The organism is Streptomyces sp. CAU 1734 (genome assembly GCF_039888735.1).
Taxonomy (GTDB): domain Bacteria; phylum Actinomycetota; class Actinomycetes; order Streptomycetales; family Streptomycetaceae; genus Streptomyces.
In genome coordinates, this window is record NZ_JBDQQP010000004.1 from 1 (window position 1) to 56,770 (window position 56,770).

Consider the following 56,770-nt stretch of genomic DNA (forward strand, 5'->3'; position numbering starts at 1 on the left):
ACGGGCATTACGGTGGGACACGAAGACCTCCGTGTGCAGTGCAGCTTAGACACCTTCACCACACCGGAGGTCTTCGTCATGATCAAGACCCAACCAGCGTCAACAACGCTCGTGGTCAATACACCTAGCCGCAGAACTCCGCCGCCAGAACCGGGTCGGTGTCCCCGGCCCAGTCGCCGTTGGTGTTCAGGGCCAGCGTGTGGCTCGCGTCGCGGGTGGTGACCGACAGCGAGTTGGAGCCGTGGATTCCGCCCCCGTGGCCCCAGACCTCCTTGCCGCAGGCCAGCTTCATCTTCATCATGCCGAGGCCGTACTCGCCCTGCCCGGGATCCTGCGGGTTCAGCGGGATGGTGGAGGTCATCGCCCTGAGCTGCGCCTTCGGCAGCAGCCGGCCCCTGAACAGGGCGGTGTGGAAGCGCTGGAGGTCGCGGGCGTCGGAGATCATCGCGCCGGCCGCTCCCGCGATGGAGGGGTTCAGCTCGGTGACATCGTGGATCTTCGCGGCGGCGGGGTCCTCGGAGAGCTTGGAGTACGCCCGGCTCGACGGACCCGGCACCCGGGGATCGTGGCGCGGTACGGAGGTGGCGGTGAGCCGCAGCGGGCGGATGATCCGGCGGTCGATCTCGGACTCGTACGAACGCCCGGTGGCCTTCTCGATCACCATTCCGGCCAGGATGTAGTTGGTGTTGGAGTACGACCACTTCGCGCCGGGCTCGAACGCGGGCCGGTGGTTCATGGCGATCCGCACCAGCCGCTCGGGCTGCCACGAGTCATAGCGGTGCGCGAGGAATCCGGCCTCCAGGAAGACCTTCTCCGCGAAGCCCCGGTCGCTGGTGTAGTTGAAGATCCCGCTGGTGTGGTTGAGAAGCCGGCGCAGTGTGACCTTCCGGCCGTCGTGGCCGTTGCCGCTGACCGTGCCGGGCAGCCACTCGTGGACGGTGTCGTCGAGGTCGAGCCGGCCCTCCGCCTCGAGCTGGAGCAGGACCGTGGCGACGAAGGTCTTGGTGATCGAGCCGATCCGGAAGCGGTCCTGGGGCAGGCGCTTCTTCCCGGTGCGCAGATCGCCGACGCCGGCGGTGCCGCGCCACTCGCCGCGGCTGTCGCGGGACTGGGCGACGACACCGGGGGCGCCGTCCCGTACGACCTGTTCGATGGCGCGCTGGGTGGCCGAGTGGTCGCGGCCGGACTCGGCCGAAGCGGCGGAGGCGGAGACGGCGGAGGCGGAGACGGCCGGAGCGGCGGATCCGGGGAGTGGGCCCGCCGCGGCGGCGGGAGCCGCCAGCGCACCGGCGGCCACCGCCACCGCCGCGATCAGTGCTGTCCGGGCTCCGCTTACCGGCTTCGCCGCCATGTCCACTCCCTGTTTCCGATGAGTGATGCACCGTGATCGGTGGTCAGCGGAGAGGACTCGCCGCGCCGCCGCGGAGTTGCCCCGCCCCGGTGGGGTTGAGCGGTTACCGGCCACGGTCCGCCCCGCCGGTCCGGGTGCCGTCTGTCCGGTTCCGGCCGCTCTCGTGACTCCGCGACCGGCTCATCCTTCCTGCCCCCACTCACCACTCCTTCCGCCCATTCGGCCCGGTTTACCTGCTGATCGGCCCTCGCGCCCCGCTCGGATCACCCCTCTCACCTGCCTCGCCCAGCGGTAGCTCCCCGTTTGTCCGCGCTGGCGCATCCTCTGCGGTGGCGGATTCATGCCATGCCCACATCAGCCGTCCGCAGGCCCTCCACAAAACCCCATCTCATACGAAAGGCTGAGCGGTCATCCGGCACCGAAATCCGGACTGACGCTTCGTCACTTGCACCACAAGGGAAACGTCTCTTTCACAACCAGGGATGCTGATGACCCCCGATTCCCAGAGCTCCATATCCGGACGCTCCGTACCAGGGCGCAGACGTGCGGCACGCATCGCGGCAGCGGCCTCGATGGTGACCGCACTGGTGGCCGCGGGCACCGCACCGGTGTTCGCCGGCCCCGCCGCCCCCGCCGACGACCCCGGAGCGAGCTCCGGCGTCAAGGCGGCACAGGCATCCGAGAAGATCGGCGTCGCCGACGAGGAGCTGCTCGCCCGGGCCGAGGTCGCCGGCGAGAAGACCGTCACCGTGATGATCGCCACCAAGCCCGGCGCCACCGAGCAGGTGAGCGCCCAGCTGAAGGCCGTCGACGGCACGATCGTCGGCAGGACCTTCGACCAGCTCGGCTATGTCCGGGCCACGATCCCCACCGCGAAGGCCGACGCGGCGCTCAAGGCCGCCGCGAAGCTCTCCAGCGTGCAGGGCATCGACCTCAAGCACGAGGTCGTGCGCGAGGACCCGACCCCGGGCGGCGACACCACCCCGGCGGCGAAGAAGGCGGACGAGCAGGTCGCCGCCTACCCGGCCCCGGACGCCAACACCCCCGCCAAGAACCCGTACAACCCGTCCTTCGAGACGGGCGCCGTCGACTTCGTCGAGAAGAACAAGACGTACGACGGCCGCGGGGTGACCATCGGCATCCTGGACTCCGGCGTCGATGTCTCGCACCCGGCGCTCCAGAAGACCACCACCGGCGAGCGCAAGATCGTCGACTGGGTGACGGCGACCGACCCGGTCCGGGACGGCGACAACACCTGGCGGCGGATGAGCCTGGACGTCGCCGGTCCGGCCTTCAGCGTCAACAACCGCGCGTACACCTCGCCCTCGGGCGCGTACAAGTTCTCCATCTTCGCGGAGAGCGCCACCGTCGGTGGCGACATGAACGGTGACCTGAACCGCGACGGCGACATCACCGACCAGTGGGCGCTGCTGTACGACGCGGCCTCCAACAGTGTCCGGGTCGACCTGAACAATGACGCGGACTTCACCAACGACACCGTGATGAAGGCGTACAAGGACGGCTTCCAGATCGGTTACTTCGGCACGGACAATCCGGCCACCCCGGTGGCCGAGCGGATTCCGTTCGTGATCGAGGTCCGTGAGGACGTCGTCTACAACGCCGCCGGCGCGGTCGCCGACTTCGTGAACTTCGGCATCATCGAGGGCTCGCACGGCTCGCACGTCGCCGGTATCGCCGCCGCCAACAGCCTCTTCGGCGGCAAGATGAACGGTGCCGCCCCCGGCGCCAAGCTCGTCTCCTCCCGGGCCTGCACCTGGTCCGGCGGCTGCACCAACATCGCGCTGACCGAGGGTCTCGCCGACCTCGTCATCAACCGCGACGTGGACATCGTCAACATCTCCATCGGCGGTCTGCCGGCGCTGAACGACGGCAACAACGCCCGCTCGCAGATGTACAACCGGCTGATCGACACCTACGGTGTCCAGCTGCTCATCTCGGCCGGAAACTCGGGCCCGGGCACCAACACCCTCGGCGACCCCGCGGTCTCCGACAAGGCGATCTCCGTCGGCGCCTCCGCCACCAAGGAGAGCTGGGCCGCGAACTACGGCTCCCACGTCACCCGCGCCAACGCGATGATGCCGTTCTCCTCCCGCGGCCCGCGTGAGGACGGCGGTTTCACGCCGACCATCACCGCGCCCGGTTCCGCGATCAACACCACGCAGACCTGGCAGGCCGGCGGCCCGGTGGCCGAGGCCGGCTACCAGCTCCCGCCCGGCTACTCGCTCCTCCAGGGCACCTCGATGTCCGCACCGCTGGCGACGGGCTCGGCGGCACTGCTGCTCTCGGCCGCCCAGCAGCGCGGTATCGAGCTGACCCCGGCGAAGCTGCGCACCGCGCTCACCAGCACCGCGAACAAGATCGCCGGTGTCAAGGCGCATGAGCAGGGTGCCGGTCTGATCGACATCGTCGACGCCTGGAAGTCGATCAGGAAGAACGTCTCGGCGCACGAGTACACGGTGAAGGCCCCGGTCGACACCAAGCTCTCCGACCGGCTCCAGACCCCGGGCTTCGGCGCGGGTCTGTACGACCGCGAGGGCGGCCTGAAGGTCGGCGTCCCGAAGTCGTACGAGATCACCGTCACCCGGACCACCGGTCCGGCCGGCGATGTCTGGCACGAGCTGGACTGGGAGAACAACGTCCCGGCCCGCACCTTCCGCCTCCTCGGCGACGACCGGGTCAAGCTGCCGCTGAACCAGCCGGTCACCATCCCCGTCCAGGTGGTCGCGAAGACCGCCGGCGTGAGCAGCGCCATCCTGGAACTGGACGACCCGGCGACCGAGGGTCTCGACAAGCAGATCATGGCGACCGTGGTGGTCTCCACCCCGCTGGTCCGTCCCGGCTACTCCTTCTCGGACTCCGGCTCGGTGCAGCGCAACAGCCACAAGTCGTACTTCGTCACCGTGCCCGAGGGCACCAAGACCCTTGAGGTCGGCCTCAGCGGACTCGCCGAGGGCAGCCAGACGCGGTTCATCTCCATCCACCAGTACGGCGTTCCGGTGGAGAACACGGCCACGATCTTCTGCTACCCGAACTACGTGAGCCCGACGAACACCTGCCGTCCGGACACCCGGTCCTACAAGAACCCGGTGCCCGGCGTCTGGGAGATCGAGGTCGAGTCGCGGCGCACCTCGCCGCTGCTGGACAACCCGTACAAGCTGGACGTGACCCTGCTCGACGCGGAGTTCACCCCGGCCGTGCAGACGCTCCCCGAGGCGAAGGTCGGTGTCCCGGCCGCCGTCAACTGGACCGTCCGCAACAACGCAGGCGCCCTCCAGGGCAAGCTGGTCGGCGGTCCGCTGGGCTCGGCGAAGGTCGCCCGTCCGACGATCGCCAACGGTGAGTCCCAGGAGACGACCGTCACCATCGGTGCGGGCGTCGAGCGTCTGGACGTCGCCATCGGCGGCACCTCGGACCTCGGGGCCGACCTGGACCTCACGGTGTTCCGCGGGGCCACCCAGGTCGGACAGGCCGCCGACGCGGACTCCGAGGAGTCGGTCAGCCTGATCAAGCCCGCGGCCGGCACCTACCGGATCGTGGTCGACGGATACAGCGTTCCCGCCGGCACCACCGCGTTCGACTACCGCGATGTCTTCTACTCCGCGGCGCTCGGCGAGGTGAAGGCCGACCCGAACTCCACCGTCAGCCTGCCGGCCGGCGGCACGGCGCAGGTCGGCGCCGAGGTCGTGGTGGCCGGTCCGGCTCCCGAGGGACGTCAGTTCTTCGGCGAGGCGAAGCTGGTCAACTCGCGCGGCACGGCCGCCGCTTCGGGCAATGTGATCATCGAGAAGGTCACTCCGTAGCGCCGCGGGGCGGTGGCGCCGGTTCCGCCGGCACCACCGCCCGGGCCGCGACGGTGAGGTGACGGGGCGGGCGTCCGGGATTCCGGGCGCCCGCCCTCCTTGTCGTGGCGGTGGGGGTACGGCACCGGGTTCATCCCCGGACGTCACAGCCCAGACCGCGGGACCCCGGCAGCGCCCGGGACATCCACCGCCACGCCGGCCCGATGTCGGCGCCCAGGCTGGCGTCCACCCCCTCGTCCAGGAAGCGGGAGACCCGGACAACCATCCGCTCACCCTCCGGATAGCGCCCCGCCTCCGCGCTCCGCACATAGAACACCGTCTCGGCCGGGCCCCGGGCCGGCTTCAGATAGCGGTCCACGCTCAGCACCACCCGTGTCCAGGCGCCGGCCTCCTCCACCTCCGCCACCCGGCCATCGGCTATCACCAGCGCACAGGCCACCAGCCCCTCCGGGGTGAGCTTGGCCGAGGTCGCCGGCCCGGCGGCCCGCTGCGCGCCGATCCCCGCGAGCGCGGCGAGGATCAGCGCCGAACCCGCCAGCGCCAGTGCGGCCCTGCGGAGCCGTCCCGGGCGGCGCACGGCGCCGGGTCCGCGCCCGCGCCCCGGACCGGGCCCCGGGCTCGGCGCGGGAGGCGGCGCGGGGGCGCGGACGGGCCGCACTCCCGGGTCCCAGGAGAGCCGGGCGCCCAGCAGGCAGAGCTGCTCGCGGATGATCTCCATGTCGTGGGCCGCCGACTCGTACCGCTCCCGTGCCCGCTCGTCAGCCTCCGGGACGGACTCCCCCAGCAGCACCGCCATCAGCGCCTCGTCACCCTCGTCGCCCGGCTGGTCCGGCATGGTCACACCACCTCGTCCGTGTGCAGTCGCGCACGCATCGACTTCGCCGCCGCGTGCAGGCGGCTCTTGACCGTGCCCTCGGGCACGCCGAGCTCCCGGGCGATGCCGGTCACCGTGAGATCCGCGTAGAAGCGCAGGATCAGCACCTGCCGCTGGAGCGGGGGCAGCGCGTCCAGGCCGTCCGCGACGGCCAGGGCCAGCAGCCGGTCCTCGGGTACGGTCCGCTCCTCCTCGCTCCAGACCCTCAGCCTCGTCAGCCGCACCCGGGTCCGCTCCAGCCGGCTGCGGCTGCGGTGCCAGTCGGCGGCGAGATTCGAGGCCACCACGGCGGCCCACGCACCCACGTCCGGGGCGGCTCCTGCCCGGCGGCCCCGCGCTCCAGCAGCCGGAGCCTGATCTGCTGCACCCCGTCGGCCAGATCGGCCCGCGGGACCCCTCCCAGGGCCAGTACCGCCCGTACCCGCGAGAGCTGCGCGGGATCGAGCGGGTCCTCGCCCCCGCCGCGTACCGCCGGCGCCTCCTGGGCCCCTGTACCCGGCGTTCTCCCGGCTCGTCTGATCGGCAACGACCGCCACCCCCATTTCCGTGTTTCCCCTGTGACGCCCGGGGCGGCGGAAACGTTCGGTCCCCGCGGCTCCCATTCCGGGCGCGCGCGGCATGGCCTGCGTCACACATTCCGCCCCTTGGACAATGGACTGGACAACCCCGGCCCGGACATACGCATCATTGAGCCGCCCGCACGGCCGGACATGGCCGGTTCACGGGTCGGTAAAATCGGTAAGAACCAGATGAACCCAGCCAAAAGGGAGACGTCCGTGAGGGTCGGAATCGTCGGAGCCACCGGTCAGGTCGGCACGGTCATGCGCAGGATCCTCGCCGAGCGGAAGTTCCCCGTCGATGAGCTGCGACTCTTCGCGTCGGCCCGGTCGGCCGGCAGCACCATCGCGTGGGAGGACCGGGACATCACGGTCGAGGACGCCGCCACCGCCGACTACACGGGGCTGGACATCGTCCTCTTCTCGGCCGGCGGCGCCACCTCGCGCGCGCTCGCCGAGAAGGTCGCCGGCCAGGGCGCCGTGGTGATCGACAACTCCTCCGCCTGGCGGATGGACCCGGAGGTGCCGCTGGTGGTCTCCGAGGTGAACCCGCATGCGGCCCGGGTGCGTCCCAAGGGGATCATCGCCAACCCGAACTGCACCACGATGGCGGCGATGCCGGTGCTCAAGCCGCTCGCGGCGGAGGCCGGGCTGATCTCGCTGGTCGCCACGACCTACCAGGCCGTGTCGGGTTCCGGGGTCGCGGGCGTGGCCGAGCTGGACGGGCAGGTCAAGAGCACCGTCGAGGGGGCCGCCGGGCTGACCCACGACGGCGGGGCCGTCACCTTCCCCGAGCCGGGTGTCTACAAGCGCCCGATCGCCTTCAATGTGCTGCCGCTCGCCGGGAACCTCGTCGACGACGGCTCCTTCGAGACGGACGAGGAGCAGAAGCTCCGCAATGAGTCCCGCAAGATCCTGGAGCTGCCGGAGCTGAAGGTCTCCGGCACCTGTGTCCGGGTCCCCGTCTTCTCCGGGCACTCCCTCCAGGTCAACGCGCGCTTCGCCAACCCGCTGAGCGTGGCGCGGACGCGGGAGCTGCTGGCGGACGCCCCGGGCGTCGAGCTCTCGGAGATCCCGACACCGCTCCAGGCCGCGGGCGAGGACGTCTCCTATGTGGGCCGGATCCGGGCGGACGAGACGGTGGAGCACGGCATCGCGCTCTTCCTCTCCAATGACAATCTGCGCAAGGGCGCGGCGCTGAACGCGGTACAGATCGCGGAGCTGGTCGCGGACGAGCTGAGCGCCGGCCGCTGACCCGCCGGGCGGCACGGCGGTGCCCCGGCACCGGTCTCCACGACCGGCGCCGGGGCACTTCGCGTTCCGGGCCCGTCACACCCCGCGCACCTCGAACGTCACGCCCCGCACACCTCGAACGTCAGGGCCTGCGCACCTCGAAGAGGAAGCAGCCGTACTCCACGGCCCTGATGTGGACCAGCGCCACCGCGGGATCGGCGAACGCCTCCGCCAGCGCGGCCTCGAAGACCTCCCCGGCCGCCGCGCCCGGCGCCACGAGCCGGCCGCCCGCGATCCGGCCCCCGCCGTCGTAGCGGCGCACCGTGCGCGGCGCCCCCTCGCGGATGAAGGGGTATCCGTCCCCGCCCGCCGGGCCGCCGCACTCCCGGGCGTGGATGAAGACCGGGCCCTGTTCGTCGTAGGCCCCGGGCCGGACACCCCGCTCGGCGGCCCAGCGGCGCAGCGGCGCGTACGAGACCAGGGCGATCAGCTCGCCCGGCGCGCTCCGGCGCAGACAGCAGCGCAGCGGGGCGCCCCCCTCCGGATCGGTGCGGGGGAGGCAGGGGAGGCCCGCGTCATCGGTCTCCCGCAGCCCGGCGAGCGCGGCCGGGCCGATCGGGCGGACCCGGTACGCGGGGATCCCGGCGGGAGAAGGGGCGGCGGCGGGGAAGGGAACGGTCGCGGGCGGCGGGGTCACGGGCTGGGTCGTCATGGGGCCAGCCTGCCGCGCGCACCGCCGCCGATCCGGCGGAAAACGGACATCGCGCTCGGGCACGGTGATGGCCGGTCCGCCCCGCCGGACCCGGCGGAATCCCGGAGGTACGGCAGCGCCTCCGCATGGAAGGATGACGGCAAACGTCACGAAAACCGTCACGGAATCCGTTGGGAACAAGGAGATGACCGCGTGCCTGGCACGAATCTGACCCGCGAAGAGGCGCAAGCGCGCGCGAGCCTGATCACGACCCACTCGTATGAGATCGATCTCGATCTGAGCGGGGCGCGGGAGGGCGGTACCTACCGGTCGGTCACCACCGTCCGGTTCGACTCCGCCGAGGCGAACGCCGAGACCTTCATCGACCTGGTGGCGCCGGCCGTCCACGAGGCCGTGCTGAACGGCAAGTCGCTGGATGTCGCCGCCGTCTTCCGGGACTCGCGGATCGCGCTGCCCCATCTGCACGAGGGCCCGAACGAGCTGACCGTGGTCGCGGACTGCTCGTACACCAACACCGGCGAGGGTCTGCACCGCTTTGTCGACCCGGTGGACCAGCAGGTCTATCTCTACACACAGTTCGAGGTGCCGGACGCCCGCCGGGTCTTCGCCAACTTCGAGCAGCCCGATCTGAAGGCCACCTTCGCCTTCACCGTGAAGGCGCCCGAGGGCTGGACGGTGATCTCCAACTCGCCGACCCCCTCCCCCGCGCCCGAGGACAACATCCACCGCTTCGAGCCGACGCCGCGGATCTCGACGTACATCACCGCGCTGATCGCCGGTCCGTACCACGCGGTGCACAGCTCGTACGAGAAGGACGGCCAGTCCGTCCCGCTCGGCATCTACTGCCGTCCCTCGCTGGCGGAGTTCCTGGACGCCGAGGCGATCTTCGAGGTCACCCGGCAGGGCTTCGACTGGTTCCAGGAGAAGTTCGACTACGCCTATCCGTTCGCCAAGTACGACCAGCTCTTCGTGCCGGAGTTCAACGCGGGCGCGATGGAGAACGCGGGCGCGGTGACCATCCGGGACCAGTACGTCTTCCGGTCCAAGGTGACGGACGCGGCGTACGAGACGCGCGCCGAGACCATCCTGCACGAGCTGGCCCACATGTGGTTCGGCGACCTGGTCACCATGGAGTGGTGGAACGACCTCTGGCTGAACGAGTCGTTCGCCACCTACACCTCCATCGCCTGCCAGGCGGACGCCCCCGGCTCGCGCTGGCCGCACTCCTGGACCACCTTCGCCAACTCCATGAAGACCTGGGCGTACCGGCAGGACCAGCTGCCGTCCACCCACCCGATCATGGCGGAGATCCGGGACATCGACGACGTCCTGGTGAACTTCGACGGCATCACCTACGCCAAGGGCGCCTCCGTGCTCAAGCAGCTGGTGGCCTTCGTCGGCAAGGACGAGTTCTTCAGCGGGGTGCAGGCGTACTTCAAGCGGCATGCCTTCGGCAACACCCGGCTGAGCGATCTGCTGGGCGCGCTGGAGGAGACCTCCGGCCGGGATCTGAAGAACTGGTCCGCGAAGTGGCTGGAGACGGCCGGCATCAACATCCTGCGGCCCGAGATCGAGGTGGACGGCGAGGGCCGCATCACCTCCCTCGCGGTGCGCCAGGAGGCCCCGGCGCTGCCGGCCGGCGCCAAGGGCGAGCCCACGCTCCGCCCGCACCGGATCGCCATCGGCTTCTACGACCTCGACGCCGGCGGCAAGCTCGTCCGCACCCGGCGGATCGAGCTGGACATCGACGGCGAGCGGACCGAGGTGGAGCTCCCGGCGGGCACCCCGCGCCCGGCGGTCGTCCTCCTCAACGACGACGATCTGTCGTACGCCAAGGTCCGGCTCGACGAGGAGTCGCTGAAGGCGGTCACCGCGCATCTGGGCGACTTCGCCGAGTCGCTCCCGCGCGCCCTGTGCTGGGCGTCGGCCTGGGACATGACCCGGGACGGCGAGCTGGCGGCCCGCGACTATCTGTCGCTGGTGCTGACGGGTATCGGCAAGGAGTCCGACATCGGCGTGGTGCAGTCGCTGCACCGGCAGGTGAAGCTGGCGCTCGACCTCTTCACGGCGCCGGAGTGGCGCGGTACGGGGCTGGCGCGGTGGACGGACGCGGCGCTGGCGCATCTGCGCACGGCCGAGCCGGGCAGCGACCACCAGCTCGCGTGGGCGCGGGCCTTCGCGCTGACGGCGCGCACCCCGCAGCAGCTCGATCTGCTCCAGGCGCTGCTGGACGGCCGGGAGACCATCGAGGGCCTGGCCGTCGACACCGAGCTGCGCTGGGCCTTCGTGGAGCGGCTGGCGGCGACCGGGGTGCTGGACGAGGACGGCATCGCGGCCGAGTACGACCGCGACCGCACGGCGGCCGGTGAGCGGCATGCGGCCACCGCGCGGGCGGCGCGGCCGTCCGCCGAGGCCAAGGCGGAGACCTGGGAGTCGGTCGTGGTGGTCGGCGGGCTGACCAACGCGGTCCAGGAGTCGCTGATCGCGGGCTTCGTCCAGATCGACCAGCGCGAGCTGATCGCCCCGTACACGGAGAAGTACTTCGCGGCGGTCCAGGGCGTGTGGGAGAGCCGCAGCTCCGAGGTGGCGCAGCAGATCGTGACCGGGCTCTACCCGTCGCCGCAGATCTCGCGGGAGACGCTGGACGCGACGGACGCGTGGCTGGCGTCGGCGGAGCCGGTGCCGGCGCTGCGGCGGCTGATCTCGGAGGCCCGTTCGGGTGTCGAGCGGGCGCTGAAGGCGCAGGAGGTGGACGCGCGCGCGGTCTGACGGCGGGCGCGGCCCGCTGTGCGGGGTCCGGGGGCCGCGGAGGTGACGACTCGTCGCTTCCGCGGCCCCCGCGGCGTTCGGGGGCGGGCCGCCGGGCCACGGAGGGGCGCCCTCCGGTCACTTGCGCGGAAATTGGCCGAAAAACGACGATCGAGTGACGATTTCGCAGGACCTTGCCGTCCCGGCCATTTTCAACCGTCAACATTTGGCCAAATCAGTCACCCCGTGTCATCTCTGGTAACAGCACACGGATATGCTCCCCGACTGTCGTCATATGATCATTCCCGTTCCGATGGTTTGAGGGTGCTGATGGTCCGACACAAAACGTCGACCGAGGATCCGCGGCCCGCCGCTTCCCTTGTATGGCTCGTGCCCGTGGTGGTCACCGCCATCGCCGCGGCCATCCCCACGGCCATCGTCTCCGGATCCGCGCGCACCGCCGTGATCTGGGTCGACATCATCGCCATCGTCGCGATCGGCATCTCCTGCGCCGAAACGGTCCGCCGGGGCCGCCGGGCCACCCTGCTCAGCTCCCGCCTCGCCGAGCGCGAGACCGCGCTCCACCGCGAGCAGGCCGAGACCACCCGGCTCGTCCGCGAGCTGCTGCCGCAGGGCGTCGAGCGGCTGCGCAAGGGCGAACTGCCCGAGGACATCCTCGAAACCATGCAGACCTCGGTCGAGCACCAGGTGATCCTGAGCTCCGTGCTCGACGCGGTCGCCAAGGAGGAGGACCTCCGCGAGTCCGCGCAGCGCGCCTTCGTGAACATCGCCCGCCGGGTGCAGGCCATCGTCCACCAGCAGGCCCAGCAGCTGCGCGAGATGGAGGACCGGCACGGCAAGAACCCCGAGGTCTTCGGCGATCTGCTGCGGATCGACCACGGCACCGCGCTGATCGGCCGGCTCGCCGACTCCATCGCCGTCCTCGGCGGCGCGCGGCCGGGCCGCCAGTGGAGCAGGGCCGTTCCGCTCTACAGCGTGATGCGCGGCGCGATGTCCCGGATCACCGAGTACCAGCGGGTCGAGCTGCACTCGGTCTCCGAGGTCGCCGTCGTCGGCGCCGCCGTCGAACCGCTGATCCACGCGCTGGCCGAACTGCTCGACAACGCCACCCGGTACTCGCCCCCGCAGACCAAGGTCCATCTCACCGCCGTCGAGGTGAACGCCGGCATCGCCGTCGAGGTCGAGGACGGCGGCGTCAGCATGAGCCAGGAGTCCCGGCAGCGGGCCGAGCGGATGCTCCGCCAGGCGCAGCAGGGCATCGACGTCAACGATCTGGGCGAGACCCCCCGGCTCGGCCTCGCCGTGGTCGGCCGGCTCGCCCAGGCGTACGGCTTCAAGGTGTCGCTGCGCTCCTCCGCGTACGGCGGGGTCCGCGCGGTCCTCGTCGTGCCGAAGGAGCTCATCACCACCGTCGCCTCCGCGACCGGGCTGGCACACGGCATCGGGGCCGGATCGGGACTGCGGCCCGGGGTCGCCCCCGGGCCCGCGCCCGCCGCCATCGCCCCGCCGCCGCCCGCGGACGCGTTCCCGGCGGCACCCGCACCCGACCCGTCCCCCGAGGCGCCCGGAACCGCCGGCGGAGCAGGAGCCTCCGCTCCGCCCCCGGCCCCCGGCGCACCGGCGGTGCCGGAGGCCGGACGGGTCACCGGCCCCTCGGCCCCGGACGCCGCGGCGGACGGCGATTCACCGGTCGTCACCGAACGGACGGCGACCGGACTGCCGCAGCGCCGCCGCAGAGTCCCTGCGGCGGCACCGGCCGCCGAGACGGCGCCGGCCGAGCCGGACACCGCACCGGCGGTGCAGCCCGGTATGTGGCTCACGGCGTTCCAGAACGGCCTGGCCGGTGAGGCAGCCCAGACGAACAAGGGGAGTACCCAGCCATGATTCAGCAGCAGCGGTCCGGCCAGACCAACATGGACTGGATGCTCAAGGACTTGGCGGAGGGCGTACCGCAGACCAGGCATGTCATCGTGTTGTCGGCGGACGGCCTGCGCATCGCCCAGCACGGCGCGGACAACGACACGGCGGACCGGCTGGCCGCGGCCTGTGCCGGGCTCCAGAGCCTGGCGGGCGCCGTCGCCGCCGAACTCCCCGGCAGCAGCGGGCGGATGCATCTCGTCGTCATCGAGATGAGCGGCGGCTTCTTCTATCTGATGGCGGCCGGCGCGGGCGCCTATCTCGCTGTTCTCGCCGACGAGGGTGTCGACGCCGGGCTGATGGGCCAGCGGATGCGGGACCTGGTACTGCGGATCGGAGAGCACCTGAGCAGCCCGCCACGCCAGGAGCGAACCGCGTGAGCGATGCCGGGGACTGGGAGGACGGCAGTCCCGAACGGCTGTATGTCATCACCGGCGGACGGAGCGGCGCGTCCCTGCCGGCCGCCCTCGACCTGGTCACCCTGATCGTGGCCAGGTCGGGGCCCCGGCACGGAATGCAGCCGGAGCACGCCGCGATCATCCGGCTCTGCCGGGCGCCGCTCTCGGTGGCGGAGATCTCCGCCTATCTGCGGCTGCCGGTGAGTGTGATCACCGTACTGCTCAGCGATCTGCTTCTGGAGGAGCAGGTACTGGCCCGGGCGCCGGTTCAGGCCGCCCGACTCCCCGACCGCGCTTTGATTGAGGCAGTGATCGATGGACTTCAGAAGCTCTGAGCAGGTGCCGGGCCCCCGGGTCGAGGATGTGCTGCCGCAGACGGCCGCCGCCGCCGTGAAGGTGGTCATCGTCGGCGGTTTCGGCGTGGGCAAGACGACGCTGGTCGGCTCGGTGAGCGAGATCAGACCGCTGACCACCGAGGAGACGATGACCCAGGCCGGGGTCGGGGTCGACGACATCCACGGGGTGGAGCGGAAGACCGCCACCACGGTCGCCATGGACTTCGGCCGGATCAGCATCAATGACGAGCTGGTGCTGTATCTCTTCGGCACCCCGGGCCAGCAGCGCTTCTGGTTTCTGTGGCGCGGGCTCTTCGAGGGCGCGCTGGGCGCGGTCGTCCTGGTCGACACCCGGCGGCTGGAGGTCAGCTTCGATGTCATCGGGCGGCTGGAGGAGCGCCGGGTGCCGTTCGTGGTCGCGATCAACACCTTCCCGGACGCCCCGGTCCATCCGGTCGAGGAGATCCGGGGCGCGCTCGATCTGCCGCCGTCGGTGCCGATCGTGGACTGTGACGCCCGGCAGCGGGGCTCCAGCCGGGATGTGCTGATGACCCTGATGCGGTATCTGCACTCCCTGGCGGTGACGGCGGACGTCTCCTGACATCCGCCGCCGGTGCCGGGGTGCGTGGGGCCGGGGCCGGGGGTCAGCCGCCGGTGCCGCCCGCGCCGGGCACGGCGGCCGGGGCACGCTCCCCCGGCGGGGGTACGGAGGCGGGCGCCGCCGGGTCCTCCGCGCGCTCCCCGGCCCGCCTTCCGGCTTTCCCGGGGGCCTTCCCGGCGGTCTTCCCGGCAGTCTTCGCCGGGGCCTTCTCCGGGGCCTTCGCCGCCGGCCGGCGCGGGCGGAGCTGTCCCGCGAGTGTCGCGCCGAAGGCGATCAGCATGCCCAGCAGCTGTACGGGGGTGAGGGCCTGCCCCAGCGCCGCCCAGCCGATGACCGCCGCGGTGATCGGCGACAGCGGCCCGAGGAGGGTGGCGGAGGTCGCGGTCAGCCGCTCGATGCCGCGGAACCAGAGCCAGTAGGCGACCGCCGTGTTGGCGAGGGCGAGATAGAGGTACCCGGCGATGTTGGTCCCGTCGAGCGCCGGGGGCGCGCCCTCCACCAGCAGGGCCACGGGGGCGATCAGCAGTCCGCCCGCGGTGAGCTGCCAGCCGGTCATCACCAGCGGGCCGACGCCCTCGGGGCGCCCCCAGCGCTTGGTGAACACGGTGCCGGCGGACATGGAGAGCGACCCGGCCAGACCCGCCAGTACGCCGACGAGGTCGAAGCCGGCGCCGGCCCGGAGCACCACCAGACTCACCCCGAAGGCGGCGGCCACGGCGGTGAGCAGCGCGCGGGTGGTGAACCGCTCGCCCAGCAGCACCGAGGCGAGGCCGACCACGAAGAGGGGACCCACCGAGCCGACGACGGCGGCGATCCCGCCCGGCAGCCGGTAGGCGGCGAGGAAGAGCAGCGGGAAGAAGGCCCCGATGTTGAGCGCGCCCAGCACCGCCGCCTTCCCCCACCAGGCGCCGCGCGGCAGGACCCGGGTGGCGGCCAGGATCAGCAGCCCGGCGGGCAGGGCCCGCATCAGACCGGTGAAGAGGGGCCGGTCGGCCGGCAGGAACTCGGTGGCCACCACATAGGTGGATCCCCAGGAGATCGGGGCGAGCGCGGTGAGGGCTGTCAGGGCTGCGCGGTTCATGGGGTCCTCCTGGGCGAGTGCGCTAAAATTAGCTTACTCCTAAGCGACTTAACGTCAAGCTACTTACTTGCAATCAATTGGAGAGGGGTCGATACTTGTCCCATGACTTCGACTGGCGCCCCGGGGGCGCAGGGCTCCTCCATGACCACAACCGAGCCGGCGGCCCCGGCCGGCGGGCCGGGTGAGCAGCCGCCGGACGCCGTCGACGCGATCGTCGGCCAGTGGGCGGAGGTCCGGCCCGATCTCGACACCGGACCGATGGCGGTCTACGGGCGGATCCACCGGATCTCCCGGGCGATGAGCGATCTGATGGAGCGGGAGTACAAGCGGTACGGCCTGAATCTGGGCGAGTTCGACGTCCTGGCCACACTGCGCCGTTCGGGTGAGCCCTACACCCTCTCGCCCCGGCAGCTCTCGGCGACGCTGATGCTGACCACGGGCGGGATGACCGGGCGGCTCGACCGGCTGGAGAAGGCCGGGATGCTCACCCGCAACCCCGATCCCCTGGACCGGCGCGGGCTGCGGGTCACCCTGACGGAGCGCGGTCTGGCGGTGGCCGACGAGGCGGTGGCGGCCGGGGTGTCGGTACAGCGGGAGCTCTTCGGCACGGCGCTCGACGAGGCGGAGGCCCGCCGGCTCGGCGATCTGCTGCGGCGGCTGCTCTCCGTCCACCCGTCCTGAGGCCCGGCCCCGGAGCTCAGCCCGTCCCGGAGCGCCGGGGCGGGCGGGTCACCGGGCGGCTTCCGCGCGCCCGGGCATGCCAAGAGCGCCCCGGAGGGCGCGTATGCGAACACACACGCCTCCGGAGCGCCCCGGCGGTGTTCAGCCGGCGAAGCCGGTGGTCAGCTCTGCGAGCCGGGCTTCCTGGACTTGTCGAGGACCATCACCAGGCCTGCGATCACCAGGAAGATCACCAGCGGGGCGGCGACAAAGAGACCCAGGGTCTCGGCCACACTCAGACCGGAGCCCGGGTCGTCACCGTCGTCACGCGTCAGGGCGAGCGCGGGCGACGACAGGAGCAGCATCATCAGCGTCGTACCGGCCGCGACGGTGCCGGCGCGCAAAGTGTTCTTCTTGTCCACGGTCCCCAACGTAGCGAACGGCCGATCCGGCCGCGCGCCCGGGGTGCCGTACGGGGCGGCCCGGGGGCGCCGGCGGCGCACCGCCGGTGAGGACCCGCATCAGGGCGTGCAGCCGGGGTGAGGCGGCCACTTCCTCCAGGGTGAGCGGATGGGCGTCCCCGTCGGCGAGGGGCAGCCGCCAGTTGGGGTACTCGTCCAGGGTGCCGGGGAGATTCTGCGGGCGGCGGTCGCCGACGGTGTCCGGCAGCCAGACACCCGTCATCAGGGCGGGTGTCCGCAGCAGAAAACGGTGGACCGCGCGGATCCGGCCCTCCTCGCCGTCCGTGCCCTCCGGCAGCAGACCGAGGGTGCCCAGCAGCCGCAGCCACTCGGCCACATCGGCCTGTTCGGCGGTCCGCTCCTGCCGGAGCGGACCGCCGAGCAGCCCGAGCCGCCCGCGCAGCGACACATGCTCACCGGAGAGTCTGGCGGCGATGGGCGGCAGATCGTGGGTGGTGGCGGTGGCCAGACAGTCCGCGCGCCACTTCTCGGGCGGCAGCGGACGGCCGGAGCCGGACCACTCCCGCTCGAACCAGAGCACCGAGGTGCCGAGCACACCCCGGCGGGCGAGGGATTCCCGTACGCCCGGCTCGACGGTGCCGAGATCCTCGCCGATGACCACGGCCCCGGCCCGGTGGGCCTCCAGGAGCAGGACGGCGAGCATCGCCTCCGCGTCGTACCGGACATAGGTGCCGTCGGCGGGCGGGGCACCCGCCGGAACCCACCAGAGCCGGAAGAGCCCCATCACATGGTCGATCCGGACCGCGCCCGCGTGGGCGAACAGACTCCGCAGCACGGCGCGGAAGGGGGCGTATCCGCGGGCGGCCAGGGCATCGGGCCGCCAGGGCGGCAGTCCCCAGTCCTGCCCCCGGGAGTTGAAGGCGTCCGGGGGCGCGCCCACCGACATGCCGGCGGCCAGCAGCGGGCCCTGGGCCCAGGCGTCCGCGCCCTCGGGGTGGATCCCCACGGCGAGGTCGTGGACGATGCCGATGCCCATGCCCGCGTCGAGCGCCGCCCGGTGCGCCGCCGCGAGCTGGCAGTCGGTCAGCCAGGCGGCCCTGGCGTGGAAGTCGATCCGGTCGAGCAGCGCGCACCGGGCGCGGGCGGTCGCCGCCGAGCGGGGGTCGCGGAGCTCCGGGGGCCACGCGCGCCAGTGCGGGCCGTGGACCTCGGCGAGGGCGTTCCACACGGTGTGGTCGTCGAGGGCGGGGCCCTGCGCGGCGAGGAAGTCGGCGTACGCGGCCCGGCGGCCCGGTCCGAGGGGGACCCGCGCGATCAGCTCCAGGGCCTCCCGCTTCAGCGCCCACACCGCGTCCCGGTCGATCAGCGCGCCCTTGCGCAGCACCGATTCGCGCAGTGCGGCGGCCTGTTCGCGGAGCTCTTCGAGCCGCTCCCGGTCGGCGCCGGTGACCCGGGTGTACTCCGGGATGTCCTCGATCCGCAGATGGACGGGGTCGGGGAAGCGGCGGGACGACGGCCGGTACGGGGAGGGGTCGCCGACCCCGCCCGGTCCGGCGGGCACGGCCGAGTGGAGCGGATTGACCTGGATGAATCCGGTGCCGAAGGAGCGGCCGGCCCAGGCGGCCAGCTCGGCCAGATCGCCGAGGTCGCCCATGCCCCAGGAGTGTTCGGACAGGAGTGAGTAGAGCTGGACCAGGAATCCGTGCGACCGGCCCGGGGGCCGCGGCGCCCGGTCGGGGGCGACGATGAGCACACTCGTGGCGGACCGGCCGTCGGGTGCCTCGGCGGTGAGCCGGTGGACCCCGTGGGGAAGGCCGGGCCGGCCGTCGGTCTCGGAGCCGTCCTCCAGCACGAAGCGCACCTCGGTGCGGTCGGGGAGCCGCGCGAGAATGCCCGAGGTGTCCGCCCGGTCCGGGCCGGCCGTCCCGCCCGCGGCATCGCCGGCCGGGTGCCAGAGGACCAGGGTCGGGGGGAGCAGCCGGCGCGCGGCGGACTCGGCCCGCTCCAGGGCGGCTTCATCGGCCGCGTCGACGCCGAGCGCGGCGAGGACGGCGGCGACCGTGCTCTCCGGGACGGGGACGGCCGCGCCGCCGGGGGGTGTGTGGTGGGTGGCGACTCCGTGCAGTGCGGCGAGCCGGGCTGGGCCCATGAGACTCCTTCAGACTCCCGGGGACTGTGAGCCGCCCGCGGATCCGGCGGAGGTCGGCTCGCTGGTGAGCGGTGCGGCGTCGGCGAGCGGGGGCTCGCTGGTGAGCGGGGCCGCGGCGGAGAGAGGCGGTTCGCTGGTCAGCGGAGCCCCGGCGGAGAGGGGCGGTTCGCCGATGAGCGGGCCGAGCCCGCCGAACAGGCGGGGGGCGGGGGGTATCGGCGCCGGTTTTCCGGCCGGGCGGCGGGCACCGGGGAGCAGTGGGGCTCCGGGACGGCCCCCGGGCTCCCGGGTGCCCGGGGCACGGGAGGAGAGCGCGTCGGAGAGCAGCGAACGGGCGGAGGGGGCTGAGGCGGAGGCAGAGGCGGCCATGGCGGGCACTCCCAACAGACGATACGGACGGTAATCGTTCCCGTGCGGCCCATACCCCGTGGGCGCCGGCGCAGACCTGCACGACCCATGAACGTGCCCTGCGTCACATTTCGTTCCCGGTCTCCGATTCCGCGAATCATCCGCGGGATCATCCGGCGGACCGTCATCCGTCCGGCCCCGACGGGCGTCCGCCGGATCACCCCCGGATCGCCGGGCGTTCCCGGCCGGCGGGACGTCACCCCGCGGGCCGCCCCTTCCGCGTACCGACGGGGCCGCGTCCGGCAACCCTGCGTACGCGAGTTCACCGCGCCCCGGGCGGCTCCGCGCCCCGGCCCGCCGGCCCGGCGCATCGCGGCCGGACCAGCCGCGTTTCCCGGCAAAAGACACACATCGGCCAGACGCATTGACACTTTCGGCACGGCGGTGGTGAGGTCGCAACCGAACAGAAACATTGCGGGAACCGAAAGGAGACCTGGCGTGCGAATCGCGCACAGGAGGGGGACGGCCACCGCTGTCGCCGCCGCCGTTCTCGGCGGTCTCCTGAACGGAGCACAGGCCACGGTCGCCGCGCCCTCCTCCCCCGTCTCCCCGCCCGCTCCGGCCGTCCCCGCGCGCACCGTCGCCGAGGCACCGGCCGAGGGCGCCGTGCCCTCCGTCTGGCCGCGTCCGCAGTCGATCCGGGCCGCGGGCTCCGCCGTTCCCCTGGGCGACGAGGTCACCATGGTCACGGCGGACGGCGCCGACCCGTACGCCGTCGACGAGGTGCGGAGGCTGCTGAGCGAGTCCGGTGTGCGCACCGTCCACAGCGCCCTGCCCGGACGCGGCCCGGTGCTCTTCATCGGCGGCTCCGGCGCGCAGGACGCGCTGCGCGCCCTGCGCGCACCCCGGCGCGCCGATCTCCCCCCGGGCGGCTACCGGATCGCGGCGGGGAAGATCGGCGGCCGGGCCTCGGTCGCGGTCGACGGCGTCGGCGAGAGCGGGCTCTTCAACGCCGCCCAGACCCTGCTCCAGCTGGTCGTTCCCGCCCCCGGGGGCCGGAGGGCCATCGCCGGGGCGATCGTCCACGACTGGCCGGGCACCGCCGTGCGCGGAGTCACCGAGGGTTTCTACGGAGAGCCGTGGACCCATCAGGAGCGGCTGGCTCAGCTGGACTTCCTCGGCCGGACCAAACAGAACCGCTATCTCTGGGCCCCCGGTGACGACCCGTTCCGGCAGGCCCGCTGGCGCGAGCCCTATCCGGCGGCGCAGCGCGCGGAGTTCCGGGAGCTGGCGGAGCGGGCGCGGCGCAACCATGTCACCCTCGCCTGGGCGGTGGCGCCGGCCCAGCGGATGTGTCTGGCCGACGACGGCGATGTCCGGGCGCTGCTCCGGAAGATCGACGCGATGTGGGCGCTGGGGGTGCGCGCCTTCCAGTTGCAGTTCCAGGACGTCAGTTACAGCGAATGGCACTGCGACCGGGACGCCGCGGTCTTCGGTTCGGGCCCGCGCGCCGCGGCCCGGGCGCATGCGCGGGTGGCCGACGCGGTGGCCCGCCATCTGGCGGACCGCCGGCCGGAGGCCGATCCGCTGTCGGTGATGCCGACGGAGTACTACCAGAAGGGGACCACCGAGTACCGGCGGGCGCTCGCGGCGGAGCTGGACGGCCGGGTGCAGGTGGCGTGGACCGGGGTCGGGGTGGTGCCGCGCACCATCACCGGCCGGGAGCTGTCGGGGGCACGGGCGGCCTTCGGCCATCCGCTGGTCACCATGGACAACTACCCGGTCAACGACTATGCCCAGGACCGCCTCTTCCTGGGTCCCTACACGGGCCGGGAGCCGGCCGTGGCGGCGGGTTCGGCGGCGCTGCTGGCCAATGGCATGGAGCAGGCGGCGGCCTCCCGGATCCCGCTCTTCACCAGCGCCGACTACGCGTGGAATCCGCGCGGCTACCGGCCGCGGGAGTCCTGGCAGGCCGCGATGGCCGATCTGGCCGGGGGCGACGCCCGCACCCGGGAGGCGCTCGCCGTCGTGGCGGGCCATCACTCCTCCTCGATACTCGACCCGGCCGAGTCGGAGTATCTGAAGCCGCTGCTGGCGGAGTTCTGGCGGCTGCGGACCACCGGGGGCGCGACCGCCGCCGGCGCGGGCACGGCGGGCAAGGGCACGGCGGGCAAGGGCACGGCGGACAGGGAGACCGCGGCGGCCGGGGAGCGCGCGGCGGCGGCGCTGCGGGCCGCTTTCACCGCGATGCGGCAGGCGCCCGAGCGGCTGACCCGCCCGGCGGAGGGCCGGCTCGACGACGAGCTGCGGCCCTGGCTGGACCAGCTGGCCCGGTACGGCAGGGCCGGCGAACTCGCCGTCGATCTGCTCGGCGCCCAGTCGCGCGGTGACGGCGCGGCGGCCTGGCGGCTCTCGCTGGCGCTGGAGCCGGTCCGCGCGGAGCTGGCGGCGAGCCGGGCCACGGTCGGCAAGGGTGTGCTCGATGTCTTTCTGAAGCGGGTGGCGCGGGAGGCGGCGGCCTGGACCGGCGCCGACCGGGCCGCTGCGGGCGCCGGGCGGGACACGGTCCAGCTGCCCAGGGCCCGCCCGCTGGAGTCGGTGGTCGTGATGACCGGGCCGGGTTCGGGGCAGGGGGTGCTGGAGGCCCATGTCCCCGGCGCGGGCTGGCAGCGGCTCGGGCCGCTCTCGTCCGGCGGCTGGACCCAGGCGGACGGCGGAGGGCTCCGGGCGGACGCGATCCGGGTGACCGCGCGGGGCCGGGAGTCCGTCGATGTGCGGTCCCTGGTGCCCTGGTTCGCCGATGAGCCCGCGGTGGAGCTCGAACTGGCCCGTACCGAGCTGGACGCGGAGATCGGCGGGGCGCCGCAGCGGGCGGCCCTGCGGCTGACCCCCCGGCGCCCGGGCGAGGTGAGCGGGACCGTCACGGCGACGGCGCCCGCCGGGATCGAGGTGACGGTGCCCAAGCGGACCGCGGTGCCGCGCGGGGTGCGGACGACGGTGCCGGTCGTCGTCTCCGTACCGAAGGGGACACCGGCCGGGGAGTACCGGGTGACGGTGGCCTTCGCGGGCCGCGAGCAGACACTGACGGTGCGCGCCGCGCCGCCCACCGCCGGGCCCGATCTGGCCCGTGTCCCGGGGGCGGAGGCGTCCTCGTCGGGTGACGAGACACCGGACTTCCCGGCTTTGGCGGCCGTGGACGGCGATCCGGCCAGCCGCTGGTCCTCACCGGCCGAGGACGGCGCCTGGTGGCAGCTGCGGCTGGCGACCCCGGCGCGGGTCGGCCGGGTGGTGCTGCGCTGGCAGGAGGCGTACGCGGCAAAGTACCGCGTCCAGGTGTCGGAGGACGGCCGGACGTGGCGGACGGCGGCCACCGTGCGCGACGGCCGGGGCGGCGCGGAGACCGTCCGCATGGACAGCGGTGTGGTCCGCTTCATCCGGGTGCAGGGGGATGCCCGGGCCACCCGGTTCGGCTACTCGCTGTGGTCGGTGGAGGCGTACGAGGTGGCCGGCGGGCGGTGAGCACGCGGTGATCGCGGGCGGCCGGGACCCGGCGCCGGGTGTCCCGCACGCTGATCGCGGGTGCCGGCGCCGTATCGCCGGGTGATCCGCCGCGGGGCCGGGGCGCCGCCCGGCGGACGGCGGCGCCCGGCGGCGGCGCCCGTAAAACAAAGAAGCCCGATCTCAGGCAGAGATGCCGTCGATCCGGGCCATCGCGTCTTCCGCGCCGTACGGTTGGAGGTACGGGAGCCAGCGGGGGTCCCGGTGTCCGGTCCCGATGATCCGCCAGGCGAGCCCGCTCGGCGGGGCGGGTTGATGCCGCAGCCGCCACCCCAGCTCCAGCAGATGCCGGTCGGCTTTGACGTGGTTGCAGCGGCGGCAGGCCGCGACCACGTTGTCCCAGACGTGCTGTCCGCCCCGGCTGCGCGGAATGACATGGTCGACGCTGGTTGCGACGCCACCGCAGTACATGCAGCGCCCGCCGTCGCGGGCGAAGAGCGCTTTGCGGGTGAGGGGGACGGGGCCCCGGTAGGGCACCCGGACGAACCGCTTGAGCCGGACGACGCTGGGGGCGGCGACGACACGGGTGGCGCTGTGCATGAAGGCGCCGGACTCCTCCAGGCAGAGGGCCTTGTTCTCCAGGACGAGGACGAGCGCGCGGCGGAGCGGTACGACGCCGAGGGGCTCGTACGACGCGTTGAGGACCAGGACGTGCGGCACGGCGGATGCCTCCTTGTACGCCGGCGGCGCGTGGCTCGCGCCGGGACGATCTGTTCCCAGTCTCCCCTCAGGCCAGGGACGAGCGCCACCACGTAGTGGTAACGGGCTCGAAGTGTTTTCGACCACACCCGGGGGTGCGGGCGGCTCACCGGCTGGTGTGATCGTCCACAACATCCACAACGCCGGGGCCGCCGTATTCGTCCCCGGCTTCCTCCCTGGTGAGACTTGTCTCTCCGGGGAACAGAACAAGAAGGCCGGGCGGGATGCCCCGTTAGGGTGGTTGGCCAGCCGTACGCCATGCCAGGAGGTTCTCCCACGTGACAGGGATCCCGCTGTCCGCCGTGCTGGCCGCCGATGACCCGGCGGCCCCGCCGGAGGCACCCGTATCGCTGGACGAGGCGGCCCGGCACGCGGAGGACGCCGCGGGCTGGGTGGAGCAGAACTGGTCCACCTGGCTGAACACCAGCCTCCGTATCGCCCTGATCCTGGTGGTCGCGCTGGTGCTGCGGATGCTGGTGCGCCGCGCGCTGACCAAGCTGATAGCGCGGATGAACCGTTCCGCCCAGGCGGTGGAGGGCACCGCGCTCGGCGGTCTGCTGGTCAACGCGGAACGTCGGCGGCAGCGCTCGGAGGCGATCGGCTCGGTGCTGCGCTCGGTGGCGTCGTTCGTGATCCTGGGCACGGCCGGGCTGATGATCCTCGGCGCCTTCAAGATCGATCTCGCCCCGCTGCTGGCCTCGGCCGGTGTGGCCGGTGTGGCGATCGGCTTCGGCGCGCGCAACCTGGTCACCGACTTCCTCTCCGGCGTCTTCATGATCATGGAGGATCAGTACGGAGTCGGCGACAGCGTGGACGCGGGGGTGGCCTCGGGCGAGGTCATCGAGGTCGGTCTGCGGGTCACCAAGCTGCGCGGCGACGACGGCGAGATCTGGTACGTCCGCAACGGCGAGATCAAGCGGATCGGCAACCTCAGCCAGGGCTGGGCGACCGGGACGGTCGATGTGGCGGTCCGCCCGTCCGAGGATCTGGAGCGGGTGCGCTCGGTGATCGGCGAGGTGGCCGAGGAGATCGCCAAGTCGGAGCCGTGGAACGAGCAGCTGTGGGGCCCGGTGGAGATCCTGGGTCTGACGGAGGTGCTGCTGGACTCGATGACGATCAGGATCTCGGCGAAGACCATGCCCGGGAAGGCGCTCGGGGTGGAGCGGGAGCTGCGCTGGCGGATCAAACAGGCGTTCGACGCGGCGGGCATCCGGATCGTGGGCGGTCTCCCGCAGGCCGTGGACGAGGCGTCCGCCGACCCGTCGGCAGGGGTCGCCCCGCCGTCCGCGCTGGCCAGCCCGACCTCGCCGCAGTCGCTGGCGGCGGCGCCGATACCGCAGGGGCCGAATCTGGCGAAGTGACCCCGGCCCCTCGACTGTGGAGGGCGGGGCACAACCATGACGGTTGTGCCCCGCCGTTCCGCTCCGGTCAGCGGACCCAGTTCTTGAGGGGCTCCGTCTCCAGTGGGATGCCCACGGGATCCGGGAGGTCGATGCCCTTGCCGAAGGGCACGGTCAGCACACTCTCGTACCGGGTCCCGTCGGGCAGGCTGTGCACCTTGACCTCGCAGCTGTCCCGGTCGATCAGCAGATACACCGGAATCCCCGTGGCCGCGTAGGCACGCGGCTTGTCCACTCGGTCACGCCGGTCGGTGTCGGTGTCGTAGGACGTGATCTCCACTGCCATGAGCACTGGTTCCGGATCGGCCCATTCACCCGCGCCGACGAAAGCCTCGGAGTGCGCGAGGGTCCCATCCGGCCGGGCGTGGCCCTTGCGGTAGGGCTCGATCCGCAACCCCTGCCCGGTGGACAGCCACAGCTCCGGCCGATGCTGCATACATGTCCGGATGAGCCACTGAATGATGCGCTCGTGGTCACCATCGGGCGCCGGCTTGACCCCCATCTTTCCGTGGATGAATTCCGCGCGCAGACCCTCGACCTCACGCGCCAGGGCTCGGGCCGCTGCTTCGAACTCATCCGGCAGCATCTGGGGGCGATCGGCCATCACGGTCACAGCGCCTCCTCTGCTCTCGCGGAACCCCAATGTCCCAGGGTTCAGAGTACGGAAAACGGCGGCCTCGCTCGGATCCCGGGTAACGGATTGATTGCCTCGCGGGCACGGCCCATTGACGGCCTCCCGATCCACGGCTTAGTTTCCTCCCATCCGAATAGGAAACTTTCCTAACAATCCAGGTCAGGACGTCGGCGGCAGCGAAGGGCGGGTGCGTCACGGTGACCGGTACCGCGCACGGGACCACCCCCGGTGCGCCCGGGGCGTCCCCGGTGACCACACCGGGCACCCCCCGGGTGCTCCGCGCCATGAACGACCGGACCGCGCTCGATCTGCTGCTGGAGCACGGGCCCCTCTCCCGGACCAGGATCGGGAACCTGACCGGGCTCTCCAAGCCCACCGCCTCCCAGCTGCTGGCCCGGCTGGAGGCGGCCGGGCTGGTCGTCGCCACCGGCACCACGGCGGGCCGGCCGGGGCCCGGCGCCCAGCTGTACGCGATCAACGCCCGGGCCGCGCACGCCGCCGGGGTGGACGTCACCCCGCTGCGGATCCGGGCCGCCGTCGCCGACCTCACCGGCGCCACGGTCGGCGAGTTCGAACTGCCCACCCCGCGGCGGCGCACCGCGACCGCCGTGGAGCAGGTCACCGCGGCGCTGGACGGGGCGGTCGGGGCCGCCGGGCTGGCCCGGACCGATGTCCGGCGGCTGGTCATCGCCACACCGGGCGCCTTCGACCCCTCCACCGGGCGGCTGCGGTACGCCTCCCATCTGCCCGGCTGGCACTCGGCCGGACTGCTGGAGGAACTGGCGGCGGGGCTGCCGATGCCCGTCGAGTACGAGAACGATGTCAATCTGGCCGCCGTCGCCGAACAGCGGCTCGGCGCCGCGCGGGGACACGAGAACTTCATCCTGCTCTGGAACGAGGAGGGCCTGGGCGCGGCCGTCGTGATCGGCGGACGGCTGCACCGGGGCTTCACCGGCGGCGCCGGCGAGGTCGGCTTCCTGCCGGTGCCGGGCACCCCGCTGGTGCGCCATGTGACCCGGGCCAACAGCGGCGGCTTCCAGGAGCTGGCCGGTGCCCAGGTGCTTCCCCGGCTGGCCCGCCGGCTCGGGGTGCCCGCTGTCCGGCAGGGCCACTACACGGAGGTGGCGGGCGAGCTGGTGGCCCGGGCCGCCGAGTCGGGCGAAGGCCCGTACAAGGAATTCCTCGACCAGTACGCCACCGGCCTGGCGACCGGCCTCGCCTCCATGGTCGCGGTGCTCGATCCGGAGCTGGTGGTTCTCTCCGGGGAGGCCATCGCGGCGGGCGGCGAGCCGCTGCGCGCCCGGGTCCGGGCGGAACTCGCCGAGCTGGCCGCGCCGCGCCCGCGGCTGGTGCTCGGCTCCGTACGCGAACACCCCGTACTGCGCGGGGCGCTGGAGAGCGCCCTGGCCGCCACCCGGGACGAAGTCTTCGACACCTCCCGCTGACACCGCCCCCGTCCCCCGTCCCCTGTCCCATACGGCACCACGGCACCACCTGCACCGCGTAGCGAACCGCTCGGAGAACGACAGGCACACCCCCCTCGCTCCTCACACTCGACACAGGGAGTCAGACACCGCCATGTCCATACGCACCAGGAAATCCGCCGCCGCCCTCGCCGCCACCGCGGCCATCGCCCTCTTCGCCTCGGCCTGTACGGGATCGTCCGAGGGCAGCGCCGCGGCCGACGACCCCAACGCCGAGACCACGCTGACCCTCTGGCACGGCTGGTCCGCGCCCAGTGAGGTCAAGGCGATGCAGGACAATGTCGACCGCTTCATGGCCGCGCACAAGAACATCAAGGTCAAGGTCGTCGGCAATATGACCGACGACAAGATCAACCAGGCGCTGCGGGCGGGCGGCCCCAAGGCTCCCGATGTCGTGTCGTCGTTCTCCACCACCAGGGTCGGCTCCTTCTGCTCCTCGGGCGCCTTCACCGATCTCAACCCCTTCCTGAAGAAGTCGAAGATCGACGCGGCCAAGGTCTTCCACAAGCCGCTGCTCGACTACACGCAGTTCGAGGGAAACCAGTGCGCGCTGCCGCTGCTGAGCGACGCCTACGGCCTCTACTACAACAAGGACGCGTTCAAGGCGGCCGGGATCGCCGCGCCGCCGAAGACCTGGAGTGAATTCACCGAGGTCGCGGCGAAGCTCACCAAGCCCAAGGGCGCGGGCTACGAGCAGCTCGGATTCATGCCGAATTACCACGGCTACGAGACGACGATCTCGCACTATGTCCCGCAGTGGTCACCGACCTACTTCGACGCCGAGGGCAAGTCGAATGTGGCCAGGGACCCGGCGTTCGCCAAGATGCTGACCTATCAGAAGAGCCTGGTGGACAAGCTCGGCGGCTTCAAGAAGCTGGACCGGTACCGGAACACCTTCGGCGACGAATGGGGGGCCAAGCACCCCTTCCACACGGGCCAGGTCGCCATGCAGCTGGACGGTGAGTGGCGGCTCGGCATGGCCAAGGACGCCGGGGTGAAATTCGAGATCGGCACCGCGCCGCTGCCGGTCGCCGACGACCAGGCCGCGGACTACGGCAAGGGCTATCTCTCCGGGACCATCATCGGGATCGCCTCCACCAGCAAGAAGCAGAACGCCGCGTGGGAGCTGGTGAAGTACATGACCACGGACACCGACGCGGTGGTGGCCTTCTCCAACGGCATCCGCAATGTGCCCTCCACCATCGAGGCGCTGAAGTCGCCCGATCTGAAGCACGACCCCGCGTTCCAGACCTTCATCGACATCGCCCAGCACCCGAAGTCCAACACCAGCCCCGCCAATGTGGATGCCGGTACCTACCATCTGACGCTTCAGGACGTCGGCTTCCGCTACGAGTCGGGCAAGGTGAAGGATCTGCAGGCGGCACTGGAGAAGGCGGCCACGCAGATCGACACCGATATCGCGAAGCTGAAGTAGCGGGACCGGAACCCCATGACCACGCACACCCCGCGTTCGAAGCGCCGCCGGTCGGCGCTTCGGACCCTGGCGTTCATGTCGCCCTGGCTGATCGGCTTCAGTTTCTTCTTCGCCTATCCGCTCGTGTCCACCGTCTACTTCTCCTTCATGAAATACGACGGCTTCCGGCCGCCCGTCTTCAACGGACTGGACAACTGGTCCTACGTCTTCAACGACTATCCGCTGTTCTGGCCGGCCCTGCGGAACACCCTGTGGCTGGTGCTGGTGATGGTCACCTTCCGGGTGATCTTCGGGCTGGGCATCGGACTGCTGATCACCAAGATCAAGACGGGTACCGGCGTCTTCCGCACCCTGTTCTACCTGCCCTATCTCGCCCCGCCGGTGGCCGCGACGCTCGCCTTCGTCTTCCTTCTCAACCCCGGCACCGGGCCGGTGAACACCATTCTGGAGGGAATCGGGATTCCCGCCCCGGCCTGGTTCACGGATTCCGACTGGTCCAAGCCCGCGCTCACCATGCTGGCGCTCTGGGGTGTCGGCGATCTGATGGTGATCTTCATGGCGGCGCTGCTCGACGTGCCGAAGGAGCAGTACGAGGCGGCGGAGCTGGACGGCGCGTCCGCCTGGCAGCGATTCCGCTTCGTCACCCTGCCGAACATCTCCCCCATCGTGCTCTTCGCGGTGGTCACCGGAGTGATCGCGACCATGCAGTACTACACCCAGCCCATGGTGGCCGCGAAGATCGCCTCCGGGGTGATCGGCGGCAGCGGGCAGCAATTCGAACCCGGCTACCCGGAGAAATCCACCCTCACCCTGCCGCACACCATCTACAACGCCGGTTTCCAGCGCTTCGACTACGGCTCGGCGGCGGTCATATCCCTGGTGCTGTTCGTCCTCGCGATGGCCTTCACCGCGCTGCTGATGCGCCGCCGCAGCGGCCTCATCCGAGTGGGTGACTGAACCATGGCACAGGTGACCGAACGACGCCCGGGCGGACGCACGGGAACGCTCACCCCCGCCGCGCGCACCGCCCGGCGCAAGACCCTGCTCCACTGGATCGCCGTGCACTCGCTCGGCATAGCGGCGGCGCTCTTCTTCGTCCTCCCCTTCGTCTTCGTCGCGCTGACCTCGCTGATGAGCGGCCAGCAGACACTGTCGCGCGATCTCATCCCGGACACCTGGGAGTGGAGCAACTACAGCACCGTCCTCAACACCCCGGGATTCCTCACCTGGTGGCGGAACACCCTGCTCTACGCCGGCGCCGGGACCGTGCTGACGGTGGTCTCGTCGATCCCGGTGGCGTACGCCCTCGCCAAATTCCGCTTCCGCGGGCAGCGGCTGACGATGATGCTCGTCATCTCCATGATGATGCTGCCGCCCCAGGTGATCATCGTTCCGATGTATCTGTTCTGGGCCAAGCAGATGGGGCTCACCGGGACCCTGTGGCCGCTGATCATCCCGATGGCGTTCGGGGACGCGTTCGCGATATTCCTGTTGCGGCAGTTCCTGCTCACCATCCCCAATGAGTATCTCGACTCGGCGCGGGTGGACGGCTGCGGCGAGCTGCGCACCCTGCTGAAGGTCGTCCTGCCCATGGCCAAGCCGGGGATCGCCGCGGTGGCTCTGTTCCAGTTCTTCTACGCCTGGAACGACTACTTCGGCCCGCAGATCTACGCGTCCGAGAACCCGGGCGCATGGACACTCAGTTATGGACTGGAATCGTTCAAGGGAGCGCACCAGACCGACTGGAATCTGACCATGGCCGCGACCGTACTGGTCATGGCCCCTGTGATCGTCGTCTTCTTCTTCGCCCAGAAGGCGTTTGTCGAAGGCGTGACACTGACCGGAGTGAAGGGCTAGAGAGAGAATATGAAGCTCGCAGTCGTGGGTGGCGGGTCCACCTATACGCCCGAGTTGATCGACGGCTTCGCCAGGCTGCGGGACACCCTCCCGATCAGCGAGCTGGTGCTCATCGACCCGGCCGCCGACCGGCTGGAACTCGTCGGCGGGCTGGCACGGCGGATCTTCGCCAGGCAGGGCCACAGCGGCACCATCACCACCACGTCCGATGTGGACGCGGGGGTCGCGGACGCCGACGCCGTACTGCTCCAGCTCCGCGTCGGCGGCCAGGCGGCCCGGCTCAAGGACGAGACCTGGCCGCTGGAGTGCGGCTGCGTCGGGCAGGAGACCACCGGCGCCGGCGGACTCGCCAAGGCGCTGCGCACCGTCCCCGTGGTGCTCGACATCGCCGAGCGGGTGCGGCGGGCCAACCCCGACGCCTGGATCATCGACTTCACCAACCCGGTGGGCATCGTGACCAGGGCGCTGCTCCGGGCCGGGCACAAGGCCGTCGGGCTCTGCAATGTCGCCATCGGCTTCCAGCGCAAATTCGCCAAGCTGCTGGACGTCGCCCCCTCCGAAGTCCATCTCGACCACATCGGGCTCAACCATCTGACCTGGGAGACCGGGGTCCGGATCGGCGGCCCGGAGGGCGCCGACGTACTGCCGAAGCTGCTGGCCGAGCACGGCGGCACGATCGCCGCGGACCTCCATCTGCCGGCCGAGCTGATCGGCCGGCTCGGCGTGGTCCCCTCGTACTATCTGCGCTACTTCTACGCCCACGACGAGGTCGTGCGGGAGCTGGCCACCAAGCCCTCCCGGGCGGCCGAGGTCGCGGCCATGGAGAAGGAGCTCCTGGAGATGTACGGGGATCCCGCCCTGGACACCAAGCCGGAGCTGCTCGCCAAGCGCGGCGGGGCCTTCTACTCGGAGGCGGCGGTGGATCTCGCCGCCGCGCTGCTCGGCGGGGGCGGCAGCCCGTACCAGGTGGTGAACACCCGCAATGACGGCACGCTCCCCTTCCTCCCGGACGACGCCGTGATCGAGGTGCAGGCCGCCGTGGGCGCCGAGGGCGCGCGCCCGCTGCCCGTACCGGCGGTGGACCCGCTCTTCGCGGGGCTGATCTCCCATGTCACCGCCTATGAGGACCTGGCGCTGGACGCGGCGCTGCGCGGCGGTCGCGACCGGGTCTTCAAGGCGCTGCTCTCGCACCCGCTGACCGGCCAGTTCGAGTACGCCGAGGCGCTCACCGACAAGCTGATCGCGCACAACCGGGAGCACTTCGCGTGGGCATGACCGATTCACCCGCCGCGTCGGTTCCGGGCACCGGCCCGGAATCCGCCGCGGTGCTCGCGATCGACGCGGGCAACAGCAAGACGGATGTGGCGGTCGTCGCCGCCGACGGAACGGTGCTCGCCTCGGTGCGCGGCCGGCGCGGCTTCCAGCCGCCGAAGCTCGGCGTCAACGCGGCGGTCGACGTCCTCGCCCTCACGGTCGGGGAGGCACTGCATCTGGCGAGTGCGCACGGGCGGACCGTGGAGCGGGTCGAGCATGTGTCGGCCTGCCTCGCCAACGCCGATCTCCCGGTGGAGGAGAAGGAACTGGCCGCCGCGCTCGCGGCCCGGGGGTGGGGACGCACCGTCGAGGTGCGCAACGACACCTTCGCGATCCTGCGGGCCGGGGTGGACGAGCCCCGGGGCGTGGCCGTGGTCTGCGGCGCGGGCATCAACTGCGTCGGCATGCTCCCCGACGGCCGCACCGCGCGCTTCCCGGCGATAGGGAAGCTCTCCGGGGACTGGGGCGGCGGGCAGGGCCTGGCCGAGGAGTCCCTGTGGCATGCCGCCCGCGCCGAGGACGGCCGGGGCGAGCCGACGGAGCTGGTCCGCACCCTGCCCGGCCACTTCGGCCTCAACTCGATGTACGAGCTGATCGAGGCGCTGCACCGGGGCGACATCCCCTATGCCCGTACGCACGAGCTGACCCCGGTGCTCTTCGTCACCAGCGCGTCCGGCGACCCGATCGCCCGGTCGCTGGTGCGGCGGCTGGCGGAGGAGGTCGTGGCCATGGCCTCGGTCGCGCTGACCCGGCTGGGCCTGCTCGACGAGGAGGCCCCGGTGCTGCTGGGCGGCAGTGTGCTGGCGGCCCGCCATCCGGAGCTCGACACCCAGGTGCGCGCCCTCCTCGCGGAGCGGGCGCCCAAGGCGGTGATCGGGGTCGTGACGGCGCCCCCGGTCCTGGGGGCGGCGCTGCTGGGGTTCGACCACATCGGCGCGCCGGATACGGCCCGCACCCGGCTGCGGGAGCACTACCGGTAGCCGGACCCTCCCCCTGTTCCCTCTCGCCCGCTCCCCGTACCGGCTCCGGCCGGTACGGGGAGAGCTGTTGCGGGCTCCGCCCCGCCGCCGCGCGGGAGGGCGGCCCGAACACCCCCGCGCCGCCCGGCGGATGCCCCGCGCGCGCCCTGCCCCGTCCCGGCCCGGCCGCCCGCGGGCGGTTCGGGCAAGACCCGGGCCGAGGGCGGGAATTCCGGTGTCCGCGCGGAGGGAACCGATCACGCGTCCGAAGCGTATTCAGGTGGGAAATCACCGCGGGTTCGGGGGCGATCACACAAGATCGAGTCAAGCCGGCTGTGGTTGTCGGCCATCACGGCCATACTGCGGGCCAGGGGCATTTCTCATCGACCCGCCGGGGCGCGGGCCGACGTCAGCGACCAGGGGGAGGTCAGATGACACACCCGCCACAGGTGCGTTCCGCGGTCGCGGAGCCGTCGGCGGCCGTCGGGGCGTCCGGCACGGGGAGAGCGGCAGGGGTGACGGGAGCGGCGGGAGCCGCGGCTGCCGGGGGGCCGGGGGGCATTCCCGGGCAGCGGGGCGCGATCGCCGAGGCGCGCCGCCGGCTGCGGGTCGCCGCGACGACCGAGCCGGGCCGGCTCCAGATCATCGGGGCGCTGCTGGCCGCGATGGTGGTCGCCTTCGGCGCGGTCACCGCCGCGGAGGTCGGCGCACGGGCGTCCGCCGCCGATGACGTGGTCAGCCGCAGCCAGCCGCTCAGCGCGGAGGCCGCGTCCGTCTACCGCTCACTGGCCGACGCCGACACCGCCGCCTCCAGCGGATTCCTGGCCGGGGCCGCGAAGGAGCCCGCGGCGGTCCGCGAGCGGTACCGCAAGGACATCGCACTCGCCTCCCGGCTGCTGATCGAAGCGGCCACCAACACCGACCGGTCGAGCGAGTCGGGCCGTCAGATAGCCATCCTCAATGAGCAGCTTCCGGTGTACACCGGCCGGATCGAGACCGCCCGGGTCTACAACCGGCAGGGGCTGCCGCTCGGCGGCGCCCATCTGCGGTTCGCCAATGAGCAGATGACCCGGGTGCTGCTGCCGGCCGCCCAGCGGCTGTACGACGCGGAGACCGCCCGGCTCGACCGGGACGAGGACGCCGCCCGCTTCTGGCCGGCCCTCTCGCTCGTCCTCGGGCTGCTCACCCTCGGCGCGCTCGTCTGGGCCCAGCGCCGCACCTATCTGCGCACCAACCGGGTCTTCAACCACGGGCTCCTCGCCGCGACCGCCGCCGCCGGCGCCGTACTGCTCTGGCTCACCGCCGGGCACACCATGGCCCGCGCCGGTCTCGACGAGGCGCGGGAGCACGGCCAGCGCTCCCTCAAGGTGCTGACCGACGCCCGGATCAACTCCCTGAAGGCCCGGGCCAATGAGAATCTCGTCCTGGTCGCGCGCGGTGCGGTGCTCACCGACGACGGCAAGCGCGACAAGTACGAGACGGAGTACGACGCGGGTATGCGCAAGCTCGGCGAGGGTCTGGAGCTGGCCCGGCGGTACGCGGAGGACGACGCGGGGCGGGCGCCGGTCGACGCCGCGACGGCCGCCGTCGCGAAGTGGAATTCCCGGCACGACCGGGTCGGCGAGACCGACAAGGCCGGTGAGTACGACGCCGCGCTGCGGCTGGTGATCGGCGCGAAGGGCTCCACCGGGGAGTCGTTCGACGCGGTCGACGCGGCGCTCGCGAAAGCCCTCGCCCATGAACAGCGCGAATTCACCCGCGCGGCCGGGGACGGGCGGGACTCCCTGGGCGGGCTGCCGACCGGGGCGGCGGTCCTGGCGCTGCTGGGCGCCGCGGGGGCGATCGCCGGCATCAACCGCAGGCTTTCGGAGTACCGGTGAGAGGGGGAGAGATGCCGGAGCACGGAACGCACCACGGCACCGACGGCACCACGGGCGGCGGCGCCGACCGGGGCACGGGCACCTGGTCCCGCCGGGGCGCGGGCCGGACGGATCACGGCACGGCCCGGGAGCCGGGGGCGGTCACGGCCGCGTCCGGCCGGGAGCCGGGCGCCGGGTCCCGGCGGGGGCGCACGGGGCTGCGGGGCTGGGGCGGGGTCGCGGGGATGGCCATCGCCTGCGCCCTGACCGCCGCCGTCACCCTGCTGCCGCTCTCCCGCGGCGCCGGGGACGCCGGCGGCACCGTGGTGCGCACCCTCTCGCCCGCCTCCCCCGCCGCGGCGGAGTGCAAGGCGCCGGAGACCTCGCTGACACCGTCATCGGCCGACGGCCCGAACATCCTGGAGATCAAGAAGCGCGGCAAACTGATCGTCGGAGTGGACCAGAACAGCTACCGCTGGGGTTACCGCGATCCCGCCACCGGTGATCTCAAGGGCTTCGACATCGATCTCGCCCGCGCGCTGGCCGAGGACATCCTGGGCAGCCCGGAGGCGGTCATCTTCCGTGCGATACCCACCAATCAGCGGATCCCCGCGCTGAACAACGGCACGGTCGACATCGTGGTGCGCACCATGACGATCAACTGCGCCCGGATCGAGCAGGTCGCCTTCTCCACCGCGTACTTCCAGGTCGGACAGCAGGTACTGGCCTCCAAGGGCTCGGACATCACCGGCCACGACTCCTCACTCAAGGGGCGCAGGGTCTGTTCGGCGGAGGGCTCGACGGCGTATGACGCCCTGGAGAAGCACTCCTTCGGCGCGGTGTTCAAGGACGAGCACGACGGGACCGCGCGGGACGAGGACATCCTGACCGTGCCCAATCAGCTCGACTGTCTGGTGCGGCTCCAGGAGGGCCTCGCGGACGCGGTCGTCACCGACAACGCGCTCGCCGCCGGCCAGGCCGCCCAGGACCCGGCGGTCGAGCTGAAGGGCAGGCCCTTCACCACCGAGTACTACGGCGTGGCCACCAAGCTCGGCAAGAGCGATCTGGTGCGCCGGGTGAACAAGGTCCTGGAGGAGTACCGCGAGGGCGACTGGACCGCGGCGTACCGGAAGTGGCTGGCCGAGGATCTGCCCGGGATCACCGGTCCGCCCGCGCCCAAGTACCGCAGCGGCTGAGCGCCGCGGCGGCCGACAGACGAAAGAGGTGATCGATGGGCGTCGCGGGCTCGTATTCCGGCTCCGGCGGGTCGGTGCCCGGCCCCGGTGCGCCGCTGGACCGGGACGAGGTGGATCGCGCGCTGGCGCGGCTCGGCGCGGAGGAGGAGGCGATCGAGACCTCTCTGCTGGCCCTTCAGGACCACGCGGGCCGCAGACTGCTGGAGGGCGCCGAGCTGACCGGTGTCACCAAGGACCGGTGGGGCGCGACGGAGCAGGCGATCACCATGCTCTGGGACTACTTCGACGCGTACACCGAAGCCCTCGGCGAGATCAGGGAGCTGCGCTCCCGGCGCCGCTGGCCGGGCCGGGACGATCTGGTGGAGCTGACCCGGCGGCTGCGCGGCCCCAGTGTGACCGTGTCGAGCCAGGCCGCGCCCCTGGTCGTCTGGGTCACGGGACCGGCCAGGCTGGCCGAGGAGTTCACCCTGGAGGAGCTCGTCGGCCGGATGAACGAGCTCTACGCGAAGTCGCTCGACATGGTGGTGACGTCGGACTCCGTCTGGTCGGCGCTGCCCGCCCGGATCGATCTGCTCTCGGCCGAGCTCCAGCGGACCCGTTCGCTGGCGCACTCCGTCGGGGTGCGGCCGGGCGAGCACCCCTCCGGGGACGAGCTGGAGGCCATCACTCACGAGCTGGCCACCCTCCGGGCCCAGGTGATCTCCGATCCGCTGGCCTTCTGGCGGCCGGCGCCCGGGAGTTCCGCGCCGGGCGGCGGGCGCCCCGACACCGACCGCTACGACCGGGCGGCGCGCGCCCTGGAGGACATCCGCCGGGAGATCGAGGCGGTGCTGCGGGTCCGGCAGGATTCGGAGGAGCGGCTGATGCGGCTCCGCGATGTGCTCTCCCGCGCCGATCGCACCCTGGCCGAGGCCCGGACCGCGCGCGGCGAGGTGCTGGCGAAGATCGCCGCCTCGGAGGTGCCCGCCGTCAGCGGACCGCCCACCGCGCTCCAGGAACGCCTCTCCACCGCGGCCGAGTTCCGCCGGCACTCCCGCTGGCACCGGCTCTCGCCGCTGCTGGAGGCGCTGGAGGCGGAGGCCGAGGACGAGCTACTGCGGGCCCGTGAGTCGCTGACGGCGGTGACGGCGCCGCTGGCGGTACGGGCGGAGCTGCGCGGCAGGCTCGACGCGTACAAGGCGAAGGTGGCCCGGCACGGTCTCGCGGAGGATCCGCTGCTGGTGGAGCGGTACGACGCGGCCCGCCGGATGCTCTGGAGCGCCCCGTGTGATCTGCGGGTCGCCGATCAGGCGGTGCTGCGCTATCAGCGGGCCGTGGCGGAAGCCCTGGCCCAGGGGGAATCCGCGGAGACCGGGAATCAGGGGCCCACGGACGGCAGGGGGACCGATGAGTGAAGAGCAGAGCTGTGGGCGGGCCGGCTGCGACGGCTCCTACGAGGACATGGGCGGCGGCGAGCTGTACTGCGACACCTGCGGTCTCGCCCCGGTCCCGGCGGGCGGGGTGCGCGGCGGCAGTGTCTCGGTCCGGAACAGCGCGGCCTCGTCGCGGGCGTCCTCCCGGGCCTCCGCGCGGTCGTCGTCCTCGCGGCGTTCGGTGTCGGGGCGGCTGTCCCGGGCGCTGACCGGTTCCAGTACCTCCGGCCGCTCGGTCTCGGTCCGCAGCTCCGGCGCGAGCACCGGCGCGTCCGGCCGCAACCGGCTGGGCGCCGGGCTGGTCACGGTGCCGGAGGTGCCGCTGCACGATCCGCGGTCGGCGGTGATGCGGAATCCGGAGGTGCCCGAGCGGAAGCGGTTCTGCTCCCGCTCCGAGTGCGGTGCGCCGGTGGGGCGTTCGCGCGGTGCGCAGACCGGGCGGACCGAGGGATTCTGCACCTCGTGCGGGCATCCGTACTCCTTCGTGCCCAAGCTGACCGGCGGCGATCTGGTGCACGGCCAGTACGAGGTGGTGGGCTGTCTGGCGCACGGCGGTCTCGGCTGGGTCTATCTCGCGCTGGATCTCGCCGTCTCCCGGCGCTGGGTGGTGCTGAAGGGCCTGCTGGACACCGGCGACGAGGACGCGATGGCGGCGGCCATCTCGGAGCGCCGCTTCCTCGCCGAGATCCAGCACGCCAACATCGTCCGGATCTACAACTTCGTCGAGCACCTGGACCAGCGGACGGGTTCGCTGGACGGCTACATAGTGATGGAGTACGTCGGCGGCAAGTCGCTCAAGGAGCTGGCGAACGACCGGCGGGACGCCACCGGCAAGCGGGATCCGCTGCCGGTGGAGCAGGCGTGCGCGTACGGGATCGAGGCGCTGGAGGCGCTCGGCCATCTGCACAGCAGACACCTGCTGTACTGCGACTTCAAGGTCGACAACGCGATCCAGAAGCAGGACGAGCTCAAGCTGATCGACATGGGCGCGGTCCGCCGGATGGACGACGAGCAGTCGGCGGTCTACGGCACGGTCGGCTACCAGGCGCCCGAGGTCGCCGATGTGGGCCCGTCGGTCGCCTCCGATCTCTACACCGTGGCACGGACCCTGGCCGTGCTGACCTTCGATTTCCAGGGCTACACCAATGTGTTCGCGGACTCGCTGCCGGATCCGGAGCACATCGAGGTCTTCCGCACCTATGAGTCGTACTACCGGCTCCTGGTGCGGGCGACGGATCCGGATCCGGCGCGGCGGTTCTCCTCGGCCCAGGAGATGTCGGAGCAGCTGACCGGGGTGCTGAGGGAGGTCGTCGCCATCCAGACGGGCCTCCCCCGGCCCTCGCTCTCCACCCTCTTCGGCCCCGAGCAGAGGGTGGCGGACACCGAACTCTTCGCGGAACCGCCCGCGGACGCCTCGTCGCTGGGCGCCCGTCCGCCCCGGGGCGGACGCCGGGCCGCGATCGGCACGGGTGCGGTCACGGCACCGGACACGAGTACGGGCACGAGTACGGGTACCGGCGGTGCCGGCGGTGCCGGTGAGGCCGCCCCCGCCGTCGCGCCGGGGCTGCGGCTCATCCCCCGGCTGGTCGCGCTCGACACCCGGGCCGTGGCGCTCGCCCTGCCCGTCCCCCATGTGGACCCGGCCGACCCGAACGCCGGATTCCTCGCGGGCCTGCTGGCATCGGCCCCCGCGGAGCTGATCACCGCCCTGCGCTCGGTGCCCGCGTCCTCCCCGGAGACCCTGCTGCGCGAACTGCGCACCCGGCTGGAGATGGGCGACACCGAGCAGGCGGCCGAGACCCTGCGCACCCTGGAGGGTGAACACGCCGACGACTGGCGGGTGGTCTGGTACCGGGGCCTGACCGCCCTGGTCGCCGGGGACAACGAGGCCGCCGCGCTCTCCTTCGACGCGGTGTACGACGCCTTCCCCGGCGAGCCCGCGCCCAAGCTGGCCCTCGGGGTGTGCGCCGAGATACTGGGCCAGCTCGACAACGCGGCCGAGTACTACCGGCTGGTGTGGACCACCGATCCCAGTTATGTCAGCGCCGCCTTCGGCCTGGCCCGGGTGCAGCTCGCCGCGGGTGACCGGGGCGGTGCCGTGCGCACCCTGGAGTCGGTTCCGGAGGCGTCGATCCACTACACGGCGGCCCGGATCGCGGCCGTCCGCTCCCGGCTGCGGCGGCGCGCCCCGCAGGAGCCGCTGCTGGACGATCTGACGGCCGCGGCCGGACAGGTGGAGAGACTGCGGGAGTTCGGCCTGGACCACCTGCGGCGCGAACAGTTGTCCACCGAAGTACTCGGCACGGCTCTGGACTGGGTAATCTCCGGTAGTCCCGGGGCCTCGGCGTCCGCACCGGCGCGTTCGAGCACCACACTGCTCGGCAGCGGGCTGGACGAGCGCGGTCTGCGCCTCGGGCTGGAACGCTCCTACCGGGTACTCGCCCGGCTCGCCCAGCGCGGCGAGGAGCGGATCGAACTGGTGGAGCGTGCCAACCGCTTCCGCCCCCGGACGTGGGTGTGATTGATGTCGTCGCAGATGCACCAGCCGGCCCGGGAGCCGTCGTGCCCCGGCTGTGCGGAACCGCTGGAGAGGGCTGACCGCTTTTGCGGCGCATGCGGGTACGCCCTGGCGGCCGTACCGGCACCCGCCGCGGACCACCCGACACTCGCCATCGGCGTACCGGGCCCGGAGGAAACCCCCGGCGGCCGGCACCCGGCGGCCGGGCCCGCCGCGCCGGACCGGACCCCGGACCCGCAGGTCCCGGGCCAGTACGGACACCCGGACCGGGGACACGACCCGTCCGCCGGCGGATACGGGCGCACGGACGGCGGGTACGACACGCCGGGCGACGCGTTCGAGAACGGGTTCGACGCGCGCACCCGGGCACGTGCGCACGCCTCCGCGCGCGGGGGCGGCGCGGAGCCCGGCCCGGGTGCCCCGGGTCACGTGCCCGGCGGCGGCGGGGACTTCGAACTGCCCGCGCCCGCCCGGACACCCGCGTTCGGCACCGCCGCACCGGACCCGCGCCCGGCGGGCGGCCCCGCCGACCCCCGGGCGGTGACCCCGCCCGCGCCGACGTCCGGGAAGGTCTGTGTGGCCTGCCGTTCGGGCCGGGTCGACACGGACGGCTACTGCGAGAACTGCGGCCACGCCCAGCCGCGCGAGCGGGACCATCTGGAGCTGGAGCTGGGCTCGGTGGCGGCGGTCAGCGACCGGGGGCTGCGGCACCACCGCAATGAGGACGCCTTCGCGCTGTCGAGCACCGCCCTGCCCGACGGTTCGCCGGCCGTGGTCGCGATCGTCTGCGACGGTGTCTCCTCGGCGACCCGTCCCGACGAGGCGTCACAGGCCGCCGCGATCGCGGCCAATGAGCTGCTGCTCGACACCCTGCCCCGGGGCACCCACCCCCAGCAGGCCATGCGCGAGGCGATCGTGGCCGCCGCGTCCGCCGTCACCGCCCTCGCCGGGCAGACCCCGCCGAGCGACCCGCTGGAATCGGGCGGCCACCAGCTCAACGCGCCGGCCTGCACCATCGTCGGCGCGGTCGCGGCCGGCGGTCTGCTGATCGTCGGCTGGGTCGGCGACAGCCGCGCCTACTGGGTGCCGGACGACCGCGGCGCCCCGGCGGCCCGGCTGACCGAGGACGACTCCTGGGCCGCCCAGATGGTCGCCGCCGGCCTGATGAACGAGGCGGAGGCGTACGCGGACCAGCGCGCCCACGCCATCACCGGCTGGCTGGGCGCCGACGCGTACGAACTGGACCCGCACACGGCCGCCTTCAAGCCGGACCGCCCCGGTGTGGTGGTGGTCTGCACGGACGGGCTGTGGAATTACGCGGAGGGCGCCGCCGAGCTGGCCGGGGTGATCCCCGCCGACGCGGCCGAACGGCCGCTGCACAGCGCGCAGATCCTGGTCGGACACGCTCTGGACGGGGGCGGCCACGACAATGTGACCGTCGCGGTGCTGCCGTTCGCGGTCACCCCGCAGGGCGCGCCGGCACCGGCCCACGACACCCGCCACCGGGCCTGATGCCCACCGGCGCCCCCGGGCGGGGAGCCGCGTCCGCGCGCGTTCCCGTCCGGGGGCGAGTACCCGGACGCGCCGCGGCGCGGGCTTCCGGACGTGCCCCCGCCGGGCGTGTCTCCGTCACGGACCGGGCGACCGGGCACGGACCCGTACCGGCAGGAACGGCCGCGGACTTCCCCGCCCCGGAACGGGCACCCGGCCCGCCGCAGAGCCGGCGGCCGGACAGCGATCCCGCACCGGCACGCAGGCCCGCGCGCCTCCCCGCCCCGGAGCGGGCGCCGCGCCGCGATCGAACGGCGACACGGAAATCCCGCTGGTCCCCCGCCGAGGGACCAGCGACCGGGCAGGGCCCGTACCGGCATTCCCCGCTCCGGAGCGGGCGCCCGTACCCGGCGCGGAGCGGGCGGCCGGTGCCGCGAGCCGGCCCGTCCACCCGCCGGCCGGACCGCCATCGGCGCCGCCCGGATCCGCGCACGGTCCGGATCCGCGCACGGTCCGGAGCGTCACAGCGCCGGGCACCGGCGGCCGGAAGCCGCCGGCGCCACCGCATCGCCCCCGCGACGGGGCGCCGAACCCAGAGTTCTCACCACTCCCCGCGTGGAGTCCGCAAGGAGTCGCTCAGATGGCCAATTTCTCCAAGTCCCAGGTGCCGCAGTTCTCTGTCGAGGTGTATCAGAACGAATTCCTGCCGGAGGGCGGCCGTGAGGTGAGTGCCATCGTCACCGTCACCTCCACCGGCGGCGGCACCACCGGCGGGGCACCGCTGGCCGGCGCCTCCGGTTCGCCCGCCGGGATACCGGCACCGGCCAACGGCGCCGCGGTGGTGATCATGGTCGACTGCTCCGGCTCGATGGAGTACCCGCCGACCAAGATGCGCAACGCCCGGGACGCGACCGCCGCGGCCGTCGAAACCCTGCGCGACGGCACGGAGTTCGCCGTGATCTCGGGTACGCATCTGGCGTCCGAGGTCTATCCGGGCGGCGGGCGGCTGGCCGTCGCGGACTCCGGCACCCGGGAGCAGGCCAAGCGGTCGCTGCGCCGGCTCAACCCGGGCGGCGGCACGGCCATCGGCACCTGGCTGCGGCTGGCCGACCGGCTGCTCGCGGGCTCGGCGGGGGACATCCGGCACGGCATCCTGCTGACCGACGGGCGCAATGAGCACGAGACACCCGAGGATCTGCGGGCGGCGCTGACCGAGGTGAGCGGCCGTTTCACCTGCGACGCGCGGGGCGTCGGCACCGACTGGGAGGTCAAGGAGGTCACCGGGATCGCCGCCGCGCTGCTCGGCACCGCCGACATCGTCGCCGATCCGGCCGGACTCGCCGCCGACTTCACCAGCATGATGGAGAAAGCGATGGGCAAGGAGGTCGCGGATGTGGCGCTGCGGCTCTGGACCCCGGTCGGGGTGGAGATCAAATTCGTCAAGCAGGTGGCGCCCGCGGTCGCGGAGCTGACCGGCCGGCGGACCGAGGCGGGTCCGAGAGCCGGGGATTATCCGACCGGTTCCTGGGGTGACGAATCGCGCGATTACCACGTCTGTGTGCAGGTGCCGGAGGCCGGGATCGGCCAGGAGATGCTGGCGGCGCGCGCCTCGCTGATCATTCCGGCCCCCGGCGGCGGCACCCCGCAGGTGCTCTCCCAGGGGCTGATCCGCGCGGTCTGGACGGAGGACATGGCGGCCTCCACATCCATCAATCCGCAGGTCGCGCACTACACCGGGCAGGCCGAGCTGGCCCAGGCCATCCAGCAGGGACTGGATGCCCGCAAGATGGGTGATTTCGACGCGGCGACCGCCCGTCTCGGCCGTGCGGTGCAGCTCGCGGCGGCCTCGGGCAACGAGGACACTGCGAAACTGCTTTCGAAGGTGGTGGACGTGGTCGACGCGGCGACGGGTACTGTGCGACTGAAAGCCAGGGTCGCGGAAGCCGACGAGATGACCCTCGAAACGCGCTCCACGAAGACGGTTCGCGTGAAGAGACAGTCCCGCACTCCGTGACCCGGCGGGCGCGCACACCGTGGCGCGACCGCCGGAGCACCATCGACGTTCGACCGAGTGAGACGGCCCGCGGGCCGGACGAGGAGAGGGGGAAGCGCCGACATGCCGACCTGCCCGAACGGACACCAGTCGGGTTCCGATGACTGGTGCGAGGTCTGCGGCCACCGCATGGCCGGTCCCGGCGCTTCCACGGGGGCCGGGGCGCCGCCCGCGTACGGATATCCCGGCCCGTCCGGGGATCCGCATGCCACCGCGCAGGCGGAGCTCTGCCCGCAGTGCCGTACCCCGCGTGAGGCCATGGCGCCGTACTGCGAGGAGTGCCGGTACAACTTCCTGACGCACACGGCCACCTCGTACACGCCGATAGCGCCTCCTCCGATGCCCGGTGCGGGTGGCGGACTGAACCTCCCCTCGGGCTTCACCACTCCGCCGCCGGGCCAGCAGAGCCATGGGCCGGGCAGGCAGGGGCAGGGGCAGGGTTCCGACAGCCCGGGCGGCGGTTTCGGCCCCGGCCGGCAGCCCGATTCGTACGACTACCAGATCTCCCGGCCGTCCCAGCTGAACCGGCCCGCCGAGCCGATCGGCGAGGGACGGGGGCAGCAGTCGCATGGCTTCCCGCCCCCGCCCGGGCAGGGACGGCCGTTCCCCCAGGGACCGGGACAGCCCGGTTCGCACGATCAGGGGCACGGCGGTCACGGGATTCCGGGGCAGGGCGGCCATCAGGACCCGCTGCACGGCTATCCGTCGCAGCACTCCGCCGCGACGGCGCCTCCCCAGCACCAGCAGCCCCAGCGTTCGCCCCAGCAGGGCGGTGTGGACGACTGGATGCTCTCGCCGCCCTCGCAGCCGCACTCCCAGGCGCCGTCCCACCCCCAGGCACCGCCGCAGCATGCCCCGCAGCCGCAGCACGGCGGCCACCAGGGCTATCAGCAGCAGTCGGATCCCTTCCCGCCCGGACCGGGCCGGCAGAACCACGGCTCCACGCCCGGCCAGCACCAGTCGTCGCCGCCCTCGTACCATCAGGCGCCGGTCGGCTGGACGGCGGTGATCGGGCCGGACCGCGAGTACTTCACGGCCATGATGCAGCGCAGCGGTCCGGACGCGAGCGGGCTCACCATGCCCGCGTACACGCCCGAGCAGCATCTCCCCCTGGTCGGCAATCAGATCACCATCGGCCGGCGCCGCCAGTCCACCGGCGAGTCGCCCGATGTCGATCTCTCCGTGCCGCCGGAGGACCCGGGGGTCTCGCACAAGCACGCCGTGCTGGTGCAGCAGCCGGACGGATCGTGGGCCGTGGTGGACCAGAAGTCCACCAACGGAACGACGATCAACGGCGCCGAGGACCCGATCCAGCCCTATGTCCCGGTGCCGCTGAACGACGGCGACCGGGTCCATGTCGGTGCCTGGACGACGATCACCATCAGGCGCGGCTGAGCGAGCCGGCGCCCGGCGCCCCGGCGGTCACCCGGTCCAGCCCAGCGGCCAGGCGTAGGGGCCGCCGGGGTCGTCCAGCCAGGCCCACTGCCGGCGGCCGGCCACGGTGATCCCGAAGCGTTCCCGCCCCGGGCGCCGCTCGCGCTCCCACAGGGAGAGGGCCTCGCGCGGATCGAGGCTGCCCGCGGTCAGTGTCAGCAGGAAGCGGAAGAGGTCGTTCTCCAGCATCCGGCGGGGCACACCGCCCAGTGGCCGCTCGGGCACCGCGTCACCGCCCCGCAGCGGCACGAAGAAGGCCGAGCTCCGCAGAAAGTGCCCTTCGGCGATCCGGGTGCCGTTCTCGTCCCGGACCCGCAGCGCGATCAGCCCGGTGGAGAGCGGGGCCAGGATCCGGGCGCCGGGGCGGCACTGCGGCAGCCAGTCGTACGGGATCCACGGCAGGGTGCAGGTGGCGATGATCCGGTCGAAGGGGGCGCGTTGGGGGCAGCCCCGCGCGCCGTCGCCGGTGATCACGGCCGGACGGTATCCGGCGGCGGCCAGATGCGCCCGGGCCGAGTCGGTGATCTCCGGCTCCATGTCCACGGTGGTCACCCGGGAGTCGCCGAGCCGGTGGCACAGGAGCGCGGCGTTGTAGCCGGTGCCCGCGCCGATCTCCAGTACGGCGTCCCCGTACCGCACCTCCAGCGCCTCCAGCATCAGGGCCATCAGCGACGGCTGGCTGCTGGAGGAGATCAGCTCACCGTCCCGGACCCGGGTGGCGAGCGGACCGTCGCGGTACGCACCGCTCAGCCAGCGTTCCCGCCGGATCCGGTCGGGGTCCTCGCGCCAGAGCCGTTCCCAGCCGCCGCCCCGGCTGACGAACCAGTACGGGACGAAGAGATGCCGGGGCACCTCCTCGAAGGCGAGCCGCCACTCGGGGTCCGCCAGCCCGCCCCCGGCCGTGATCAGCCGCACCATGGCGCGGCGGGCCTCGGCGGCGGGCTCGGCGTACGGTTCCGGGTGCGTACCCATGCCTCCACTCTCCTGCGCCGCCGTCCCCGGCGCGAGCACCGCCACCGCGCACGGTCCGCGGCTCACCCCGCCGGGCGGGGCCACCGGGCGGGGTCCTAGGGCGCGAGTCCTGGTCCGGCGCGTCTGAGACCATGGACGGGTGACTGAGATCCCGCGCGGCAGCCTTCAGGAGCAGACCTTCTACGAGCAGGTCGGCGGCGAGGAAACCTTCCGGCGCCTGGTGCACCGCTTCTACCAGGGCGTTGCCGGTGACCCGCTGCTGCGGCCCATGTACCCGGAGGAGGATCTGGGTCCGGCCGAGGAGCGGTTCGCCCTCTTCCTGATGCAGTACTGGGGCGGCCCCCGCACCTACAGCGACAACCGCGGCCACCCCCGGCTGCGGATGCGCCACGCCCCCTTCCAGGTCGACCAAGCCGCCCATGACGCCTGGCTGCGGCACATGCGGGACGCCGTCGACGAGCTGGAACTCGCGCCGGAGCACGAGCAGCAGCTCTGGAAGTACCTCGTCTACGCCGCCGGCTCCATGATCAATACGGCCGGCTGACCGTCATCCGGGCGTGAGCGGCCCGGCCACCCTCGCCGGGTCGAAGAGCCCGATCGGATGCCGGGTGGTGCCGTCCAGCGCCAGATCCGCCAGGATCTCGCCGACGACGGGCACGAATTTGAATCCGTGCCCGGAGAATCCGCAGGCGACGGTGACGGCGTCCGGGTGCGCCGGATGCCGGGCGATCACGAAGTGCTCATCGGGGGTGGTGGAGTACATGCAGGTGGCGGCCTTGATGAAGGTCCCGGCGAGGGTCGGCAGCCGGTGCGCGAGCTGCTCCGCCATCACCGCCACCTCCCGCTCGTGCACCGTGCGGTCGATGGTCTGCGGTGTGCACACCATCGCCGCGCGCCCCTCGCCCGCCTTGCGGAAGAAGGCGACCTTCACTCCCCCGTCGGGCCCGTCGATCGCCGGGAAACCGTAGATCTGCACACCGGCCGGGTCCTCCCAGACATAGATGGGCTGCTTCCCGGGGAGATACGGGCCGACTCCGCCGTCGGGCCGGAACCAGAACATGATCTGCCGCTCGATGGTGATCGGCACCCGCAGATCGGCCAGCAGCTCCGGTGCCCAGGCCCCGGGGCAGACGACCAGCTGCCCGGCGGTGTACGTGCCGCGCGCGGTGTGGACCCGTACCCCGCCCGCGTACGGCTCCCAGCGGGTGACCGGCTCCTCGTAGCGGAGTTCGGCACCGGCGCGGGCCGCGAGGGTGAGGTGGGCGGCGACGGTGTTCTCGGGGCGGAGCAGCCCGGCACGTGCCTCGTGGAGCGCCACCTCGTCATCGGCGGGGGTCAGGGTGGGGAAGCGGCGCCGCAGCTCGGCGGCGTCGAGTATCTCGTGCGGCAGCCCCCACTGTTCGGCCGAGCGCAGCGAGCCGGCGACGGTGCGGGAGTCGGGGCGGCCGATCATCAGCCCGCCGCAGAGGGTGGCGATGTCCTGTCCGGTGTCCTGTTCGAGCCGGTCGTACAGCTCATAGGCGCGGAGCAGGAGGGGCACATAGGCCGGGTCCTCGAAGTAGGACTGCCGGGTGATGCGTGAACCGCCGTGGCTGGAGCCCTGACGGTGCACGGGCCCGAACTTCTCCAGGCCCAGCACCCGGGCCCCGCGTTCCGCGAGATGGGCGGCGGCGGCGCTGCCCATGCCGCCGAGGCCGAGAACGATCACATCGTATGCGCCTGCCATGTGTCTCCCTCTCACGGTCGCGCGGGTGACGGCGGTGTGCGGAGTGCCGTGTCGCCCGCGATGCGCACACCCTACGGCTCCCGGCGCGGCCGGCGGCCGGCGGTCCGCGGGAGGGACCGCCGGGTGGTCAGGCGCTTCTGGTGGGGGTGACGGTCAGCCCGCCGGTGCCCTGCGCCCGTACGGCGACGGAGCCGAAGGGCGTGCGCAGACGGAGCCACGAGCTGGTGGCGAACAGCGCGACCGGGGCTCCGGGGCGGAGGAAGCCCAGGGAGTGCGCGGCGTGGACGGCACGGAGCGGCAGCGGGGTGCCGCCGACCTCGCGGGACCAGATCTCGCGGCCGATGCGGTCGCGTTCGGCGCGGGTGCGCCGCTCGGCGGGGAGTGCCTCGTCGCGGGTGCGGAATTCGGCGACGGCCGCGGTGACCGCGCCGTGTATCGCGGGTGCCGCCGGGAGGCCGGGGAGCTCCCGCCAGCCGCCGCGGGGCGGCAGCACACCGGCCCACGGGGGGCCGGTGACGGGTACGGGCACGGCGAAACCGGCGCCGGATATGGCGTCGAGCAGCTCACCGGCCGAGACGGTGACATCGAGCTCGGCGGGCTCGCCGAGCCGGGCCGCGCGGATGGCCAGCACCTCGAAGGAGGGCGGGCGGCCGAAGACGGCGAGGCTGGTGCCGGGGCCCTGGGGGCCGCCCGCCTGGAGGCGCACGGCGGCGGCGCGGTCGTAGTGGAGCAGCCGGGCGAGGAAGGCGGCGAGATCCTCCGCCTCCCTCGCGTCGGCACAGTGCAGACTCCGCACGGGAACACTCATGCGACGAGGGCGCCCTCGTCGTCCGCCCCGGGCAGATAGGCGCTGAGGTACTCCTTCTCCTCCGCGCTGATCCGCCGCGGCCGGCCCGCCTCCAGGTTGTACGGGACGACGACGGTGGAGGCCCGCACATACACCTGCGGGGAGTCCTCGGCGTCCTTCACCTCATAGGCGATGGTGAGGGACGCCGCGCTGATCCTGGTCACCCATGACTCGACGATCACCGGCTCGTGGCGGTGGACCAGCGGGCGCACGTAGTCGATCTCGTGCCGGGCCACGACCGAACCGCCCGAGAAGGACGGCGAGCCGTCCCCCGGCTGGAGCCGGAACATGAAGTCGATCCGCGCCTCCTCCAGATAGCGGAGGAAGACGACGTTGTTGACGTGCCCGAAGGCGTCCATGTCCGACCAGCGGAGGGGACAGCGGTAGATGTGCCGGGCCATGGGTGTCGTCCGCCCCTCAGCCCCGGGTGAGCTTCTTGTAGGTGGCACGGTGCGGACGGGCCGCGTCCGGGCCGAGACGCTCGATCTTGTTCTTCTCGTACGACTCGAAGTTGCCCTCGAACCAGAACCACTTGGACTCGCCCTCGTAGGCGAGGATGTGCGTCGCCACCCGGTCCAGGAACCAGCGGTCGTGGGAGACGACCACGGCCGCGCCCGGGAACTCCAGCAGGGCGTTCTCCAGCGAGGAGAGCGTCTCGACGTCGAGGTCGTTGGTGGGCTCGTCGAGGAGGAGGAGGTTTCCGCCCTGCTTGAGGGTGAGCGCGAGGTTGAGCCGGTTGCGCTCACCGCCGGAGAGGATTCCGGCCGGCTTCTGCTGGTCCGGGCCCTTGAAGCCGAAGGCCGACACATAGGCGCGGGACGGCATCTCGACCTGGCCGACGTTGATGTAGTCCAGCTCGTCGGAGACGACGGCCCACAGCGACTTCTTGGGGTCGATGTTGGCGCGGCTCTGGTCGACGTAGGAGATCTTGACGGTCTCGCCGACCTTGATCTCGCCGGAGTCGGGGGTCTCCAGACCCTGGATCATCTTGAAGAGCGTGGTCTTGCCGGCGCCGTTGGGGCCGATGACACCGACGATGCCGTTGCGCGGCAGCGAGAAGCTGAGGTTGTCGATCAGGAGCTTGTCGCCGAAGCCCTTGGAGAGGTTCTCGACCTCGACCACGACACTGCCCAGCCGGGGGCCCGGCGGGATCTGGATCTCCTCGAAGTCCAGCTTCCGCATCTTGTCGGCCTCGGCCGCCATCTCCTCGTAACGCGCGAGACGGGCCTTGGACTTGGCCTGCCGCCCCTTGGCGTTGGAGCGGACCCACTCCAGCTCCTCGCGGAGCCGCTTGGCGCGCTTGGCGTCCTTCTGGCCCTCGACCTTGAGACGGGCCTGCTTGGACTCCAGGTAGGTGGAGTAGTTGCCCTCGTAGCCGATCGCACGGCCGCGGTCGAGCTCCAGGATCCAGCCCGCGACATTGTCGAGGAAGTACCGGTCGTGGGTGATGGCGACGACGGTGCCGGCGTACTTGGCGAGGTGCGCCTCCAGCCACTGCACGGACTCGGCGTCCAGGTGGTTGGTGGGCTCGTCGAGGAGGAGCAGGTCGGGCGCCTCCAGCAGCAGCTTGCAGAGGGCGACGCGGCGCTTCTCACCACCGGAGAGGTTGGTCACGGCCCAGTCGCCGGGCGGGCAGCCCAGGGCGTCCATGGCCTGCTCCAGCTGGGCGTCGAGGTCCCAGGCGTTGGCGTGGTCCAGGTCCTCCTGGAGCTTGCCCATCTCCTCCATCAGCGCGTCGGTGTACTCGGTCGCCATCTGCTCGGCGATCTCGTTGAACCGGTCGAGCTTGCCCTTGATCCCGGCGACGCCGTCCTCGACGTTCTGCAGCACGGTCTTGGACTCGTCCAGCGGCGGCTCCTGGAGCAGGATGCCGACGGTGTATCCGGGCGACAGGAACGCGTCACCGTTGGACGGCTGCTCCAGTCCGGCCATGATCTTGAGGACGGTGGACTTACCGGCACCGTTGGGGCCGACCACACCGATCTTCGCACCGGGCAGGAAGCTCAGCGTCACGTCATCCAGGATGACCTTGTCGCCGTGCGCCTTGCGCGTCTTGCGCATCGTGTAGATGTACTCAGCCAAGAGAAACCGTCCGGCAGATAGGTGAGTGGGCAGATACACCCCATCTTGCCGTACGTCCAGCCGAGGACGAAAACGAGCGGGGTCGAGCTCGCCCGACCAGGGGTCCTTCACCAAAACACCTGTAATTCACCTGTCACCGCCTGTCGTCTTCTGTCGCCGATACGCACCCTCGCACGGCCCAGGAACGGCCCGCTTCGCCTGGTCTTGGACCTGGCCAAGCCGTGATTTCGCACTCAAGTTCAGCCCCGCCTCGGTCCGGATCCGTGGAGGGTGGGAGGGCCTGCCGGTTCGCGGAGCGGTTCGGCCGGCACTCCCGGCCGGAGTGGATCCGCCCCGGACCGGCGACCGGGAGCACGTCCTGGTGCTCGTCGCCGAATGAGGTCGGTGGAGCGGCTTTGGGCGGGAGCTGCCATGGGGCGAGAGATCAGGGGCCCGTAAGCTTCCGCGAATCGGGCAGTCTGTGGACCTGCCCGCAAAGTCCGATGTGGGCCCCTGATCTTCGAGGCTCGCCCCATGGTGGCTGCCTAAAGCCGTGGATCCGACCGCCCCGGCCACAGGGCCCCGGCCGTGGGGGTGGGTATCCCGCCGATGGACCGCCGCGAATCCGGCCTCATGCGTGAACACAACGCGTCGTTGACCGGCACGTGCGTACCGTCCCGTACCCCTGGACTGCCTGGCTTCTTGTGGCCGGTGGCGCTGGGGCCGGGCGGACGGCGGCCCTGGACCGGGCCGGAGGCAGGAGGGAAGGGGGCGGCGGGCGGCCCGGCCCGCCGCGCCGCGCGCGGCCTTCGGGGATGCCTCGGCTGGTGGGGGCTTGAGAGGGGCTGGGGATGCCTCGGCTTCTGGTCCGGCGTTCGCCCCGGTTCTTCCCCTTCAGAGGCCGGATTCGCGGCGGGCCATCGGCGGGAGGACCGGCCCCTTTCAGGCAGGGCCTGCGGGGCAGATGGGCGGGCGACCTCAGCGAGCGGAGCGAGCCTTGATGAGGTAGAGAAACTTGTAACAGTGCTCCGTGATCACGTGACCGGATAGGTGCCCTTGCGTGAGAGGACGTCACTTGCTCCCCTGGTGGCTGCGCACAACGGCTGCTGGGGGCGGAGTATGGGCGAACTGCGGATATCGGCGTGGAAGAGGTACGGAAAGGATCGGCTGTACGTCAGCCAGCCGGACGGCACCACGGTGGCATGGTTCGATCGGGTAACTGGACGAATCACCATTGAGGTGGAAGAGCTTCGAGATGCGGCGATGGAGGCTCTGGCCCCGTACCTGACCCGACAGCCCCCTCCGAGCGCCTCCGGCGCCGCGTCGGCTTCCGCTCAGACGTGTGTCTCCCCTCCTCCACCGGACTACGATCTTGCCCTCAACAAGCCTGGTGCCGCTCTGCTGCCCAAGCTCAGGGAAGCCACCCCGGGACTGCTCCAACGCTCGTTGGCATGGGTACTCAGACGGCGCACTACTGCCTATAGCTGGAAGGTGGGCATCGCTGGCGAGCGCGTGGTGGGTCGTGAACTCAAACGTCTTTCACGTCATGGCTGGCTGGCTCTGCACTCAATTCCGCTCTCTGCCAGAAACGACATTGATCACCTACTTATCGGCCCCGGCGGGGTCTTCACCATCAACACCAAGAACCACCCCAAAGCCTCTGTTTGGGTCGGGGATGACATGGTGAAGCTGAATGGCGGTGAGTCGTACCCGTATGTACGCAAAAGCCGCAGTGAGGCGGTTCGTGCCAAGCGAGTCCTGGACCGGGGTTGCGGCTTCCCCGTGCCTGTCAGCCCCTTGATCGTCTTCGTCAAGCCGGAGTCCATCAGAGTTGAACGAACGCTTCTGGACGTGCGAGCCCTGGCAGAGCGGGACCTGACGAGCTTCGGTCCACGGTCTGGCGTTCTGAGTCCCGCTCAGTTGATGATCGTGTACTCCGTGGCACGAGACAGACGCAACTGGATCCGCGAGTGACACTGACGAACCTTGTCACCGTGGGTACGTTCAGACCATGAATCTCTCGGCGTCCGATGCTCGCGAGCGCTTCGCAGACTCCCGTGTCGCCCGTCTGGCAACCGCTGATGCGACTGGTGTGCCGCATATCGTGCCGGTCACCTTCGTTGTGGACGGTGACCTGATCTATTTCGCCATCGACCACAAACCGAAACGCTCCACCAACCTCCGCAGACTGCGAAACATCGCCGAGAACCCAATGGTCTCGGCCGTTGCCGATCAGTACGCCGACGATTGGGCCGAACTGTGGTGGGCTCGCGCCGATGGGCGGGCTGAGATCTGGGACAACGGCGATGACAGGGCGAAAGCCGTCGCACTGCTACAGGCGAAGTACCGCCAGTACGAGGAAACACCACCCCATGGGCCGGTTGTCGCCATCCGTGTATCTGCTTGGACGGGCTGGGCGTACGCCGGGTGACGATTGCCGGTGGGCCCCGTAAGCTGGCTTGCATAGCCAAGTCGAGGTGACCTACATGGCGGAGAAAGACCTTCCGACGTACCGGAAGATCGCCGATGACCTGCGCACGCTGATCCTCACGGGGAAGCTGCGCGCCGGTGAAAAATTGAAGTCCGAGAATGAACTCAAGGATCAGTACAGCACCACGCGAGTCACGGTGCGAAAGGCGTTGGCCCTGCTCAAGGCGGACGGGCTATTGATCAGCGAGCAAGGTCGGGGCGTCTTCGTGCGGCCACGGCCCAACGTGCAGATGCTCACCACGGGGGCGAACTTCCGCAAGCGGCGTGATACCGGCGTCGCCAACTTCAATGCGGAGGCTGTGGCCCAGGGCCTACGCCCTGAGCAGCGGATCCTTTCAGTGGAAACCGTGCCCGCGCCGGCTGACGTGGCTGAGCGGCTTGGGGCCTCCGAAGGTGCCGATGTGATCATCCGCCGCCGGGCGTTCTTTGTGAATGAGGAACCGATGCAACTCGTTGACGGGTACTACCCGTCCGCCCTGTTCGCTGGCACCGAGGTTGCCGAGCCGCGCCGCATCCGTGGCGGCGTCAGTCGACTGATCGAGGATCCCTCAGGGCCGGTTGGGCAACGGATCACACAGTTCGTAGAAGATCTTGAGATCCGCATGCCGACACCGACAGAGGCTGACACGCTCAAGATCCCACCCGGTGTACCGCTCGCGCGCGTGCTTCGGACGGCACACACTTCCGCTGGTCAGGTGGTGGAAGTACTTGACTCGCGGGTGCCATGCGACCGCCACGTTTTTCGGTACGTGATCGACATCCCCTGAGGTGGCACCTGCCACAGAGGGCCTTCGGGCCCTCTTTTTTCAAGCCGGCACTTGCATATCCAAGTTGCACGCTCTACCTTGATAGCACAGCTTGGATATACAAGCTGATCGCTTGTGGAGGCGCCACTGCCTCCGCTTGGCAAAGGAGCTGCTAGATGCCGTCGTTCAAGATCGATGTTTCGACTGCCGTGGTGTTCGTGGCTACGGCTCCGGTGCCGAAGCTGGTGTCGAAGCAGACCGGTGAGCGTGCGATGGACCGGGAGACGGGTGCGGGTCTGTCGACCGTGGGACTGCTGATTTCGGACGAGGGGGAAGGGAACCTGTACCAGGTGACGGTCCCGGAGACAGGTCTTCCGGAGGGGCTGGCCCCGGGTACGCCGGTGACAGTGGTCGGCCTGAAGGCCCGTGACTGGGAGAACACGTTCAACGGTCAGACGCGGCACGGGATCAGCTTCCGTGCGGTCGCGATCACGTCGGCGGTCTGATCATGGTGACCGATCTGCCGCTGTGGGTGGAGACTTCCGGGGCCTTAGCGGGTGCCGGCGGTCTCGGATACGCGAAGGTGCGTGCGCCTCGTGCGTGGTGGTCGCTGGTCGGGCTCCCGGTGACCTGGGGCCGGTTCACCTTCTCGTACGCATCGACCATGGACGTGTGCGGGCTGACGGTTCAGCCGTCGAGTCTGCGGATCTTCGTGACCCGCACGGTGGCCCGGCGGGAGGTGCGTCCAGTGCCGCCGAAGGTCCGCCGGGTCCGGGGCACCTCGACCGGGCTGCGGGTGATCCTGCGGCTCCCCCCGGGCATGGAGCCCGCCGACATTAGCGCCGCGTCGGAGCGCCTGCGGCACGCCTGGGGGGTCCGCTCGGTCACCGTGACGGAGTCCAAGCCGGGCTTTGTGGAACTGCGGATGACAGGCTATGACGTGCTGCGCCGGGTGCGTCTGCCGCGTTCGGCCCGGCCTCAGGGTCTGGTGGTTCCGGTGGCGCTGCGGGAGGACGGCACGGTGTTCGCCCGGGACTATCGGGCGGTGCCGCACTCGCTGACTCTGGGGGCGAATCAGTCGGGCAAGTCCATGTACCAGCGCAGTCTGATCAAGGGCTTGGCTGCTCTGCCGGTGGCGCTGGTGGGGATCGACTGCAAGCGCGGGGTGGAACAGTCCCGCTACGGGCCCCGTCTGTCGGCGCTGGCGACCGACCGTGACTCGGCGGGCCTCCTGGTCGATGCGCTGGTGAACGAGATGGAGGAGCGGTTCGAGCTGCTGGCCCTGCACGGTGTGTCGGACGTGTGGGAGCTACCGGAGAAGCCACGGCCGGTACCCCTGGTCGTGCTGATCGATGAGGTGGCGGAGCTGTTCCTGGTGACGTCCCGGAACGATGAGGCGGCCCGGGACCACACCGTGATGCAGCTCGTTCGCCTCGCGCAGATGTCCCGCGCGGTCGGGATCTATCTGGAGGTATGCGGGCAGCGCTTCGGCTCGGAGCTCGGCAAGGGCGCGACTGCCCTGCGGGCTCAGTTGACCGGCCGGGTGGTGCACCGGGTCAACGACAAGCAGACCGCTGAGATGGGCTTGGGTGACATCGCCCCGGATGCGGTGGCGGCGGTGACCAGGATCCCGCCCGACCGGCCCGGCCTCGCGGTGGCCGGTGACGCCTCCGGCTCTTGGTCCCGCATCCGCACCCCGCACCTCACCCCCGCTCAGGCGGTCGCCGTGTGCGAGGAGTTCGCGCACCTCACCCCTGACCTGCCGTTCCTCGCACCGTTCCGCCCGGTCAGCCGGATCTCTGTCCCGCCGATGCCGACGACGCCTCCGCTCGTTTCCGCACAGCCGCTCGGCGACTGACCCACCCCCGCCCCCGGTCGGCATGACCGCTCCTCACGCCAAGGTCCCTGCCACGCCCATGCCTCAAAGCCGATCCAAGGGAGATCGCCATGGCCGCACGCAAGACCACTCCGCGTAAGCCCGCCAAGCCCCAGTTCAAGCCCTGCCCGCCCTGCGGGGGAACGGGCGAGCTCACCGAACCCGTACGTGTCGGACGGGGCAAGGGCCGCGCGACCGATCAGATGCAGTCCGCCGTGTGCTCCGGCTGCTGGGGCTCCGGCGAGATCCCCGCCGACGACTGAACCCGCCATGGCCGGGCCGTTCCTCGCCCCGGCCTCTGGCCCGACCCGGAAGGGAGGAGACATGCGCCGGATCCGTGTGGACGCGGTCCTGATTCAGGCCGTGATCGCCGCCGCGCTCTCCTTCGCCCACCTTCACGACCTCGCCGCCGCTGCCGGACAGGACGGCTGGAAAGCCTGGCTCTACCCCATCTCCGTCGATCTCCTCCTCGTCGCCGCCTGGCGCCGACTCCGTTCCGGTGCGGCAGGCAAGGCTTCCGGCTGGTGCTGGTTCCTGATCTCCCTGGCCGCGTCCCTCGGCGCCAACATCGCGACCGCCGGACTCCTCGACCTCGACTCCCCGCCCGACTGGCTCCGGGTCCTGGTCGCCGGCTGGCCCGCCATCGCCTTCCTCGGCGGAACACTCCTCGTCCACACCACCACCCCCGCGCCCGGGGTGGAAGACGACGAGGACGAAGCGGGTTCGGCCGGCACCCGCGACCCCCACCCGACCGACACCAGCACCCCCGAACGCGAACCGGCCCCCACCCTGCCCGCGCCTCCGGCCGACACCCCGGCCATCGAACCCCCACCCGAACCACAGCCGGAAGAGGAACCCGCCTCGGCCTTGGTGCCGGTGGATCCCACCCCGCCCGTGCCCGTGGCGCTCGTGGACCACGCACGGACGATCGCAGCGGACTACCGGGCCCGGACCGGGTTCGACATCGACACCGACACCCTGCGCACCCGCCTCGGAGTGCCCCCGGCCATGGCCTCTGCCATCGCCGCCCAACTCGCCTAAGGAATCAACCATGCCGAAGAACGAGGACGAAGAGGTTCAGCAGTTGGCCAAACGTCTCTTCGCCGACCCCGAGATCCTGGAGCCGTTCACCATGGCCATGGCGATCAGGACCGCCCGGCGGCTGATCGAGGACCGCAACGCGAGCGGGGAAACCTCGTGAGCCCCCGCCCCGTCCGGTTCCGTGACGTGATCCGCATCGGCCCCGTCGAGGTGGGCACCTACCACGACCGCCGGGGACGTTCCCGCCACACGGCCGCCTGCACGGCCCCGGGCTGTGGTTTCTCCGCCGACTACTCCGACCGAGCCGCCGCTGAACTCACCGCCCGCTCCCACCGCTGCGCACCCTGACCGGAGGTGATCACCATGCACCGCCCCGATGAGCAGATCGCCGCCGGGCACATTCCCGCCGACCTGCTGCGGCACCTCCCGCCCGGCACCGACCCGCACCGCATCGTCATCGTCCAGGCCCCGCCCCGCTCC

General features: G+C 71.7%; 48 protein-coding genes and 1 pseudogene (1 of these 49 cut by a window edge). 34 read left to right on the top strand and 15 right to left on the bottom strand.

What is annotated here, in order from left to right; translation table 11 throughout:
* Positions 1-124 precede the first annotated feature (124 nt).
* Positions 125-1,351, bottom strand: coding sequence for a serine hydrolase domain-containing protein (locus tag AAFN69_RS08350; RefSeq protein ID WP_347727704.1), 1,227 nt, complete (start codon positions 1,349-1,351; stop codon positions 125-127).
* 488 nt (positions 1,352-1,839) lie between these two features.
* Between AAFN69_RS08350 and AAFN69_RS08355 the strand changes: the two genes are divergently transcribed.
* Complete coding sequence (locus AAFN69_RS08355; RefSeq protein ID WP_347727705.1) at positions 1,840-5,172, top strand: S8 family serine peptidase; 3,333 nt, start codon at positions 1,840-1,842, stop codon at positions 5,170-5,172.
* A 130-nt stretch (positions 5,173-5,302) separates the two neighbouring features.
* On the opposite strand, the gene AAFN69_RS08360 is transcribed toward AAFN69_RS08355, so the two are convergent.
* The gene (locus tag AAFN69_RS08360) at positions 5,303-6,007 is read right to left on the bottom strand and encodes a hypothetical protein (protein WP_347727706.1); all 705 of its coding nucleotides are present in this window, start codon (positions 6,005-6,007) and stop codon (positions 5,303-5,305) included.
* 2 nt (positions 6,008-6,009) lie between these two features.
* Positions 6,010-6,566, bottom strand: a pseudogene (locus AAFN69_RS08365) (sigma-70 family RNA polymerase sigma factor).
* Positions 6,567-6,822: 256 nt separating this feature from the next.
* On the opposite strand from AAFN69_RS08365, the gene AAFN69_RS08370 reads away from it, so the two are divergent.
* Positions 6,823-7,857, top strand: a complete 1,035-nt coding sequence (locus tag AAFN69_RS08370) for an aspartate-semialdehyde dehydrogenase (RefSeq protein WP_347727707.1) — start codon at positions 6,823-6,825, stop codon at positions 7,855-7,857.
* 121 nt (positions 7,858-7,978) lie between these two features.
* Here the strand turns inward: AAFN69_RS08370 and AAFN69_RS08375 are convergent, their stop codons facing one another.
* Positions 7,979-8,476, bottom strand: a complete 498-nt coding sequence (locus AAFN69_RS08375; RefSeq protein WP_347728081.1) for a DUF1203 domain-containing protein — start codon at positions 8,474-8,476, stop codon at positions 7,979-7,981.
* 264 nt (positions 8,477-8,740) lie between these two features.
* Between AAFN69_RS08375 and pepN the strand changes: the two genes are divergently transcribed.
* From pepN to AAFN69_RS08400, 5 genes are all read left to right on the top strand, one after another.
* Complete coding sequence (gene pepN, locus AAFN69_RS08380) at positions 8,741-11,317, top strand: aminopeptidase N (RefSeq protein ID WP_347727708.1); 2,577 nt, start codon at positions 8,741-8,743, stop codon at positions 11,315-11,317.
* A gap of 309 nt (positions 11,318-11,626) precedes the next feature.
* Positions 11,627-13,201, top strand: a complete 1,575-nt coding sequence (locus tag AAFN69_RS08385; RefSeq protein ID WP_347727709.1) for an ATP-binding protein — start codon at positions 11,627-11,629, stop codon at positions 13,199-13,201.
* Positions 13,198-13,614 carry a roadblock/LC7 domain-containing protein gene (locus AAFN69_RS08390; protein WP_347727710.1) on the top strand — a complete coding sequence of 139 codons (417 nt, stop codon included), beginning with the start codon at positions 13,198-13,200 and terminating at the stop codon, positions 13,612-13,614. Before AAFN69_RS08385 ends, AAFN69_RS08390 begins: the two co-directional genes overlap by 4 nt.
* Positions 13,611-13,967, top strand: a complete 357-nt coding sequence (locus AAFN69_RS08395; protein ID WP_347727711.1) for a DUF742 domain-containing protein — start codon at positions 13,611-13,613, stop codon at positions 13,965-13,967. Before AAFN69_RS08390 ends, AAFN69_RS08395 begins: the two co-directional genes overlap by 4 nt.
* A complete protein-coding gene (locus AAFN69_RS08400) occupies positions 13,948-14,568 on the top strand; it encodes an ATP/GTP-binding protein (protein ID WP_347727712.1) in 621 nt (206 codons plus the stop codon). Before AAFN69_RS08395 ends, AAFN69_RS08400 begins: the two co-directional genes overlap by 20 nt.
* 43 nt (positions 14,569-14,611) lie before the next feature.
* On the opposite strand, the gene AAFN69_RS08405 is transcribed toward AAFN69_RS08400, so the two are convergent.
* Positions 14,612-15,649, bottom strand: coding sequence for an EamA family transporter (locus tag AAFN69_RS08405; RefSeq protein WP_347727713.1), 1,038 nt, complete (start codon positions 15,647-15,649; stop codon positions 14,612-14,614).
* A gap of 141 nt (positions 15,650-15,790) precedes the next feature.
* On the opposite strand from AAFN69_RS08405, the gene AAFN69_RS08410 reads away from it, so the two are divergent.
* Entirely contained in the window at positions 15,791-16,330 is a 540-nt protein-coding gene (locus AAFN69_RS08410) for a MarR family transcriptional regulator (RefSeq protein WP_347728082.1), read from the top strand.
* Positions 16,331-16,491: 161 nt separating this feature from the next.
* On the opposite strand, the gene AAFN69_RS08415 is transcribed toward AAFN69_RS08410, so the two are convergent.
* From AAFN69_RS08415 to AAFN69_RS08425, 3 genes are read right to left on the bottom strand one after another with little or no spacing between them, the layout of a single operon-like run.
* Positions 16,492-16,674, bottom strand: a complete 183-nt coding sequence (locus tag AAFN69_RS08415) for a hypothetical protein (protein WP_347727714.1) — start codon at positions 16,672-16,674, stop codon at positions 16,492-16,494.
* Complete coding sequence (gene malQ / locus AAFN69_RS08420) at positions 16,634-18,880, bottom strand: 4-alpha-glucanotransferase (RefSeq protein ID WP_347727715.1); 2,247 nt, start codon at positions 18,878-18,880, stop codon at positions 16,634-16,636. Before malQ ends, AAFN69_RS08415 begins: the two co-directional genes overlap by 41 nt.
* A 9-nt stretch (positions 18,881-18,889) precedes the next feature.
* On the bottom strand, positions 18,890-19,249 hold the full coding sequence (locus tag AAFN69_RS08425) for a hypothetical protein (protein WP_347727716.1): 360 nt from the start codon (positions 19,247-19,249) through the stop codon (positions 18,890-18,892).
* 477 nt (positions 19,250-19,726) lie between these two features.
* On the opposite strand from AAFN69_RS08425, the gene AAFN69_RS08430 reads away from it, so the two are divergent.
* Entirely contained in the window at positions 19,727-22,747 is a 3,021-nt protein-coding gene (locus tag AAFN69_RS08430; RefSeq protein ID WP_347727717.1) for a beta-N-acetylglucosaminidase domain-containing protein, read from the top strand.
* A gap of 162 nt (positions 22,748-22,909) precedes the next feature.
* Here the strand turns inward: AAFN69_RS08430 and AAFN69_RS08435 are convergent, their stop codons facing one another.
* On the bottom strand, positions 22,910-23,446 hold the full coding sequence (locus AAFN69_RS08435; protein ID WP_347727718.1) for an HNH endonuclease: 537 nt from the start codon (positions 23,444-23,446) through the stop codon (positions 22,910-22,912).
* A gap of 326 nt (positions 23,447-23,772) precedes the next feature.
* Here AAFN69_RS08435 and AAFN69_RS08440 point away from each other — a divergent pair, with 326 nt between their 5' ends.
* Positions 23,773-24,846 (top strand): mechanosensitive ion channel family protein, encoded by a 1,074-nt coding sequence (locus AAFN69_RS08440; RefSeq protein ID WP_347728083.1) that lies wholly within the window; start codon positions 23,773-23,775, stop codon positions 24,844-24,846.
* Between the two features lie 67 nt (positions 24,847-24,913).
* Here the strand turns inward: AAFN69_RS08440 and AAFN69_RS08445 are convergent, their stop codons facing one another.
* Entirely contained in the window at positions 24,914-25,498 is a 585-nt protein-coding gene (locus tag AAFN69_RS08445) for a Uma2 family endonuclease (RefSeq protein ID WP_347727719.1), read from the bottom strand.
* A 305-nt stretch (positions 25,499-25,803) separates the two neighbouring features.
* Between AAFN69_RS08445 and AAFN69_RS08450 the strand changes: the two genes are divergently transcribed.
* The 13 genes from AAFN69_RS08450 to AAFN69_RS08510 all read left to right on the top strand — a co-directional run bounded on the left by AAFN69_RS08450 (position 25,804) and on the right by AAFN69_RS08510 (position 44,492).
* Positions 25,804-26,964 carry an ROK family transcriptional regulator gene (locus tag AAFN69_RS08450; protein WP_347728084.1) on the top strand — a complete coding sequence of 387 codons (1,161 nt, stop codon included), beginning with the start codon at positions 25,804-25,806 and terminating at the stop codon, positions 26,962-26,964.
* A 133-nt stretch (positions 26,965-27,097) separates the two neighbouring features.
* Positions 27,098-28,438 (top strand): ABC transporter substrate-binding protein, encoded by a 1,341-nt coding sequence (locus AAFN69_RS08455; protein ID WP_347727720.1) that lies wholly within the window; start codon positions 27,098-27,100, stop codon positions 28,436-28,438.
* 15 nt (positions 28,439-28,453) lie between these two features.
* Positions 28,454-29,395: a sugar ABC transporter permease gene (locus AAFN69_RS08460; protein ID WP_347727721.1), complete on the top strand. Its 942-nt coding sequence runs from the start codon at positions 28,454-28,456 to the stop codon at positions 29,393-29,395.
* Positions 29,396-29,398: 3 nt separating this feature from the next.
* Entirely contained in the window at positions 29,399-30,295 is an 897-nt protein-coding gene (locus tag AAFN69_RS08465) for a carbohydrate ABC transporter permease (protein WP_347727722.1), read from the top strand.
* Positions 30,296-30,304: 9 nt separating this feature from the next.
* On the top strand, positions 30,305-31,570 hold the full coding sequence (locus tag AAFN69_RS08470; RefSeq protein WP_347727723.1) for a 6-phospho-beta-glucosidase: 1,266 nt from the start codon (positions 30,305-30,307) through the stop codon (positions 31,568-31,570).
* The gene (locus AAFN69_RS08475) at positions 31,567-32,589 is read left to right on the top strand and encodes a BadF/BadG/BcrA/BcrD ATPase family protein (RefSeq protein WP_347727724.1); all 1,023 of its coding nucleotides are present in this window, start codon (positions 31,567-31,569) and stop codon (positions 32,587-32,589) included. Before AAFN69_RS08470 ends, AAFN69_RS08475 begins: the two co-directional genes overlap by 4 nt.
* Positions 32,590-32,999: 410 nt before the next feature.
* The gene (locus AAFN69_RS08480) at positions 33,000-34,448 is read left to right on the top strand and encodes a hypothetical protein (RefSeq protein ID WP_347727725.1); all 1,449 of its coding nucleotides are present in this window, start codon (positions 33,000-33,002) and stop codon (positions 34,446-34,448) included.
* Between the two features lie 11 nt (positions 34,449-34,459).
* Positions 34,460-35,623: a glutamate ABC transporter substrate-binding protein gene (locus AAFN69_RS08485; RefSeq protein ID WP_347727726.1), complete on the top strand. Its 1,164-nt coding sequence runs from the start codon at positions 34,460-34,462 to the stop codon at positions 35,621-35,623.
* Between the two features lie 35 nt (positions 35,624-35,658).
* Positions 35,659-37,017, top strand: a complete 1,359-nt coding sequence (locus tag AAFN69_RS08490) for a hypothetical protein (protein WP_347727727.1) — start codon at positions 35,659-35,661, stop codon at positions 37,015-37,017.
* Positions 37,010-39,556, top strand: a complete 2,547-nt coding sequence (locus AAFN69_RS08495) for a tetratricopeptide repeat protein (protein WP_347727728.1) — start codon at positions 37,010-37,012, stop codon at positions 39,554-39,556. The genes AAFN69_RS08490 and AAFN69_RS08495 overlap by 8 nt, the downstream gene beginning before the upstream one ends.
* A 3-nt stretch (positions 39,557-39,559) precedes the next feature.
* Positions 39,560-41,065 carry a PP2C family serine/threonine-protein phosphatase gene (locus tag AAFN69_RS08500; protein ID WP_347727729.1) on the top strand — a complete coding sequence of 502 codons (1,506 nt, stop codon included), beginning with the start codon at positions 39,560-39,562 and terminating at the stop codon, positions 41,063-41,065.
* 619 nt (positions 41,066-41,684) lie between these two features.
* Positions 41,685-43,058, top strand: a complete 1,374-nt coding sequence (locus AAFN69_RS08505; RefSeq protein WP_347727730.1) for a VWA domain-containing protein — start codon at positions 41,685-41,687, stop codon at positions 43,056-43,058.
* Between the two features lie 102 nt (positions 43,059-43,160).
* On the top strand, positions 43,161-44,492 hold the full coding sequence (locus AAFN69_RS08510) for an FHA domain-containing protein (protein WP_347727731.1): 1,332 nt from the start codon (positions 43,161-43,163) through the stop codon (positions 44,490-44,492).
* 27 nt (positions 44,493-44,519) lie between these two features.
* On the opposite strand, the gene AAFN69_RS08515 is transcribed toward AAFN69_RS08510, so the two are convergent.
* Positions 44,520-45,503 carry a methyltransferase domain-containing protein gene (locus AAFN69_RS08515; RefSeq protein WP_347727732.1) on the bottom strand — a complete coding sequence of 328 codons (984 nt, stop codon included), beginning with the start codon at positions 45,501-45,503 and terminating at the stop codon, positions 44,520-44,522.
* A 139-nt stretch (positions 45,504-45,642) separates the two neighbouring features.
* On the opposite strand from AAFN69_RS08515, the gene AAFN69_RS08520 reads away from it, so the two are divergent.
* Positions 45,643-46,047 carry a globin gene (locus AAFN69_RS08520; RefSeq protein WP_347727733.1) on the top strand — a complete coding sequence of 135 codons (405 nt, stop codon included), beginning with the start codon at positions 45,643-45,645 and terminating at the stop codon, positions 46,045-46,047.
* Positions 46,048-46,050: 3 nt separating this feature from the next.
* Here AAFN69_RS08520 and solA read toward each other — a convergent pair whose 3' ends face one another.
* The 4 genes from solA to ettA form a co-directional block, all read right to left on the bottom strand.
* Positions 46,051-47,229, bottom strand: coding sequence for an N-methyl-L-tryptophan oxidase (solA, locus tag AAFN69_RS08525; protein WP_347727734.1), 1,179 nt, complete (start codon positions 47,227-47,229; stop codon positions 46,051-46,053).
* Positions 47,230-47,356: 127 nt separating this feature from the next.
* Positions 47,357-48,037 (bottom strand): hypothetical protein, encoded by a 681-nt coding sequence (locus AAFN69_RS08530; RefSeq protein ID WP_347727735.1) that lies wholly within the window; start codon positions 48,035-48,037, stop codon positions 47,357-47,359.
* A complete protein-coding gene (locus tag AAFN69_RS08535) occupies positions 48,034-48,477 on the bottom strand; it encodes a thioesterase family protein (protein WP_347727736.1) in 444 nt (147 codons plus the stop codon). The genes AAFN69_RS08530 and AAFN69_RS08535 overlap by 4 nt, the downstream gene beginning before the upstream one ends.
* 16 nt (positions 48,478-48,493) lie before the next feature.
* On the bottom strand, positions 48,494-50,158 hold the full coding sequence (gene ettA / locus AAFN69_RS08540; protein WP_347727737.1) for an energy-dependent translational throttle protein EttA: 1,665 nt from the start codon (positions 50,156-50,158) through the stop codon (positions 48,494-48,496).
* Between the two features lie 1,098 nt (positions 50,159-51,256).
* On the opposite strand from ettA, the gene AAFN69_RS08545 reads away from it, so the two are divergent.
* The 10 genes from AAFN69_RS08545 to AAFN69_RS08590 all read left to right on the top strand — a co-directional run.
* The gene (locus tag AAFN69_RS08545) at positions 51,257-52,111 is read left to right on the top strand and encodes a nuclease-related domain-containing protein (protein WP_347727738.1); all 855 of its coding nucleotides are present in this window, start codon (positions 51,257-51,259) and stop codon (positions 52,109-52,111) included.
* A 37-nt stretch (positions 52,112-52,148) separates the two neighbouring features.
* The gene (locus AAFN69_RS08550; RefSeq protein WP_347727739.1) at positions 52,149-52,568 is read left to right on the top strand and encodes a TIGR03668 family PPOX class F420-dependent oxidoreductase; all 420 of its coding nucleotides are present in this window, start codon (positions 52,149-52,151) and stop codon (positions 52,566-52,568) included.
* Between the two features lie 55 nt (positions 52,569-52,623).
* Entirely contained in the window at positions 52,624-53,394 is a 771-nt protein-coding gene (locus AAFN69_RS08555; RefSeq protein ID WP_347728085.1) for a GntR family transcriptional regulator, read from the top strand.
* A gap of 155 nt (positions 53,395-53,549) precedes the next feature.
* Positions 53,550-53,879, top strand: coding sequence for a hypothetical protein (locus tag AAFN69_RS08560; RefSeq protein ID WP_347727740.1), 330 nt, complete (start codon positions 53,550-53,552; stop codon positions 53,877-53,879).
* Positions 53,880-53,884: 5 nt separating this feature from the next.
* Positions 53,885-55,231, top strand: coding sequence for an FtsK/SpoIIIE domain-containing protein (locus AAFN69_RS08565; protein WP_347728086.1), 1,347 nt, complete (start codon positions 53,885-53,887; stop codon positions 55,229-55,231).
* An 89-nt stretch (positions 55,232-55,320) separates the two neighbouring features.
* A complete protein-coding gene (locus tag AAFN69_RS08570) occupies positions 55,321-55,512 on the top strand; it encodes a hypothetical protein (RefSeq protein ID WP_347727741.1) in 192 nt (63 codons plus the stop codon).
* Between the two features lie 61 nt (positions 55,513-55,573).
* On the top strand, positions 55,574-56,290 hold the full coding sequence (locus AAFN69_RS08575) for a DUF2637 domain-containing protein (RefSeq protein WP_347727742.1): 717 nt from the start codon (positions 55,574-55,576) through the stop codon (positions 56,288-56,290).
* A gap of 10 nt (positions 56,291-56,300) precedes the next feature.
* Complete coding sequence (locus tag AAFN69_RS08580) at positions 56,301-56,450, top strand: hypothetical protein (protein WP_347727743.1); 150 nt, start codon at positions 56,301-56,303, stop codon at positions 56,448-56,450.
* Entirely contained in the window at positions 56,447-56,638 is a 192-nt protein-coding gene (locus AAFN69_RS08585; protein ID WP_347727744.1) for a mobile element transfer protein, read from the top strand. The genes AAFN69_RS08580 and AAFN69_RS08585 overlap by 4 nt, the downstream gene beginning before the upstream one ends.
* Before the next feature lie 15 nt (positions 56,639-56,653).
* Positions 56,654-56,770 carry the beginning of a hypothetical protein gene (locus AAFN69_RS08590; protein WP_347727745.1) on the top strand. It continues 165 nt past the right edge of the window, so 117 of the gene's 282 nt are visible here — the first part of the coding sequence; the start codon lies at positions 56,654-56,656; its stop codon lies beyond the right edge, outside the window.

What these genes read in the sequence shown, in the direction of transcription:
- AAFN69_RS08390 (WP_347727710.1), top strand. Translation starts at nt 13,198, where the DNA reads ATGATTCAGCAGCAGCGGTCCGGCCAGACCAACATGGACTGGATGCTC.
- AAFN69_RS08400 (WP_347727712.1), top strand. Translation starts at nt 13,948, where the DNA reads ATGGACTTCAGAAGCTCTGAGCAGGTGCCGGGCCCCCGGGTCGAGGAT.
- AAFN69_RS08570 (WP_347727741.1), top strand. Translation starts at nt 55,321, where the DNA reads ATGGCCGCACGCAAGACCACTCCGCGTAAGCCCGCCAAGCCCCAGTTC.
- AAFN69_RS08555 (WP_347728085.1), top strand. Translation starts at nt 52,624, where the DNA reads ATGGCGGAGAAAGACCTTCCGACGTACCGGAAGATCGCCGATGACCTG.
- AAFN69_RS08530 (WP_347727735.1), bottom strand. Translation starts at nt 48,037, where the DNA reads ATGAGTGTTCCCGTGCGGAGTCTGCACTGTGCCGACGCGAGGGAGGCG.
- malQ (WP_347727715.1), bottom strand. Translation starts at nt 18,880, where the DNA reads ATGGGCCCAGCCCGGCTCGCCGCACTGCACGGAGTCGCCACCCACCAC.
- AAFN69_RS08425 (WP_347727716.1), bottom strand. Translation starts at nt 19,249, where the DNA reads ATGGCCGCCTCTGCCTCCGCCTCAGCCCCCTCCGCCCGTTCGCTGCTC.
- AAFN69_RS08360 (WP_347727706.1), bottom strand. Translation starts at nt 6,007, where the DNA reads ATGCCGGACCAGCCGGGCGACGAGGGTGACGAGGCGCTGATGGCGGTG.
- AAFN69_RS08505 (WP_347727730.1), top strand. Translation starts at nt 41,685, where the DNA reads ATGGCCAATTTCTCCAAGTCCCAGGTGCCGCAGTTCTCTGTCGAGGTG.
- AAFN69_RS08475 (WP_347727724.1), top strand. Translation starts at nt 31,567, where the DNA reads ATGACCGATTCACCCGCCGCGTCGGTTCCGGGCACCGGCCCGGAATCC.
- AAFN69_RS08545 (WP_347727738.1), top strand. Translation starts at nt 51,257, where the DNA reads ATGGGCGAACTGCGGATATCGGCGTGGAAGAGGTACGGAAAGGATCGG.
- AAFN69_RS08385 (WP_347727709.1), top strand. Translation starts at nt 11,627, where the DNA reads ATGGTCCGACACAAAACGTCGACCGAGGATCCGCGGCCCGCCGCTTCC.
- AAFN69_RS08470 (WP_347727723.1), top strand. Translation starts at nt 30,305, where the DNA reads ATGAAGCTCGCAGTCGTGGGTGGCGGGTCCACCTATACGCCCGAGTTG.
- AAFN69_RS08350 (WP_347727704.1), bottom strand. Translation starts at nt 1,351, where the DNA reads ATGGCGGCGAAGCCGGTAAGCGGAGCCCGGACAGCACTGATCGCGGCG.
- AAFN69_RS08495 (WP_347727728.1), top strand. Translation starts at nt 37,010, where the DNA reads ATGAGTGAAGAGCAGAGCTGTGGGCGGGCCGGCTGCGACGGCTCCTAC.
- AAFN69_RS08575 (WP_347727742.1), top strand. Translation starts at nt 55,574, where the DNA reads ATGCGCCGGATCCGTGTGGACGCGGTCCTGATTCAGGCCGTGATCGCC.
- AAFN69_RS08515 (WP_347727732.1), bottom strand. Translation starts at nt 45,503, where the DNA reads ATGGGTACGCACCCGGAACCGTACGCCGAGCCCGCCGCCGAGGCCCGC.
- AAFN69_RS08465 (WP_347727722.1), top strand. Translation starts at nt 29,399, where the DNA reads ATGGCACAGGTGACCGAACGACGCCCGGGCGGACGCACGGGAACGCTC.
- AAFN69_RS08450 (WP_347728084.1), top strand. Translation starts at nt 25,804, where the DNA reads ATGAACGACCGGACCGCGCTCGATCTGCTGCTGGAGCACGGGCCCCTC.
- AAFN69_RS08485 (WP_347727726.1), top strand. Translation starts at nt 34,460, where the DNA reads ATGCCGGAGCACGGAACGCACCACGGCACCGACGGCACCACGGGCGGC.
- AAFN69_RS08355 (WP_347727705.1), top strand. Translation starts at nt 1,840, where the DNA reads ATGACCCCCGATTCCCAGAGCTCCATATCCGGACGCTCCGTACCAGGG.
- AAFN69_RS08460 (WP_347727721.1), top strand. Translation starts at nt 28,454, where the DNA reads ATGACCACGCACACCCCGCGTTCGAAGCGCCGCCGGTCGGCGCTTCGG.
- AAFN69_RS08455 (WP_347727720.1), top strand. Translation starts at nt 27,098, where the DNA reads ATGTCCATACGCACCAGGAAATCCGCCGCCGCCCTCGCCGCCACCGCG.
- AAFN69_RS08535 (WP_347727736.1), bottom strand. Translation starts at nt 48,477, where the DNA reads ATGGCCCGGCACATCTACCGCTGTCCCCTCCGCTGGTCGGACATGGAC.
- AAFN69_RS08405 (WP_347727713.1), bottom strand. Translation starts at nt 15,649, where the DNA reads ATGAACCGCGCAGCCCTGACAGCCCTCACCGCGCTCGCCCCGATCTCC.
- solA (WP_347727734.1), bottom strand. Translation starts at nt 47,229, where the DNA reads ATGGCAGGCGCATACGATGTGATCGTTCTCGGCCTCGGCGGCATGGGC.
- AAFN69_RS08580 (WP_347727743.1), top strand. Translation starts at nt 56,301, where the DNA reads ATGCCGAAGAACGAGGACGAAGAGGTTCAGCAGTTGGCCAAACGTCTC.
- AAFN69_RS08560 (WP_347727740.1), top strand. Translation starts at nt 53,550, where the DNA reads ATGCCGTCGTTCAAGATCGATGTTTCGACTGCCGTGGTGTTCGTGGCT.
- AAFN69_RS08480 (WP_347727725.1), top strand. Translation starts at nt 33,000, where the DNA reads ATGACACACCCGCCACAGGTGCGTTCCGCGGTCGCGGAGCCGTCGGCG.
- AAFN69_RS08500 (WP_347727729.1), top strand. Translation starts at nt 39,560, where the DNA reads ATGTCGTCGCAGATGCACCAGCCGGCCCGGGAGCCGTCGTGCCCCGGC.
- AAFN69_RS08490 (WP_347727727.1), top strand. Translation starts at nt 35,659, where the DNA reads ATGGGCGTCGCGGGCTCGTATTCCGGCTCCGGCGGGTCGGTGCCCGGC.
- AAFN69_RS08510 (WP_347727731.1), top strand. Translation starts at nt 43,161, where the DNA reads ATGCCGACCTGCCCGAACGGACACCAGTCGGGTTCCGATGACTGGTGC.
- AAFN69_RS08550 (WP_347727739.1), top strand. Translation starts at nt 52,149, where the DNA reads ATGAATCTCTCGGCGTCCGATGCTCGCGAGCGCTTCGCAGACTCCCGT.
- AAFN69_RS08410 (WP_347728082.1), top strand. Translation starts at nt 15,791, where the DNA reads ATGACCACAACCGAGCCGGCGGCCCCGGCCGGCGGGCCGGGTGAGCAG.
- AAFN69_RS08415 (WP_347727714.1), bottom strand. Translation starts at nt 16,674, where the DNA reads ATGCTGCTCCTGTCGTCGCCCGCGCTCGCCCTGACGCGTGACGACGGT.